Here is a 57,671-nt window from a genome sequence, read left to right on the forward strand (position 1 = left end):
ATCTCGCGTAGCTTTAAGCAAAAGTCAACATCATTAAATGCAACTTGAAGCTCTTCGGTGAAACCTCCGACTTTCTCATATTCGCTACGCTTGGTCATTATGCAAGCTGCAGTGACAGCGCTGAAGTCTTGTTGCGCATCGTTGAGTGCAAAGTAGCCCCAATTATTCCTTGGCATGCTCTGGCAAAGATGTCCCGCCACGCCGCCAGTGACGCATAGGCCCGCGTGCTGAATGGTGTTGTCGGGATAGTAGAGTTTTGCACCGACTGCGCCAACATCCTCACGTGCGCAGATGCCAAGCATGGTCTCGATCCAATTGGGCGTAATTACCTCAGTATCGTTATTCAATAGCAAGAGATAGTCGCCCTTGGCGTGAGCAACGCCAAAGTTCATGAGCTTGGAGAAATTGAATTCGTGTTCCCAAGTTGCAAGACGAACGATGTCAGGATATTTTGCTTGCAACTTATCGTAATAATCGAACGTTGCCTTTTCTATGCTGTTGTTTTCGATTATGACAAGCTCATAATTGTCATATGTTGATTTCTCAACAATTGACGTGATGCAGTTGTCCAGAATGTCGGCGTGGTCTTTAGTTGGAATGATAATTGACACGAGTGGATGGGAATCTGGCACAGCGTAGGTTACTTTATATGTAAAGGGACGACGCGCTTGTTCGACCTTCGCATTGAGCCCAAGTCTGTCCAAATGACTCTGGACCGCTTTGATACCTGCGATAGTGGCATACGGCTTGCTATCGGCATTTGCTGCGGTGGAGGTCTCGCTTAGGCGCCAGTGATATAGAACCTTTGCAACATGATGAACTTTCCTTGCCTTTTCCACGGCGCGGAGAGTCAGATTATGATCCTGTGCTCCATCGAACTCTTTCGTGTTCGGTTCTAGAGTGTCAAGCAGGGACTTACGGATAGTAAGCATGTGGCAGATATAGTTGTTATTTCTGAGCAGATCGATATTGAAATCCGGTTTAAAGAACGGCTGCGCTAGTTTCCCATCGGGCATGAGTTTGTCTTCGTCGCAATAAAGAAGATCGACTTTATCATCGTTTTCTATTGCCTCGGCATATGAGAACAACAAGTCCGGTTCAAGAATATCGTCATGGTCAAAGAAGCTAACGAAATCACCCGAAGCGATGGCAACGCCGGCGTTTGTGTTTTCGGAAATGCCCTTATTCTCGGTAAGGTTAATTGATTTAATTCTGTTGTCGTGGGCCGTCTCCTGCTCAACGCGAGCCTTTAGTTCCTGATTGTCAGGACTTGCATTAACTAGGATGAGCTCCCAGTTTGCATAAGACTGGTTTTTTACGGATTCGGCCATATCGTTAAAGAACGAAATGGGTGTGTTGTATAGAGGGACAATAATGCTGAACTTCGGAGCGCTGTTGAAGACGATTTTTCTCTGTTTCTCCAGAGCGCCGATGGTTGCCTTATGTTCCGTGAACCATTCGGGGTATTCAGGGTCAAACTGCGCATGGGTAAAGAGAAAGTTGGTCTCCTCAAGAAGCAAGCCTAATTTATCGGGCGTTAAGCAGTCGAATGCACTGAATGATGGGTGATTTTGATCGTCAATAACAAAATAGTAACGATCGAACGCTTTTGGCATACGAACCGAGAGCTGCGTTTCAAGTTGCTTTTTCTCAGATGTAAATCCAACGCTTGTTACATTCGAACCGAAATTGACGATGCTCAAATCAACTTCATTGAGGGCTCGATCGAAACAACGAAGTTTGATTTGCGAGTCGCTACGATAAGGAGTTCTCACCGTGCACCTAAGGATATAGTCGCTTGAATCTTCGATGCACTGCCAGAAATCAATCGTTGCCATGTCAAACTCTGAAACGTCATCGTAGTTTCGGAGTTTGCTGCACATGTCAGGTTTAATTTTGTAGTTAAGGCGCGACTCCCATTTGATGTTCTTGCAATTTAGCGAAAGGGAGTCGCTGCTCAGGGTGCGACCGTCTTGGCCGATTTCGCTAAACTCAATTTTGATGGTGCGAGCATCGGGATCGGGGACTACAAGGACGTATGAGTTCGAGTCACAACTATTGTCCCGGAATTTTAGGAGGGATAAAGGTGAGCGGCGGTTATCGTCTGTAGCCGCCTGGGCTGTTACGCTGGAGCCTTTATGGATGCCTTCAATCTTAAGCTGCTGGTAGATTTTCCAGTTTCCTCTGCATACTCCGGTTGTTTCGACTCGCATTGTTTGCCTTTCGTTTGTTGGACACTGCTCATTGTACTTTTTCATTTGTTGCCTCGCTAGAAATGCAGAAAGAGTTGCGTGTTTCTGCTGTCCGATTTAAATAAGAAGACGGGGAGGTTGCTGCCGGTGCGTATAATTTAATTAACTATGCATCTGTAATCAGCGGCTTTTGCTCAACGATTGTCAATCGAGAGGATTTTTATGAAAGGCATCATCCTCGCCGGCGGGTCCGGCACCCGCCTGTACCCGCTCACGCTCGTGACCTCCAAGCAGCTGCTGCCGGTCTACGACAAGCCCATGATCTACTACCCGCTTAGCACCCTCATGCTGGCGGGCATCCGGGACATCCTGGTCATCTCCACGCCGACCGACCTGCCCAACTTCGAGCGCCTGCTCGGGGACGGCTCGCGCTACGGCGTGAACCTCTCCTACGCCGAGCAGCCGAGCCCCGACGGCCTGGCGCAGGCCTTCACCATCGGCGAGGAGTTCATTAACGGTGAGCCGTGCGCCCTCGTGCTCGGCGACAACATCTTCTACGGCAACGGCCTGTCGCGCCACCTGACGCGCGCCGTCCAGAACGCCGAGTCGGGCCGCGCCACGGTCTTCGGCTACCACGTGGACGACCCCGAGCGATTCGGCGTCGTGGAGTTCGACCGCGAGGGGAGGGCCGTCTCCATCGAGGAGAAGCCCGAGTGCCCCAAGAGCTCCTACGCCGTCACCGGCCTGTACTTCTACCCGGGCGACGTGGCCGCCAAGGCGCACAGGGTGGAGCCGTCGGCCCGCGGCGAGCTCGAGATCACCACGCTCAACCAGATGTACCTGGAGGAGGGGACGCTGTCCGTCGTGACGCTGGGCCGCGGGTACGCGTGGCTGGACACCGGCACCATGGAGAGCCTGCACGAGGCCGCGGAGTTCGTCCGCGCCGTGGAGCACTCCCAGGACCTGCCCGTGTCCGTGCCCGAGGAGATCGCCTGGGAGAACGGCTGGATCACCACTGCCGAGCTCGAGGAGGCCGCCAGGGCCTACGGCAAGTCGGTCTACGGGCAGCACCTGAAGAAGGTCGCCGCCGGCGAGATCGTCAACAGCCCGCGCGAGTACTAGCGCAAGCTTGTTTTCTTTTAGGGGCCACCGTTTATCTGGTGGCCCCTTTCGTTATGATTACGTTGACCATAAAGACAATATGATTGGGAGTGGATGTGTTAAGCGTCTACTTTGGCGATATGCCAGAAGCGATTTACAACACAGCGACATATTTCAAAAACTCTTACCGGTCTTCTTGGATTACGAATCCCTATGCAGTCTCGATAATTAAAGATGTCGATCGATCGGATGTTGTCTCCGAAAACGTCATCGAAAGCCCTGTGCTTGGATCCATCTCCCCACTCCAGCTTTCTGGTGGCGTGAAAACGCTGCTGCTTATGAGATTTGATCGTAAGCAAATTTTTAACGCTTCTACCTGTGGTGACAACTGTGCCAAGTGGATTCTCGACATGGCGAAAGATCGCAAGCTCGTTGTGAATCTCTATCATGTGATGGACTTTGGTCGCGAGGATTTTAAAATTAAAGTCGTGAATAGCGGCCGAATCGTTCACAACATGGCCGAATTGATTCACGAGTCGATTCCGTATCTGTAGGTACTGCTTATGAACGGTTCGCATCTCGTTAAGATTTCCCGCCGTAGGGGAACCAAGTACACATTTACCATCAAGCGGAACATCACTATTGTGCGTGGCGATAGCGGCACGGGTAAGACGACGCTGTTTGACATGGTCGCAGACTACATGCGAACGGGCGAGCAGTCGGGCGTTTCCTTGCAATGCGATTGTCCCTGTGTCGCCCTGACCGATTATGATTGGCGAAACCAGCTTTCGTCCGTTCATGACTCGATTGTATTTGTCGATGAGGGCTTAAAAGAGATCCATTCTGATGAGTTTGCCCATCATGTGCTGTATTCCTCGAATTATTTCGTGCTGATCTCAAGGGCTGATTTCCCCAATCTTCCGTATAGCGTGGATGAGATTTACAAGATTAAGACGAGCGGAAAATACCATTCTTTCGTCCCTGTTTATCAAGATCGCGGGAATCATCGTTATGCTATTTCCCGGTCGGCGCCAAAACGGGACATTACTTACGTGAAATAACTGGGGATTCGGTTTTTCACTACGACAAAGACTGCATTCCGGAGGCGTTTTGTAGGGGAAGTAATTCTGCGAAGGTCATGGCTCTTATCGCATGCCGAAATGTCCGATAGTTTTGTTGAATAGTGCCGCGGCGTCACTTCCTGCGGCATACTAAAGAAGCTGTACTTGCTTCAGATTGGATTTTCATGTCTGAGATTTTTGAACCTAAGAACATCATCGTCACGGGCGGCTGCGGCTTCATCGGCAGCAACTTCGTGCACTACGTCGTGAACAACCACCCGGGCGTCCACGTCACCGTCCTGGACAAGCTGACCTACGCCGGCAACCCCGAGAACATCGCGGGGCTGCCCGAGGACAGGGTCGAGCTCGTCGTCGGTGACATCTGCGACGCGGAGCTGCTCGATAGGATCGTCCCCGGCCACGACGCGATCGTGCACTACGCCGCCGAGAGCCACAACGACAACTCCATCGCCGACCCGGAGCCCTTCCTGCGCACCAACGTCGAGGGCACCTTCCGCCTCCTGGAGGCCGTCCGCAAGCACGGCATCCGCTACCACCACGTCTCCACCGACGAGGTCTACGGCGACCTGGCGCTCGACGACCCCGCCAAGTTCACCGAGGAGACGCCGTACCACCCGTCCTCGCCGTACTCGAGCACCAAGGCGAGCTCCGACATGCTCGTGCGCGCCTGGACCCGCACCTATGGCCTGCGCACCACGATCTCCAACTGCTCCAACAACTACGGCCCCTACCAGCACGTGGAGAAGTTCATCCCCAGGCAGATCACCAACATAATCGACGGCGTGCGCCCCAAGCTCTACGGCCGCGGCGAGAACGTCCGCGACTGGATCCACACCGAGGACCACTCCTCGGCCGTCTGGGACATCCTCACGAAGGGCGAGATGGGGGAGACCTACCTCATCGGAGCCGACGGCGAGAAGAACAACATCACGGTCCTGCGCATGATCCTCGAGGCCATGGGCCGCGACCCCGAGGACTTCGACTGGGTCGCCGACCGTCCCGGCCACGACCGCCGCTACGCCATCGACAGCACGAAGCTCCAGCGCGAGCTCGGCTGGAGGCCGGCGCACACCGACTTCGCCGAGGGCCTGAAGCAGACCATCGACTGGTACGTCGAGAACGAGTCCTGGTGGCGCCCGGCCAAGGAGGCCACCGAGGCCCGCTACCGCGCCCAGGGGCAGTAAGACCGCATCCCGGCGAACCGCACCGCGGGGCGCCCGCGCGGGGACGCAGGGCATGGGGATGACCCTGCGTCCCCGCGCGGGCGCCCCCGGTTATCCAACCTCTTCGATAGGAGCTTTTCCCACATGGCAGACATCGCATTCGAGAAGGACCTCTCCGTCGCCGAGACCGGAATCGAGGGCCTCAAGGTCGTCGACCTCGCCGTCCACGGCGACTCGCGCGGCTGGTTCAAGGAGAACTGGCAGCGCGCCAAGATGACCGCCCTGGGCATCCCGGACCTCCGCGTCGTCCAGAACAACATCTCCTACAACGACAGCCGCGGCGTCACCCGCGGCATCCACGCCGAGCCCTGGGACAAGTTCATCTCGGTGGCCCGCGGCAGCGTATTCGGCGCCTGGGTGGACCTGCGCGAGGGCAGCGAGACCTTCGGCAAGGTGTTCACCTGCACGCTCGACCCGAGCAGGGCCATCTACGTCCCGCGCGGCGTGGGCAACTCCTTCCAGGCCCTGGAGGACGGCACCGCCTACACCTACCTGGTGGACGCCCACTGGTCGCTGGAGCTCAAGAGGACCTACACCTTCGTGAACCTCGCCGACCCGGAGCTTAACATCCAGTGGCCCATCCCGCTGGACCGGGCCACCGTCTCCGAGGCCGACCTCAACCACCCGATGCTCAAGGACGTCGTCCCCATGGCGCCCAAGAGGACGCTCGTCACCGGCTGCAACGGCCAGCTGGGCCGCGCGGTGCGCGCGCTGGCGGAGGAGCGCGGCGTCGCCAAGGACTTCGACTTCTGCGACATCGACACCTTCGATATGTCAGACCCGGACGCCTACACACAGTACGACTGGTCGCTCTACGGCACCGTGATCAACTGCGGCGCCTACACCGCCGTGGATAGGGCGGAGACCGCCGAGGGCCGCGCCACCGCCTGGAAGGCCAACGCGACCGGGCCGGCGCTGCTCGCCCGCACCTGCGCCGAGCACGGCATCACGCTCGTGCACGTCTCCTCCGACTACGTCTTCGACGGCACCGCCGAGGTGCATGACGAGGACGAGCCCCTCAGCCCGCTGTCCGTCTACGGCCAGACCAAGGCCGCCGGCGACATCGCCGCGGCCGGCTGCCCCCGCCACTACATCATGCGCTCCAGCTGGGTCATCGGCGAGGGCCGCAACTTCGTCAAGACGATGAAGGGCCTGTCTGACCGCGTCGCCGACCCCGAGGACGGGCTCGAGCAGGTCACGGTCGTTGACGACCAGCTGGGCCGCCTGACCTTCACGCGCGACATGGCCGAGGCCATCTTCCACGTGCTGGGGACGCACGCCCCCTACGGCACCTACGACTGCACCGGCTCCGGCACCGTCAAGTCCTGGGCCGATATCGCCCGCGCCGTCTTCGAGGCCGCCAACGGCAACGGGGACAGGGTCGTGCCGGTATCGACCGCCGACTACTACGCGAGCGCCGAGGGCCCCGTCGCCCCGCGCCCGGTCCACTCCGCGCTCGACCTGTCCAAGCTCGAGGCTGCCGGCTTCCACATGCCCGACTGGGAGGAAGAGCTGGGGGAGTACATCAAGACGCTCTAGCCGCTATTAACTTTTCGAGAGTAAAAGCCGCCGTTCTTTAACGGCGGCTTTTCTTGTTGGTGGCTATCTGCGCAGTGGTGCCAATAGTATTTTGCGGAAGATCTACCTCTCGCTTGGCATGGAAGTAGGGTGGCCGGGCTGGTCGTCGTAGGCGTATTTGCTGTACACGTTGACCTCCCACTGCTTTTTTTCGACCTTTGCTACAGAATCTAGGATGAAGCCGGTCGCAAGGCTCAGGCCGCACAGGAACATAAACGAGGCGGCGAGCATAGCGGTGGGGAAGCGCGGGACGAGGCCGGTCTGGAAATATTCGACAACGATGGGCATGCCCAGGGCGAGGCCGAATACCGCGAACAGAAGCGCAACGAGGCTGAAGAACTTCAGCGGGCGGTAGTCCTTGAACAGCGCGCCGATCATCGCAACGACTTTAATGCCGTCGCTCACGGTGTTGAGTTTGGACTCGGAACCCTCGGGACGGTCGCGGTACTCGATGGGCACATCTTTGATGCGCCAGCGGTGGTCGACGGCGTGGATCGAGAGCTCGGTTTCGATCTGAAAGTCCTCGGAAAGCACTGGGAAGGTTTTAACGAACGGGCGGCTCATGGCGCGGTAGCCTGTCATGACGTCATCGAAGCTGTAGCCATAGATCCACTTGATCATGGCGCGGACCAGATTATTGCCAAAGCCGTGGAAGGCACGCTTGTTCTCCTCGGCGTAGGTGCCGTTGGAAAGGCGATCGCCTACGGTCATGTCGGCCGTGCCGTTAAGGATGGGCTCGCAGAGGGCCTTGGCCGCCTCGGCGGGGTAGGTGTCGTCTCCGTCGACCATCAGGTAGCAATCGGCGTCGATATCGCGAAACATCTGGCGGCACACGCTGCCCTTTCCCTGACGGGGCTCAAAGCGGACTGTGGCGCCGTGCTCGGTGGCAATGCGTGAGGTATCGTCCGACGAGTTGTTGTCATAGACATAGACCGTCGCCTGCGGAAGCTCGCGGTGAAAGTCGTCGATGACTTTGCCGATCGTGAGCGCTTCGTTGTAGCAAGGGATGATGACGGCGATGGATTCAGAATTCACTTAATGCTCCTTATACATTCAATCTCAATCCTAGAAAGTATAGCCGTTTGGGCCTGGCATCCTAAGATGTGGGTTAGTTCTCCAGTTTTGTTGCGCGAATCGTTTGCATGGCCGTCGGGTCTATACTGTTCGTTTGTCAACGATTACGAGTAAAGGAGTTGCATCCGTGTCGGATCAGACAAAGCAACAAGAAACTCGCAGTCTGCCTGCGACGTTTGCTAAGAACGAATTTGAGAAGGACGCGTTTATCCTTCGTCAGCTGGTTACCAAGGATTTTAAGATCAAGTATCGCCGTAGCGTTCTGGGCGTCGCATGGTCGGTGCTCAACCCGCTGCTGATGATGATCGTCATGGCCATCGTGTTCTCGACGATTTTTGGCCAGGGCCGCAATGGCTCAATGACGCCCGAGATGTACCCGCTGTACTTGATCGTGGGTAACATCACCTTTGCCGTCATGTCTGAGTCTACTAACCAGGCCCTGACGTCGATCGTGGGCGCTGCCCCTCTGCTCAAGAAGGTTAAGGTGCACCGCTGGGTTTTCCCGGTGCAGAAGGTGCTCTTCTCGCTGGTCAACTTTGCCTTCTCGCTGGTCGCCGTCGCCATCGTCATGCTGTGGTTCCGCGTTATGCCTTCTTGGCACCTGATTCTGTTGCCGGTTTGCCTGCTGCTGCTTATGTGCTTCTGCATGGGCCTGGGCATGATGCTCTCTGCCCTTACGGTCTTCTTCCGCGACGTTATGCATCTGTGGAGCGTCGTCATTACGGCGTGGACTTACATTACGCCCATCTTCTGGACGACTGACTATATTGCGCAAATGCCGCATCTCGTGCGTATCTTGATGTATGCGAACCCCATGTTCAACTACCTGCAGTTTATGCGCGATATCTTCCTGTTCCAGACTACGCCCTCGCTTATGACGTTTGGTATGTGCGTCGCTTGGGCGGTTCTTGCGCTTATTATTGGCTATACCGTGTTCCATAAGTCCGAGCGCAAATTTATCCTCTACATCTAAGGAGTGCTGTGATGACTGAATCTGTTGTTGATTACAGCGAGCAGCCTCTGGCTGTCGAGGTCGACGACGTCACCATGATCTTTAACATGGCGTCCGAGTCGCTGACCAACCTCAAGGAGTACTTCATTAAGCTTGCCAAGCACGAGCTGTTCTTTGAGGAGTTTAGGGCGCTTAAGCACATCTCGTTTGATATTCATCGCGGCGAGGTTGTGGGTCTGGTCGGCACCAATGGCTCCGGCAAGTCTACGATGCTCAAGATTATCGCTGGCGTTCTTGAGCCTAGCGAGGGCAGCGTTAAGGTGCACGGTAACATCGCGCCGCTGATTGAGCTTGGCGCCGGCTTTGACCCCGAGCTGACCGCCCGCGAGAACATCTATCTGAACGGCGCCCTGCTCGGCTATACCAAGGAGTTCATCGACGCCAACTTTGACGGCATTATCGAATTCGCTGAGCTGCAGAACTTTGTCGATATGCCGCTCAAGAACTTCTCCTCGGGCATGGTGGCGCGTATCGCCTTTGCAATCGCGACGATTACCGAGCCCGATATTCTGATCGTTGACGAGACGTTGTCCGTCGGTGATGTGTTCTTCCAGCAGAAGTGCGAGGCCCGCATCCAGCACTTTATCCAGAGCGGCGAAGTGACGGTTCTGTTCGTTTCGCACTCCATGGAGCAGGTTGAGCGCATCTGCCAGCGTGCCGTTTGGATTGAGAAGGGTGACCTTCGCATGGACGGCCCGGTCAGTGAGGTCTGCAAGGCGTACCGTGAGCAGTTCAACTAGGTTATAATTATTTGCGCCTGACAGGCTTGCGCTTGCTTTGGCGTGCGGTTATTTGCTCCATTAGCTCAGTTGGATAGAGCAGGGGACTTCTAATCCCAAGGTCGACGGTTCGAATCCGCCATGGAGCACCATCGTTTATTAAGCCCGGACCGCTTGGTGGTCTGGGCTTTTTCACATGCCGGTGTTCTTTGTTCTTGCCGGGTATACGTTTAGGCCGAAGCCGTGGCGTGAGCTGCTATTGTGCTGCTGATGTGGATTGGTTATACGGCGCGCCAAAGGGGGCTGGAGCCGAGCGTGAGCAAGCCTCTGCTTATGACGCTGCCAGCATCGTGGTTCTTCGCGTCAATCGTACGCTGTGCCTGCGATATTGGATTGGCGTACGTGATCAAGAAGGCGTAACAAAAGCGGGGAGGACCAACTTGGCCCTCCCCGCTGTATCTAGTCTGCCTTCAGGCACTCGGGCAAGACGTTTGCAACTGCATTCATCGCCTGCGGCCTCAGGTACTGCTCATTGAGCTTTGCCTTTCTGTAGGCGTAGCGAGTGTCTGCCGAGTATTTGATCAACACATCGGTGAAGAACCGCTCCCAGCTCAGATAGTCGCGGCTTTCGATATAGCTTGAGGGATCCTCGAGGATTTTTAAGATATCGTTACTGGGAATGAGGCCAGATTGCAGGAGTGTCCACTCGAATGATTCGGGGAGGAACAAGCGTACGTTCTTGTAAACGCGCTGTCCGAGCACCTTTTCGATGTAGGGACCAAATGCTGCTCCGTCTCCAATAGCAAGGATGTTTTGCTCGGGACATTCGTGAATCGTACGTTTTAGATTCGCAACGCCGGTGGCGGTATAGCAGGGGATCCCGAGTCGGTTGCAAAGAGCGTCGTAGAATTGATAGCCAGATTTGCTATCCTCGACAACTACGGCGTCGGGTACCTCGAATCCAACATTTAGATCCTGATACAGCATACTTGCCGTGTGGTCATATAGCGGCTTGGTCACCGAGTAGAAGCGCCTGTCGCTCTTGCGGCCATTGATTGTTTTACTTGTCGTGTTGACTAGCTTCAGGATCTCATCAACGCTGTAGGGGAGCTCGTTGGCATCGCGACGAGATATCAGAACAAAATAGTTGGACGAGCCGTTGACGGCTTTGGCGAAGTCCTTTGAGTAGATAAACTCGTTACCCTCATCTAGAAAGACGATTGAATCTTCGATGATCGATAGCTCGCGCTCCCAGCGTCTGCCGGAAAGCGTTTCGCAAGGCACGTCGCAACTGAGTGCAACGCCGCTTTCCGGTCCTCGGTCGTTGTAGTCGCGAATCATCGAGATGAGCGTCGTTTTACCCGTGCCGCTGTTGCCGCGTATAAAGGAAATATTGCGCTTAAACGTGAGTGTGTATTTGACCTTTGCACGCTCTACGACAACGGTATGCGTTCCCTTCATTACTCATCAACATCCAAAAAGTCATTCGTGGCGCCGACAAACTCCTGCATGTTTCTGACGATGCGGCCATCGTTTTCAATGCGGATTTCAAAGCTCTTCCAGGGGAATTTCATGATGTGGAATAAGGTCACCATCACATCCTGCTCTTTGCCGATCTTGAGTAGCCAGCGGGCACAGTTGTCTCCGCAGGTGGATGCGTTGAACACCATATTTGGGAGATTGCGCACCAGCAGCAGCGTCTTAACGCCGCCGGACAGTTCGAGTGGGGTGATCGAGCCCAGCTGTTTGCTTACGATGTTGTGGGGACCGATGAGCTCTGATCCGTCCACGCTTTTAATAATCTGTGCGGCCATAGGGTCTTCGAACCATGAGTCCATGTATGAGTTCCTAAAATAGGTTTCGGTATCGTAGATGGAACCGGGGTAATCCCCCAGATGGATGCTTAACATGCGCGTCTCCAGACGTTGTGTGACTGCAATGATTATATGCCAGTAATAAAGTGCCGCCAGTAGCGAGGTTGCTGCTGGCGGCACTGGCATTATTAGCGTGTGAATCGCGTTGATGGATTTGCTCGCGAGGCTACTTTTCGAGACGTTCCCTCAGCAGCTCCATCGCGTGTGCGTAGCCCTGCAGGCCCTCGCCGGTGATGGTGGTGAAGCAGGCCAGGTGCGCATAGCTCACCTGGCGGAAGTCCTCGCGTGTTTCGACGGCGCTGATGTGGACCTCCACAGCCGGGATGGCGACGGCCTTGAGGGCGTCCAGGATGGCCACGCTCGTGTGTGTGTAGGCAGCCGGGTTGATGACGATGCCGTCGACCTTGCCGTAGGCCTCCTGGATCTTGTCGACGATGCTGCCCTCGTGGTTAGACTGGAAGACCTCGACTTCGTCGAAGCCCTGTTCGGCGCCCGCTTCCTGGCAGATCTGCACTAAGCGGTCGTAGTTGTCGCTGCCATAGATGCCCGGCTCGCGAATGCCGAGCATGTTGAGGTTGGGGCCGTTGATGACGAGTGCTTTCATGGTTGCTTCCTTTGCGGTTGGAAAACCACCACAAAGGTGCCTGTCCCCTTTGTGGTGGTTTTGGTTAGAGGGCGGGTGGGAGGGTGTCGAGGAGGGCTTGGGCGGTGTTGGCAGCGCAGTCGCGTGAGTCGATGATGTAGTCGGCCCAGGCGCGGTAGCGTGGCATGCGCTGTTCGGCCAGCTTATCGATGCCGTCGCGCGCGGTGATGGGGCGGCCCTTGTGGGCGAGCTCGTCGAGCTTGCGGTTGAGCATCACAATCTGGCTGTTCTGGTGCAGCAGCGGATAGTTCTCGTCGCGAGTGACCACGCCGCCGCCGGTGGAAAGCACCAAGCCGCTGCGCTTAGAGATGTCGGCCAGGGCCGCCGTCTCCTGCTCGCGGAAGGCCGCCTCGCCGCGCTCGACGATATAGTCGGCGCAGGGCATGCCCAGGCGCTCCTCGAGGGCGCGGTCCAGGTCGATGTGCTCGCGACCCGTCAGCATTGCGATCTGCTCGCCCACGCGGGTTTTGCCCGAACCCGGCATGCCGATCAGCGCGATGTTCTGTTCGCGACGTGACAAGCGCTCCGTTACGTCCAGGATGCGCTCGCGCGGGGTGACCTGGCCGGTATAGCGCTCGACGGCCTGTGCCGCTTGGGCCACGAGCATTAGCAAGCCGCCGATGCAGGGGATGCCGCGGCGCTCGGCCTCGAGCATGAGTCCCGTGCGGGCGGGGTTGTAGACGATGTCGATGACGCCCTCGAGCGCATTGAGCCCTTCGAGCGTGCAAGGCGCGTCGGGGCAATGGGGGAACATGCCGGCGGGCGTGCAGTTGACGAGCAGGGCGGCGTCGGACTGCTGCGCGATGTTGCCGTAGTTGACCTCGCTCGTGCGGCCCACGGGCACCACGGTGGCGCCCAGGTCGCCGAGCACCATGCTGGCCGTGGTGCCCGCGCCACCGGTGGCACCGAGCACGAGGGCCTTTTTGCCAGCAACCTCAACGCCCAGCTCCTCGACCAGGCACTGAAAACCAAAGTAGTCGGTATTGTCGCCACGCAGGCGACCGTCAGGCAGGCGCGTGATGGTGTTGACGTTTCCCATGCGCTTGGCGAGCGGGCTCAGCTCGTCCAGGTACTCCATGACGGCGCGCTTGTAGGGGATGGTCACGTTGGCGCCTTCCCATTCTTTACCCGTCATAAAGGCCGCGAGGTCCTCGGGCTCGCGCTCAAATCGCACGTAATCGAGCCCAGCGAGCTCTTTGTAGATGGTCGGGGTGTAGCTGTGGCCCAGCACGCGGCCCAGCACACCGTAGGGGCGGGTTGCGGCGGTATCGGTCATCTAGAGCACCTCCGTGTAGCTGCCAAAGTAGGTGAAGCTCTCGCACACGTCGTCGATGGTATCGAGCAGGTCGTCGAGGGCCTTGCTGCCAAAGGGGCAGTCCAGATCAAAGTAGAACATAAACTCAAAGTCGCGGCCGGGGATGGGGCGGCTCTCGAGCTTGATGAGGTTGATGTTGAGTGCGTAGAAGCGCTCGAGCACGCGATAGAGGGCGCCCGGCTCGTTGGCCGTGGTGATCATGAGCGAGGTGCGATTAGCGCCGGGGTAGACGCGCGGCTCGCGGCTGATGACGACAAAGCGCGTGTAGTTGTTGTCCGAGTCTTGGATATTGGGCTCCAGCACCTCGAGGCCATACAGCGTGGCACAGCTGCGCGAGGCGATGGCGGCGACGTCGGTGCGCTCGGAGTTGGCGACCATCTCGGCCGACATGGCCGTGTTTGGGTACTTGGTGGCGTGCAGGTCGTGGGACTCGATAAAGCCGGCGCACTGGGCAATGGCTTGGCCGTGGCTGTAGACCTCGCGCACGTCGGCGAGCTTAGTGCCGGGCTTGACGAGCAGGTTGTGATCGATCTTAAGGCGCAGTGAACGCACGATGTGGAAATCGAACTGGGCGAGCAGGTCGTAGACGGCGTTGACCGATCCGGCAGTTGAGTTTTCGATGGGCAGCACGCCAAATTCGCAAAAGCCGTCGCGTACGGCGCGCATAACGCCCTCGAAGGTCTCAAAGAAGGCGATATCGGGCACGTCAAAGAGTCTGCACGCGGCGATCTGGCTATAGGCGCCTTCCACGCCCTGGCAGGCAACGGTGGCCGTTTGAGGGAAGGGCGTGTCGGAGGCTGCAGCCGTGGCGTGGGCCTTTTGCGAGACAGTGATGCCCTTGAGTTCGTTGATGTAGCGCTGCTGCTCGGCCTTGCTCATGCTCATGAGGAGACGGAACAGGGTGATGGTCTGCGCCTCGTAGCGCTCGGGCGCGCGGCTGGCGAGGTTGTTGAGTTTGGAGCGCTCGCGGGCGGGGTCAAAGACAGCCTTGCCCATCTCGATCTTTGATTTGGCGACCTCGGTGGCAATGTCCATACGCTCGACAAAGCTGTTGAGGAGCGTGGTGTCGATGCCATCGATGGTCTGGCGAATATCGGCAAGGTCCATGGAGGCCCCTTTCACGTAATGGCAGAGTTGACGGGCAACTCGGGTGAGTCGGGTTAGAGCTGGCCTGCGTCCTCGAGGAGGGCGTCCCAGATGGCGAGCGCCGCGGCTGCTTCGGCAACGGGGACGGCTCGGGGGACGATGCAGGGATCGTGACGGCCGTGGACCGAGAGCTCGGCATTTTCCATGGCGTCCATGTCCACCGTCTGCTGCTCGCGACCGATGGAGGGCGTCGGCTTTACGGCCATGCGCCACATGACGGGCGCGCCGGTGGAGATGCCGCCCAGGATGCCGCCAGCATTGTTGGACTCGACCGCAATCCCGCCGGTCTCGGCGTCGATGCGATACGGGTCGTTGTTCTCGCTGCCGCGCATGGCGGCCACGGCAAAGCCCATGCCAAACTCCACGCCCCTTACGGCGGGAATGCCAAACGCGATTTGCGCGATGCGGTTCTCGATGCCGTCGAACATGGGGTCACCGATGCCCGCGGGAAGCCCGTAAATGCCGCACTCCACGATGCCGCCGATGCTGTCGAGTTCGTCGCGCGCGGCCAGGATCTCCTCGCGCATGCGGCCGGCTGCGGCGGCGTCAATGCACGGCAGATCGTTCGTAAGGATCGCCTTGCGGTCGGCCTCACGATAGACCATATCGTCCATCGGCAGGTCGGAGATGCCGCCGATCTGCGCGACGTGCGCCATGACCTGAATGCCGCGGGCCTCGAGCGCCTGCAGCGCGATCCCGCCGGCGATGCATAGAGGGGCCGTCAGACGGCCGGAGAAGTGCCCGCCGCCGGCGACGTCGTGCATGTTGTGATACTTCACGCGCGCCGGAAAGTCTGCGTGCCCAGGGCGGGGCTTGCGGCGCAGCTCGGAGTAATCCTTGGAGCGCGTGTTGGTGTTCTCGATAATCGCGGCGATGGGCGCGCCGGTGGTATGTCCATCGACCACACCGGCGATGATATGCGCGGCGTCGGCCTCGCGGCGTTTGGTCGCGGTCTCGTCGCGGCCGGGGGCGCGACGGTCGAGGAAGGCCTGCAGCCGCTCCTGGTCCACGGCGATGCCCGCCGGGATGCCATCGAGCGAGCAGCCGATGGCGGGGGAGTGCGACTGTCCGAAGATGCTTAAGTGCAAGACGTTGCCAAAGGTCGAGGACATGCTATTCCTCCTCGAGCGTGACCTTACCGCCCAGCAGGCGGTAGTGGTCGAAGAAATCGGGATAGGACTTGTTGACGGCCTCGGCGCCGTGGATCACGACCTCGCCGGTGGCACGGCTCGCGGCGACGGCGGCCATCATGGCGATGCGGTGGTCGTTGTGCGAATCGACCTCGCCGCCGGTAAAGGCATCGACACCCTTGATGATGAGGTCGTCACCGGCGATGCGCACCTGCGCGCCCAGCGCGGTGAGCTCGCGGGTGGTGGTGGCCAGGCGGTCGGATTCCTTGATGCGCAGGCGGGCGCAATCGCGGATAAAGGTGCGGCCCTGAGCCAGCGAGGCCACGGCCGAGATAACGGGCACCAGGTCGGGAATGTCGTGGGCGCTCATCTCAAAGCCGGCGAGCTTGTCGGACTGCACGGTGGCGGCGTTGGTGGAGCGTACGATACGGGCGCCAAAGCGCGAAAGCGCGGCAAGCACGTTGCGGTCGCCCTGTGCGGAGCTCAGCGACACGCCCTCGACGGTGATGGGGTCGCATCCGATGGCGCCGGCGCACAGCCAAAAGGCTGCGTTGGACCAGTCGCCCTCGACGGCTACGCTGCCGGGCGTGCGGTACGAGCCGCTGCTCACGCGGAAGTTCGTGACCTCTGGCTGGCCGTCTTTGGACGGAATACGTTCGACGTTGACCTCGACGCCAAAGGCCTTCATGGCCTGGATCGTCAGGTTGATGTAGGGGCGGCTCTCGATGAGGCCCGTTACCTGCACGCAGGAGGGCTGGGCGAGCAACGGGGCTGCCAGCAGCAGGCCGGAGATATACTGCGAGCTTACGTTGCCCGGCAGCACAAAGGTGCCCGGGCGCATGCGTCCGCTCGTCTTGAGCGGAAAACCGCCCAGACCCTGTAGGTCGCAGCCGGCGGCGATGATCTCGTCCGAGAGCGGCGAGAGCGGGCGGGCGCCCAGGCGGCCCTGGCCCACGAAGGTGGCATCCGCACCCAGCGCGCAGGCGACGGGCAGCATAAAGCGCAGCGTGGAGCCGCTTTCGCCGCAGTCAAGCGTGCCGCCGGCAAGGGCCTTGAGCAGGCCAAACTCAACACTCTTCATGGTAGGGTGGACCTGGAAGCCGTCCTCGACGGTCTCGATGCGGGCGCCGAGTGCCGTAAGGCAACGCACCGTGGCCTCGATGTCGGCGCAGGTGGTGTTGCAGGTGACGTGTGTCTCGCCGTTGGCAAGCGCAGCGCAGATGATCAGGCGATGTGCCATCGACTTGGACGCGATGGCGGGAACGGTGCCCTTGAGCGGGGACGGGGTGATGCGGGCTAGCATGCGGATGCGTCTCCCTTCTGGCCGAGGCCCTCGGCAATGAGTTCGTGGAAAGTGGAAAGCGGCGTGCGGTCGATGCTGCAGCGGCCAATGCCGTGCGGAATCACCAGGTCGATGGTGTCGCCCGCGCGCTTCTTGTCGTGGAGCGCCTCGGCAAAGACGGCATCGGCATCTAGGTCACAGCGGGTCTTGAGGCCATGGCGGGCGCAGAGCTCCTCAATACGACCGGGCAGTGCAGCATCGCAAACGCCGTGCAGGGCCGCGGCGCGCGTGATGATGCCCATGCCGATCGACACGCAGTTGCCGTGTCCGAGCTCAAAGTGCTCGCAGGCCTCGACGGCGTGGCCGGCGCTGTGTCCAAAGTTGAGGAGCTTGCGCTGGTTGGTCTCGCGCTCGTCGGCGACGACCACGGCGCGCTTGATGTCGATATTGCGGGCGATGATGAGCGCTACGCGGGCCACATCGCGGTTGAGTAGCTCCAGCGTGAGCGGGGTCTTCTCCAACTCGGCGAAAAGCTCCGGGTCGGCAATCACGGCGTGCTTGACGACCTCTCCGCAGCCGTCGGCGAACTGCTCGGGCGTAAGGGTGGCCAGGCACCCCACGTCGGCGATAACCACGCTCGGCTGCCAAAAGGCGCCGGCCAAGTTCTTGCCGGCAGCCAGGTCGATGGCGGTCTTGCCGCCCACCGACGAATCCACCATGGCGAGCAGACTCGTCGGGATCTGTACAAACTTGCAGCCGCGCATGTAGGTGGCGGCCACAAAGCCCGCCACGTCGCCCACGACGCCGCCGCCGAGTGCCACGATCACGTCGGAGCGCGAAAGCTCGTGCTCGGCCACAAACTCCAAAATGGCAATATAGGTTTCGGCGCGCTTATGGGCCTCGCCGGCCTCGAAGGTGCAGATGCTCACCTCGTAGCCTGACGCCTCCAGGCTCTGCTTAACGGGCATCTGGTAGAGCGGGCCCACGTTGGTGTCCGTCACGATGACGGCCTTGGTACCGCCGGCAGTGGCGCGCACGAGCGGTCCCGCCTGCTCCAGCAAAAACGTGCCAACATGCACCTGGTAGGGGCGTGCAGTGTCGATATCGATGGTAATCGCCATAAGCTTCGGTCCTTTCGACCTGGCGTGATAGGTGGTCTAGTGGGAGGTCTCGTCGTCGAGCGCGCGCTTAATGCGGTCGCCCTCGGCAAGGAGATTCTCCAGATAGCGCTGGTCGCGGTTCTTGAGCGCACGGCTGTAGGCGCCAAGCGAGTCGATCAGGTGGTCGATCTCGAAGGCAAGCGCGTCGGCGTCGTCGATCATGAGCTCGGACCACATTTGCGGGTTGAGGTGCGCCACGCGGGTGAGATCGCGGTAGCTACCGGCCGAAAAACCGTGGTGGACCTGGGCGGTCGGGCTCTTTACGTAGGCGTTGGACACCACGTGCGCAAGCTGGCTCGTGAAGGCGATGACGCGGTCGTGCTCGGCGGCGCTGGTCACGCTGAACTTGCCAAAGCCCAAGGGGCGCACCATCTCGCGCACCTGCCCCAAGAGCTCCAGCTTAAGGGCATCGTCCACCGCGGGCGGAACGAGCACGAGCGGGGCGCCCTGGAACAGGTCGGCGCGGGAGTGCGCGTAGCCCGAGAACTGGGTGCCCGCCATGGGGTGCGCGCCCACAAAGTAAAAGCCGTGTTCGCGGGCAAGCTCAAAGGCGCGTTCGCACACGATGTCCTTGACGCCCACCGTGTCGATCACCACGGGGCCCATAATGGCCTCGGTGTCGGTGGCGTCGGCGAGCGCCTGGGCATGCGCCTCGAGCCACTCGATGCAGGCCTCGGGGTAGCAAGCCAGGACGATGATGTCGCATTCGCCGAGTGTCTTGTCGTTGAGCTCTCCGGCGACAGTGCCCATGCTGGCGGCCGTCATGACATCGTCATCGGGGTCCCAGGCCAGCACGCGGACGCCCGCCTGTGCATAGCCGCGGGCAAAGCTGCCGCCGATGAGGCCAAGGCCGACGATGCCGGCGCACTTGGGGCCGCCCTGGTTAACGCGCGCGTTTCTCACCGTACCCATGGGCTACTCCATGGTCTCTTGGCAGACAACCTCGCGGATGGCTCGGATGCGGCGCATGGTGTCGTCGAACTGATCGGGGGTGAGGGCCTGGGCGCCGTCGGACCAGGCTCGGCTCGGCTCGTCGTGGACCTCGATCTCCAGGCCGTTGGCGCCGCAGGCGGTCGCGGCGAGCGCCATGGGCTCAACGTAGCGGGTGTAGCCGGTGGCGTGGCTGGGGTCGGCGACGACAGGCAGGTGCGACAGGTGGTGCAGCACCGGCACGGCGTTGAGATCGAAGGTGTTACGGGTGCGGGTTTCGAAGGTGCGGATGCCGCGCTCGCACAGGATGACGTTGTCGTTGCCCTCGCTCATGATGTACTCGGCGGCCATGAGCAGCTCATCGATCGTGCCGGACATGCCGCGCTTGAGCAGGATCGGGGTCTGGGTCTTGCCGACCTCCTTGAGCAGGGGGAAGTTCTGGGCGTTGCGGGCGCCGATCTGCATGACGTCGATCTTCTTGTCCAAGAAGACCTGCACGTCGCGTGGGTCCATGATCTCGGTGACGATCGGCATGTCGAGCTCGGCAGACGCCTCGCACAGCAGGTCGAGGCCGGCGGGGCCCATGCCCTGGTAGGCGTAGGGGGAGGTGCGGGGCTTGTAGGCGCCACCGCGCAGCATCGTGGCGCCGGCGGCCTTTACGCGGCGTGCGATGCGGATGAGGTTCTCGCCCTCGACGGAGCAGGGACCGGCGATGACCTGGAACTGGTCGCCGCCGATCTTGACGCCGTGGCCGCAGTCGATGACGGAATCCTCGGGGTGGAATTTGCGGTTGGCACGCTTAAAAGGCTCGGAGACGCGCTGCACGCGCTCGACGACATCCATAGACTCGAGCAGGAACGGGTCGATCTTGGTCGTATCGCCCACCAGGCCGATGATCGTCTCGTTCTCGCCGCGCGAGACGTCGGTCTTCAGGCCTTTTTTCTCAATCCAGCTGACGATATGGCTGACGGCCTCGTCGCTGGCGCTCTGCTTTAGAATTGCAATCATGGTGTGCCTCTCACCTCGATGGATAACTTTTGCAAAAACGGCCCGCATCGCGAGCCGTGTATATATGGTGCATGAGAGTTTATACTATCTGACTTGCTTTTGCCTTCTAAAGTGTGCCGTTGCGCCACGTCTTCCTCGGAATTGCAAAGCTTTTTCTTTTATTTTGTTAGCCCGTGGTGCACTTGGGTATAATGCCAAACGTTGGCCCTATTAGCTCAGGGGATTAGAGCGTCTGCCTCCGGAGCAGAAGGCCGTTGGTTCGAATCCAACATGGGGCACCATCGAACGTAAGACCGTTCGAACCTCGCATGGTCCGGGCGGTTTTTCTTATACCGACGCGACGTGATGGGACGTGGTATGGCAGCAACGGATATCGAGCGCGGACTCTCGACCGCCGAGGTTGAGGAGCGCATCGCCGCCGGTAAGATCAACCGCAACATGGAGCTCAAGACCAAGTCGGTCAAAGAGCTCATCATCGAGAACCTCTGCACGCTGTTCAATTTGATCAACGTGATCTTGGCGTTCCTGGTCATTTTGACCGGTTCGTTTAAGAATTTGACGTTCCTGTTCGTGGTGTTCTTGAACACCGCTATCGGCGTCATTCAATCCATGCGTTCCAAGAAGATGGTCGATAAGCTCACGCTTCTGACCTCTAAGAAGGCCATCGCGGTGCGCGACGGTGCCGAGGTGGAGCTCGACTTGGACCAGATCGTGCTCGACGACATCATCCGTCTGGGGCGCGGCGATCAGATTCCCGCTGACGCCGTGGTGGTTTCGGGCGAGGCGCTCGTGAACGAGAGCCTGCTGACGGGCGAGAGCGACCTTATTAAGAAACAGCCCGGTTCTGAGCTCATGAGCGGCAGCTTTATCGACTCGGGCCTGCTGCGCGCCCGCGTGATCCATGTCGGCGCCGACAACTACGTGGCCAAAATTAATAACGAGGCCAAGTACGTCAAAAAGGTCAATTCCGAGATCATGAACGCGCTTAACGCCATCGTGCGCTTTGCGAGCATCATCATGATCCCACTCGGTTTGGCGTTGTTTGCCTCGAGTGTGAGCGAGCTGTGGGATGCCGCGGGAACCCCGGGCGATAGCGCACTTTCGTGGTGCTTCTCCGAGCTGCTGGCTGGCCATGTGCCTTCGTCGGCGCTGCTGTCCACGGTGGGCGCCCTGCTGGGCATGATCCCGCAAGGCCTGGTGCTGCTGACCTCGTCGGTGCTCGCCATCGCCACGGTGCGCCTGGCCCGCCGCAAGGTGCTGGCGCAGCAGCTCTACTGCATCGAGACGCTTGCTCGCGTCGACGTGCTGTGCCTGGACAAGACGGGCACCATCACGTCGGGCCGCATGGAGGTCGAGGGCACGTATCCGCTGCCGGTTGAGGGCGTGAGCTTAGGCGCCGACTCGGACGAGGCGGCTGTCCCCGTCGATATCACGGTGCTCGATTTTGCGCTGGCTAACGTGGCGCGTGCGACTTCGGCCGATGCCAACGAGACCTGCCAGGCGCTGCTCAACTATTACGCCGATCGCCCGGTCAAGGTGTCTGAGCCGCTGTCGGTCATTCCGTTCTCGTCCTCCAAAAAATGGAGCGGCGCGTCGTTTGCGCAGGGCTCCTATGTGATGGGCGCCGCGCAGTTTGTGCTTTCGGAGCGTGTGTTTTCGCAGGTCGAGAACCGTGTCGCCGAGCTTGCCGATACCTGCCGCGTGCTCGTGGTGGCGCGCGTTGACGGCTTTACGCCCGATGGCGATATGGTGGGCGAGGCCGAGCCCGTGGGCTTTGTGACCATCCGCGACGAGATTCGTACCTCGGCGGCCGAGACCATCGGCTACTTTAACGAGCAGGGCGTGACCCTCAACGTGATCAGTGGCGACGACCCGCGTACGGTGTCGTCGATCGCGCGCGTGGTGGGCGTGCCGGGGGCGGACGCTTATGTGGACGCCACGACGCTCGATATGCCGGCCAAGCTCGATGCCGCAGTGGACCGCTACCATGTCTTTGGTCGTGTGACCCCGCAGCAGAAGCGCGAGCTCGTGCAGGCGCTCAAGCGCCGCGAGCACACCGTGGCCATGACGGGCGACGGCGTCAACGACGTGCTGGCGCTCAAGGAGGCCGACTGCTCCGTCGCCATGGCGGCCGGCTCCGATGCCGCGCGCAACGTGGCCGAGATCGTACTCGTCGACAACGACTTTGCCTCGATGCCCGCCGTGGTGGCCGAGGGCCGTCGCTCCATCAACAACCTGCAGCGTTCGGCGTCGCTGTTCCTGACCAAGACGCTGTTCTCGATGGGCCTGGCGGCGCTGTGCATTGCGCTGCCGCCGTACCCCTTCGAGCCCATCCAGATGACGCTCATCAACTTCTTCTGCATCGGCGCGCCGGGCTTTGTGCTGGGTTTGGAGCCCAACAATGCTCGCGTGAAGGGGTCATTTTTGACCAATGTGCTCAAGCGTGCACTGCCGGCGCCGATTGCGGTCATTTTGGCTGCGGCGCTCGATATCTTTGTGGCGCGCGTGTTTGGCTTTAGCCAGCTCACGCTGTCTACGATGTGCCTGCTTACGTCCTGCGCGGCGAGCGTCAGCCTGATCTGGCGCATCTCGCAGCCTCTCACGCCCTTACGTGTGGTGCTTTTTGTGTTTGTAGTCGCCGGCATCCTAGTGGGCGTTATCGGATTCCCGGAGCTGCTGTCTATTGCCAACCTGTCGATGGGCCAGATGGTTATCTTGGCTGTCATCGTGATCTTTACCTGCTCGGTGTTCTTTAAGCTCGCCACGATGATGGATTCGCTCAAGCCGCGTCGTCGTCATGCCGCAACTGGTTTTGGCCGCGGTGTGCGCGTCCGCCTGGGTCGCGGTGGCGGCAAGGTGAGCTCGACGGGTTCGACGGCCGAGCGTTTTGCCAAGCGCGTCGCCGCCGACATGGCGCAGCGCCGCGAAGATCGCACCGTTCGCGAGGCCGAGGCCCGCGCGCTCGAGGGCGTGGCCCAGGCCCAGCCCAAGAAAAAGAGGAGTGCCGGAGCCAAGCGCTCTCGCGTGACCAAGTCCGCCCAAGGCATCAAAGTCTCGATGCCAAGCAAAAAGAAGAAGTAGCTACGCGCCCTGGCGATGTTGAATTGGTGCCTTGTTCCTGTGGGGCCGTGGCGATGTTATGCTCTAACCTCGATTGTTTGAATTGCTTCGAAAAGAGGATGCCGTGATCTGCCCGCATTGCCTTAAGACTATCGAGGACGGCGCCTCGTTCTGCCCCTACTGCAACGCCTATGTGGGTCCGGGCGACGGTCCCGAGCACACCGAGTTCGTGTTCTGCGAGGGCTGCGGTGCCCGTCTTTCTCCGCATGATCGCACGTGCCCCAAATGCGGACGCCCCGCTCCGGGTATCCTCTCCGAGGACGCGGCCGCATCCGACCTGGCAGCGGGCCGCACGGCGGGCTTTCCGCGCCTAACGCAAGAGCAGATCGATACCGAGGTGCCGCATGCGCCAGCCTCTGCCGCTGCGGTGCTCTCAGACGCCGCCGACCCCAATGAGACCTGCGTGCTGCCTGCTTTCGATAAGGATTTCGGTATCCCCAAGGTCGATATTCCCACGCCCGTTTCCCTGCATGACGATGCTCAAAAAACCAAGCGCAAGGTGCACCCCGACGAGGACGCCTATCACAAGCACAAGCGTCATATCCCCAAGCCGCTCATCGTCATCGCGGTCCTTGCCGTCCTTTGCGGCGGTGCCTATTGGTTCGTGACGACCGATCCCATGGGTGTCATGCCTGGCTTCTATGACCAGTTTGGCCAGGCCGCGCAGACGACCTTCCCTACGCGCCAAAAGGGCGAGGCGACTGAGGACGATACCAAGCAGGACGATTCTGCCGAGGTGGTCCAGGAAGAAACCGTGCTCACCGATGATCAGCTCTATACCAGGCTCGACGGTCTGTATCAGACCATCGTGTCCTACGGTGACGAGGACCAGATCGGCGAGGTCATCGATTCCTTTAACAACGGTTATCTCCGAACGCCGCTGTCCACCCGTCAGGAGCTGTCGCAGAGTGCCTACGCCCTGCGCGACCAGATCAAAAAGACGCAAGATGAGCTTAACAACCTTAAGTATCAGGACGATACGGTCTATGCGGATGACATCGCCCACTTAAAGCAGCTTGCCGAGTGGATGTACGAGCGTGTCGACGTGATCTGTCAGAGCTGGGACATCTCGCTGGCCATTCCTGATGGTGAGTCGATGAGTTCCCACCAAAGCGATATCCTGGCGCCCATCGCGCAGGGCGGCAACAGCGCACTGAACCAGTACGACGCCAACGTGGGCTCCTGGAAGCCGCAGCAGCGTTCCTAAAATTAGTTCGCCATAGTCGGCATAACCTACGTGCGCAATTGATGTAAGCGCATGCTTATTGCTACAATTCGTACAAATATGCTTTAAACGCACGAGGAAGGAACCACATGTTTGGTTTTAAGAAAGAGCTCTACACGCCCGAGTATCAGCTTACCGGCGACGAGTGCGCCGTTATCGAGACGTCGAAGGGTACCATCAAGGTTAAGTTTGACGGCGAGGGCGCTCCCATTCATGTCGCGAACTTCTGCGAGCTTTCCACGATGGGTTTCTATGATGGCCTTAAGTTCCATCGCTATGTGCCCGGCTTTGTCATTCAGGGCGGCGACCCCAATACCCGCGATATGTCCGGCGCCGACGTCGCTGCCGGTCTTGAGGGCCCCGACGGCATGCCCGGTACCGGTGGTCCCGGCTACTGCATCAAGGGCGAGTTTGCCACCAATCCGCGCAACAGCCATGTCGATGGTGCCCTTGCCATGGCACGCTCCATGGACCCCGATTCCGCGGGTTCGCAGTTCTACTTCTGCCTGGGTGCCCAGCATAACCTCGATTCCGGTTACACCGTCTTTGGTACCACGGTCGAGGGTCTCGATGTGATTTCGCAGCTGCGTGCCGGCGACGAGATCGTCCATGTCGAGATCGTTCACGAGTAAAGGGGACTTCCTTGAATAGCCAGCTGATCCAACAGGGCCGCGCCGCTTACCGCGCGGGTGATTTTTCCGCTGCAGCCCAGATGCTTGGGGCGGCAAAAACTCCCGATGAGATTATGGGCGAGGCCGATCACCTTCGTGGCAACGCCTTGATGCACCTGGGCATGTATGCCGAGGCCGCCGAGGCCTATGCCGCCGCCCTCAACGACGGCACCTATGGCAAGCGCGGCGCGCTGCTCACCAACCGCGGCAAGGCACTCGCCGCCGTGGGCGACTACACGACGGCCGCCCAGGCGTTTTCTGCCGCTACGCAGGACGCTTCCTATGCCACGCCGTTCAAGGCCTATCTGGGCCTGGGCAATGCGCTGTTCCAGTCGGGCGACTATGCCAACGCGGGTACTGCCTTCCGTCAGGCTGCCATCGACGGCGCCAATCCGGCCCCTGCCGCCGCACTCGGCGAGCTCGGTCGTTGCTTCATTAAGCTCGGCCGTCCGGCGGATGCCGTGGAGACCTACCGCACGGCTATCGACTTTGCCGGCCCCCGCGACGACACGCGTGCGCTCAACGCCGGCATGGGTCAGGCGCTTTCTGCCGCCGGCCGTCCCTCCGACGCACTCGACGCCTTTAACGCCGCTACTGCCGATGGCATCTACCAGCTCACCTCCGAGCAGGCCGATGAGCTTGCCCGCGTGCACGATTCGCTTGCCGCGCTGTCTGCCCAGACGGCTATGGCCACGGCTCCGGCGCCCGCGATGGACGCTCCTGCCGTCGATCCGCTCGATCCTACGGGCGCGACCGGCCAGTTTATGCCCGATCCCTCGGATACCGGCTTCTTTACGCTGTCCGAGTCCGAGATGGTCCAGCAGGACCGTCAGGATCGTAAGCAGGCCAAGGTCCGTCGTCGTCATCGCCACACGGGTCTCAAAGTCTTCATCGTGCTGCTTCTGCTCATTTTGATCGCCGCGGGCGGTCTGGGCTTTGCCTACACGCGCGGCTTTGGCTTCCCGTCCCAGGAGTCTGTCGTTACCGATCTGTTCCAGGCTGCCGGCGACGGTGACACCGCAAAGGCCGAGTCTTGCCTGGCCTCGAGCCTGTCCGAGGACGCCAAGTCGATGATCATCTCCTCGATTCCGCAGGGTGCCACCGTGTCCGTCGAGGGCATGGATCAGTCCATGACCGAGACGACCGCCAAGGTTAAGGCTTCGCTGTCCAAGGGCGGCGAGCAGGAGTACACCGTCAAATTCGTGCGCTCCGATAACCATATCGGCTGGGCCGTTTCCTCGCTCGATATGGATTTCTCGGCTGCTGACAACCAGTAGTGACCTTATGAGATTTAGCTTTGCCCGGCGCTTCACCGCAAGTGAGGTGCCGGGCTTGCGCTAGTATGATGAGCTAGTAGTTTTCCAGCAATCATCCAACACATCAGGAGTTGCGTTGTTTTCTTTGATGGATATGTTCTTCGGTAGCTATGCGGGCGATCTTGCCATCGACCTCGGCACCGCAAATACGCTTGTCTCCGTGCGCGGCAAGGGCATCGTCATCCGCGAACCCTCCGTCGTCGCCATCGACAAGAACGACGAGCGCATCCTCGCGGTCGGTATCGAGGCAAAGCGCATGCTCGGCCGTACGCCCGGCAACATCGTGGCCGTTCGTCCCCTGAAGGACGGCGTCATCGCCGACTTCGACGTTACCGAGGCCATGCTCCGCTACTTTATCGACAAGGCTTCCGAGAAGCGCTATCCGTGGACCCCGCGTCCGCGTGTTGTCGTCTGCGTTCCCTCCGGCGTCACGTCGGTCGAGAAGCGTGCCGTATTTGAGGCCACGATCCAGGCCGGCGCTCGCCAGGCCTACCTGATCGAGGAGCCCATGGCTGCCGCTATCGGCGCCGACCTGCCCGTCGAGGAGCCCACCGGCTCCATGGTCATCGACATCGGTGGCGGTACTACCGAGGTCGCCGTTATCGCCATGGGCGGCATCGTCGTCTCGCAGTCCATCCGTATTGCCGGTGACGAGTTCGATCAGGCCATCCTCACGCACGTTCGCGATGCCTACAACCTGGCCATCGGCGAGCGTACGGCAGAGGACATCAAGATCAAGGTCGGTTCCGCCGTGCCGCTCAAGGACGAGCTCGACGTCGAGGTCAACGGCCGCGACGTGATCACCGGTCTGCCCAAGACCGTACGCATCGAGAGCGAGGAGATTCGTCGCGCACTCAACAAGCCGCTCGACGAGATGGCCAAGGCCGTTAAAGACGCACTCGACGCTACGCCTCCCGATCTCGCCTCGGACCTTATGTACTACGGCATTTTGCTGACTGGTGGCGGCGCGCTGCTGCGCGGTCTCGACGTGCGCCTGCGCGATGAGACCGGTGTTTCGGTCAACGTCAGCCCCACGGCGCTCGATAACGTCGTTAACGGCTGTGCCCGCGTGCTCGAGGCCAATGCGTTTGATGGCGGCTTCGTCCAGACCAATGCTTAATTTCCAAAAGGTGGATTCCATTTGGCACGATCTTCGGGTTTCTCCACAAATCTGAATACCAAGCGACAATCAACGGGTATGCGCCCGTTGATTGTTTTCAGCCTGATTTCGGTGCTGCTGCTCACGTTTTACATCCGCGAGGGCGAGGCAGGACCGATTCATGCCGTGCGTTCGGGCGTAACGACGATTACCTCGCCGGTGCGCTTTGTGGGTTCGGCTGTGGCGGCTCCCTTCAATGCGATTGGCAACGTGTTCTCTAACCTTACGGCGTCGCAGGACACGCTTGACGAGCTTAAGAAGCAAAACGAGGAACTGACCTCTAAGGTTGCCGAGCTCTCCGAGGCTCAAAAGACCGCTGAGCGTCTGGAAGGGCTGGTCGGCCTGCAGTCGACCTACAACCTTAAATCGACCGCAGCTCGTATTGTCGGTGCCTCCGGCGATGCTTGGACCTCGACCGTTACCATCGACAAGGGCTCTGCCGACGGCCTTACCATCAACATGCCCGTGACGAGTTCTGCCGGTGTCATCGGCCAGATTATCGAGGTATCGGCCAAGACCTCTACCGTGCGCCTGATTGGCGACGAGAACTCGGGTGTGTCCGCCATGGTGCAGGACACGCGCGCCCAGGGCATGCTGCAGGGTCAGGCTGACGGCACGCTGCGTCTTGAGTACGTGAGCGTCGACTCCGATGTTAAGGTTGGCGACATCATCGTGACCTCGGGCATTGGCGGCGTGTTCCCCAAGGGTCTACCGCTCGGCACCGTCTCGTCGGTTGAGAAATCGGCAAACGACGTGTACTACACCATTGTGGTGCGCGCCCAGACGACGGCCGAGAACAACGAGGAAGTGCTGGTCATCACCTCGCTGACCGACGAACAGTCGGCCTCGGACGAGGACGTGAGCACGGCCAACAGCACGCCGCAGGGAACGTCGCGCGACGCTGCGACCAAGACGAAGGACGAGAGCTCGGATGACAGTTCCGACACGTCCGAGACGACCGATTCCGGCTCGAGCGAATAGGGGGCATGTCCATGGATCTACACGAACAGCGGATGAGCTCCCGCACGTTTGTGATCGCCGCCATCGTGTGCGTGCTGCTGCAGGCAGGCCTGGCACCGCAGATCTCCATTGCGGGCGGTCGCGTCAACTTCATGATTATCCTGGTGTGCCTAAGCGTGTTCTCGGGCGACCCGACTCGTGCCGTCGTGTGCGGTTTTTGCAGCGGCTTGTTCTATGACCTGTCCGCTGCCGTGCCGGTGGGCGTTATGTCGCTCCTGCTGACCGTGGGTTCTTTTGCCCTGGTGCACAGCGCCGTCGGTCAGACGGGCGGTACCCCGAGTGCGCGCGGCGTCACTGTGGGCGCCTTTGCGCTCGTCATTAATGTGATCTACAGCATCATCTTGCTGTTTATGGGTTTGGAGACGAGCTTTGTCGTGGCGATCTTCGGCCATGCGCTGCCGTCCTCGATCCTGACGGGTCTGGTTGCCATTCCGTTTTTGATGTCCGGCGTCGTGCCGCAGTCCGGCTATGGATTCTCCGCACGTGGCGGACGCCAGACGGGTATGCGCTTTAAGCCCAAGACCCGCAAGCTCAAATAGGGGAGGCCCGTAGATGTCTTCCCAGATGACGGTTATTATCGCCGGTATCGTGCTGGTTGTGGCCATCGTGGTCGCGCTGGTTATCATGCGTCGCGGCGATTCCCGTTTTACCTACGATACGCAACATGGAACGGCCCCGCGCGCCACCGAGGGCGAGGGCAATACCGCGGTGACCGCCTTTAAGGGCCGCTTTTCCATCCTCACCACGGGTGTGGGCGCGATGTTTGCGGCGCTCGCCGTCAAGCTGTGGGGCATGCAGATGGTCTCGTCGGACTATTACGAGAAGCAGGCCAATAGTAATCAGACTCGCACCGTTACCACACCCGCTGTGCGCGGCCGCATCCTCGACCGCAATGGCGTGGCGCTTGTCCAGAACCGTCCCTCACTTGCTGTCGTGGCCTACCGCGACCTTGCCGAGGATGAGGTTCTGGTTCGCCATCTTGCCAACGTGCTTGGAATGCCTTACGTGGCGGTCCTTCGCAATATTCAGGACAATACAGAGGGCGCTCAGAGCCTGCATACCATCGCGACGGACGTCCGTCGCTCCACGGTTGCCTATATCAAGGAACACGCCGGCGAGTTCCCGGGCGTCAAGATTGCCGAGCGTACCGAGCGTCAGTATCCATATGGCGAGACGGCATGCCATATCTTGGGCTATACCGGCACCATTACCTCCGAGCAGCTCGAGGCCCAGAATAAGAAAACCTCTGGCGATGATGATGCTTCTGCTGGCAAGATTACGTACCAGTCGGGCGATATCGTGGGCCAGGCGGGCGTTGAGAGCTACTACGAAAACCTGCTGCAGGGTATTCGTGGCGAGCAGACCGTCAAGGTCGATGCCTCGGGCAATGTGACCGGTCAGGCCGGCGCCGTGCCCGCGAAGGCCGGCTCCGACATTAAGCTCACGCTCGACCTTAAGATCCAACAGGCCTGTGAGACGGCGCTGGCGAGCGCTATCGAGCTTGCCAAGACCACTGGCTACAGCAATGCCGGCAACGGCGCTGTGGTGTGTCTCGATCCCAACAATGGCGAGATCCTGGGCATGGCGAGCCAGCCCAAGTTCGATCCGTCCGTCTTTATCGGCGGCGTCTCAAATGACGTGTGGACCGAGCTCAATGATGACAAGGGTTCGCACCCGCTGCTCAACCGCGCCATTAGCGGACAGTACATGTCGGCCTCGACCATCAAGCCGCTCTCGGCACTGGCCGGTCTTGAGTTTGGAACCTACACTTCAACGCAGACAACCAACTGCACGGGTTATTGGACGGGTCTGGGCAAGGCTTGGGGCAAGCGCTGCTGGCTGACGTCTGGCCACGGCACCATGACGCTGCAGTCGGGTATCGCCAACTCGTGCGACCCCGTCTTCTACGACATGGGCAAGGCGTTCTTTTATGACGAGCAACATCCCGAGGGCCTGCAGGAGGTCTTTCGTCGCTGGGGCCTAGGCAAGACCTGCGGTATCGATCTGCCGAGTGAGGGCGCGGGTCGTATTCCCGATGCCGAGTGGAAAGAGTCATACTTCACCGACGCCTCTGCCGAGGACCGCAAGTGGAATGCCGGCGATATGACCAACATTGCCATCGGCCAGGGCGACATCCTGGTGACGCCCCTGCAGATGGCGTGCGCCTATATGGGTCTTGCCAACGGCGGCAAACAGTACGTGCCTCACGTATTTTTGTCTGCCGTGTCGCGCGATGGCGACGGCGATGCCTATAAGTACAATGGCAAGGGCAAGAAGAAGCGCCTGGAGGCCAAGATCAACAGCGATTCGGATTTGGCTCTTGTTCGCAACGGCATGCACGACGTGATTTACACGGCATCGACGTCCCTGGCGGCGCACTTTGGCACCCTGACGCCGCAGGTATACGGCAAGTCGGGCACGGGCGAGAAAAGTGGCGAGGACGAATACGCGTGGTTCTGCGCCTATGCACCGGCCGATGATCCCAAGTATGTCATCGCTACCGTCCTGGAGCAGGGCGGCGGTGGCTCAGATACCGCGATGCATGTCGTGCGCGACGTGCTCGGCGTGATTTATGGCGAGCCCGATACCTCTTCGGCCTCGGGCGATTCTTCGGTTCGATAGGAGGTTGCGATGGATTTTTCTCCGGCGGATCTGTTCCGTTCAACCAAGACCGGCTCTCGCAGCAGCCTGGACCGTGTCAACAAGCAACTTTCGGCCTCGCGCGGCACGTTTCGCCAAAAGGTGCATATCGGTGTGCTCGTGGCTACTGTGGCTCTCGTCGCCTACGGTGCCATCATTATCTGGTCGGCTTCGCAGTTTAAGGCCGACGCTTCGTTCTCACGCCATCTGCTGGGAATTGGAATCGGTACGGTGCTGGCGGTGCTGGTCTGGCGTACCGACCTGCGCGGTATTTCCAATTTCTCGACGGCGTTGCTCGTCATCGACCTGATCGTGATTCTCTCGCCCAAGATTCCGGGTCTGTCCTATACAGGCGGTCTGGGCATGACGGGCTGGATCAAGATTCCCGGTATCGGCTTGACATTCCAGCCGGTTGAGCTTGCCAAGCTCATCACCATCTTCTTTATTGCTACGCTTGGCTCGCAGTATAACGGTCGCATCGATACCGTTCGCGACTACGTCAAGCTCTGCGGCATGCTGTCCATTCCGTTTTTGGCCGTCGTTGCCATGGGTGACCTGGGCTCGGGCCTGGTCGTGCTGGTTTCGGGCGCCATCGTCATCTGCATGAGCGGTGCACGCCGCGAATGGGTGCTGTCGACCCTGGCCCTGCTCGTGGGCCTGGTGGCCCTCGTCCTGGCGCTCGATTCGGTCTTTGATTCGTTGCTCGGCCACGATGTGCTCATCAAGCAGTATCAGATGAACCGTCTGACGGTCTTTATCGACCCCGATAATGCCGATTCGGACGATGCCTACAACCTGCAGCAGTCGCTTATCGCCGTTGGCTCGGGCGGCTTCTTTGGTAAGGGTTTGGGCCATGCGACGCAGTCGGCCGGCGGCTTTCTGCCTGAGTTCCACACCGACTTCGTCTTCGCCTTCCTGTCCGAGACCTTTGGTTTTTGCGGTTCCTTTTTTCTCCTGTGCCTCTACGTGCTGCTGATCTTTTCGACGATTCGCGTCGCCTTTAAGTGTGAGTCGCTGTTCCTGCGCCTATCGTGCGTAGGTATCGTCGGCATGTGGGCATTCCAGACTTTCGAAAACATCGGCATGTGCATCGGCATGATGCCGATTACCGGTATTCCGCTACCGTTTATTAGCTTCGGTTCGTCTTCGATGATGATTCAGCTGCTGACGGTGGGTATCGTACAATCCATATGGCGGCATCGTTCGGGCGCCGCGTAACCGCTGGAGGGGTTTGCTATGAAAATTCCCGTAGATAAGCTGACCCGCGCTTTTAAGATGGGCGCGTCCGTTAAGAAGGATTCCGATACGCCGGTGCGCGTCTCGGTCTATCTGGATTCGTCCGCCTCGCGCTTTCTGGCCGAGACGGTGCGTGACGCCTTTGTGCCGCAGACGACCTCGGGCATTGTGCGCGTCGAGCGTCTGGGGGAGGAGCGAATAGCTCCAAAGACCGATACCGATGTGGTACTGGTGCTCTCGTGTGGTTCCGACCGCTTGGAGAGTGCCGTGCAGGAGCTCGTGATCGCCGGCGCGCCCGTGTGCGTGCTTGCCGAGTCTGCTGTGGAGGTGCCGTTTATCGAGGAGTCCACGTCCATGCTCGGCGTGGTAGCGGCAACCGATAAGACGTATCTGCTCGAGACGCTTGCCCGCTGGATTCTCGATCGCACCGACAAGGAAACGGCTTTTGCGGCGAACTTTGCCTTCATGCGCATCGCGGCCGCCAATCGTATCATCACCTCGTGCGCGCTCACCAATATGGCGACCGGTGCACTGGTGTTTTTGCCGGGCGCCGATTATCCCGTTATGGCGCTGGCGCAGGTGGGCATGCTCTTTGAGCTCGCTGCCGTCTTTGGACGCGGCATTAAGCCTGAGCGCGGCTACGAGGTCGCGGGCGTGCTTGCCGGCGGTCTTGTGATCCGCGCGGTCACCCGCGCGCTCGTCAAGCAGACGCCTCATATTGGGTTTGCCGTCAAGGCGCTCACTGCTGCCGCGGGCACCTATGGCATGGGCCGTGCGCTCGTTTCGCTCTACGAGCGCGATGTCGACTACAGCCGTGCCAACGAGGTGGTCACTGCCACGTTCTCCCGCGTTCGCGATCTGGTGACCACGGTCGCGGGCGCTACCCGTCCTATGGCGTCCTATCAGGACGCATCCGATCTCGCAGCTTAGGGGTTTTCCGTTGCGCGTTGCATACCAAGACTGTTTTCATTTAATTGAGCCGCTGCTCGCCAAGGTCGAGAAACCGAGCCGCTATATCGATCACGAGTGGGGCACGCTTTCCAAAGCCGATGCCGACTACCGTTGCTGCCTGATCTACCCGGATGTGTACGAGGTCGGTCTGCCCAACCAGGGCATCGCCATCCTCTACAACATCCTTAACCAGGCCGAGGGCATCTCCTGCGAGCGCGGCTATGTGCCGTGGCCCGATATGGGTGACGCCATGCGCGAGGCAGGCATTCCGCTGCTCTCGCTCGAGGGTGCAGCGCCGGTCGCTTCGTTTGATATCGTCGGTCTGCATGTGCCGCACGAGATGGCGGTGACGAACTTCCTCGAGGCTCTCGACCTCGCTGGCATTCCGCTGTTAGCGGCCGACCGCACCGAGGACGACCCCATTATCATCGCCGGCGGTCCCTCGGTGTACAACCCCGAGCCGTACGCGGCCTTCTTCGATGCCATCCTCATCGGTGAGGGTGAGGAATCGCTGCTCGAGACCTGTCAGCTGCATCGCCGCCTGCGTGACGAAGGAGTCCCGCGCGCGCAGATTGTTGAGCAGCTTGCATCCATTGCCGGCAACTACGTGCCGTCGCTCTATGAGGTTCGTCACGACGAGCCCTGCTCGCCGCATGGCTACACCGTGCCGCGTGAAGGCAAGGATGCGCCGGCCGTGGTCTACAAGCGCGTCGTCGAGGATTTCGGCGCCACGAATCCGCTGTCGCAGTCGTGCGTGCCTTATGCGCAGCTGGTCCACGACCGCCTGTCTATCGAGATCCTGCGCGGCTGCGCCCGCGGCTGTCGTTTTTGCCAGGCCGGCATGACGTATCGCCCGGTGCGTGAGCGCTCGGCCGACCAGATCGTCTCGTCGGTGATTCAGGGTCTGGAAAAGACCGGCTATGACGAGGTGTCGCTGACCTCGCTCTCCACGACCGACCACTCCTGCATTCGCGACGTGCTCGGCAGGCTCAACCGCCGCCTGGAGGATACGGGTATTCGCGTGTCTATTCCGTCGCAGCGCCTGGATTCGTTTGGCGTGGATATGGCCGAGTCGGTCGCCGGCGAAAAGAAGGGCGGACTGACGTTCGCGCCCGAGGCCGGCAGCCAGCGCATGCGCGACATCATTAACAAGAACGTGACCGAGGAGGACCTGGACCGTGCGGCCAAGGCGGCCTTCGAGGCCGGCTGGAACCGCATGAAGCTCTACTTTATGATGGGCCTTCCCGGCGAGCGCGACGAGGACATCGTGGCCATCGCCAATCTGGCCGATCACGTGCTGGAGCTCGGTCGTTCCGTGGTGCCCAAGGCTCGTCGCGGCTCGATCTCGGTGTCGATCTCGGTTTCGGTCTTTATCCCCAAGGCTGCCACGCCGTTCCAGTGGTGCCCGCAGCTCGACTACGACGACGTCAAGCGTCGCCAGAAGCTGCTCATCACGAGCGTTCGCAACCGTGCCGTCCGCGTTCATTACCACGATGCCGAGACCTCGCTCATCGAGGCCGCGCTGTCCCGCGCCGGTCGTGACATGACGCCCGTCATCATCGATGCTTGGCGCTCGGGCTCTCGCTTTGACGCCTGGGTAGAGCATTTCTCGCTCGATAACTGGAAGGAAGCTGCTGCCAAAAACGGCATCGACCTCAATGAGCTCGTGCACCTGCCCTACGAGTTGGACTGGCGCCTGCCGTGGGAGCACGTGAGCCCCGGCTGCACGCGCGGCTTCCTCGAGCGCGAGTACCGTCGCTCGCTCGAGGGCGTCACGACACCCGACTGCACCCGCACGTCGTGCACCGGCTGCGGGATCTGCCCCACGCTCCACGCCAAGAATGTATTGATGGGTGATCGCGCATGAGTGAGCGCCTGACCGACAACCCCTCGCTCTTTAGGCTTCGTGTTCGCTATGGCAAGCGCGATCGCCTTAAGTACCTGGGCCATCTCGAAGTAATCCATACCATTGAGCGCATCGTGCGCCGTGCGGGACTTCCCTATGCCGTCACGCAGGGCTTCTCTCCGCACATGCGCGTGGGCTTCTCTTCGGCGCTGCCGGTGGGTACGTCGTCGACCTGCGAGTGGTATGACCTGTTTATGACCGAGTTCGTGGCGCTCGACGAGGCGTTTGGGCGCCTGGCTGCGGCGTCTCCGGCCGATCTGGCGCCCATCGAGGCGGCGTACATCGACGTGCGCACGCCGGCGTTGACGGCGCAGCTCACGCGCCTGTCGTATCGCATCGACCTGCACTTGGATCCCGAGGCGCCCGTAAGCGCCGACGAGGTGCGTCGTGCGATCGACACGCTGCGCGCGGGCCACGGCATCGACTACGCGCGCGGCAAAAAGAGCAAGCGCTTGGATTTGGATCACACGCTCGTGGGCTATGAGCTCACGGCGGGGGAGCGCCCGGACCATTTGGTGCTCATGCTCGACACCCATGCCGACAACGAGGGCTCCATGCGTCCGGAAATTTTGCTTTCTGCTGCTGATGTTTTGTTGCAGGGCTTGACCCCGGGCGTGGATGCACCTATTGTTTCCACCGGTATGCAAGACCTCGTGACCATCTGCTCCTACGATGTCGAGCGTCAGAATCAAGCATGCGAGGACGACGAGGGCCGACTCGTCAGCCCCATACCTGTGCGAACTTGTGGATTTGCTCCACATACTCGTTGACGGGGGTATTTTCGCCTGCTACTATATTCGGCTGTTGCACTAACTGATGCATGAAGGGCAAGTAAACATGTACGCAATCGTTAACACGGGCGGCAAGCAGTACAAGGTCGCCACCGACGATGTCATCACCGTCGAGAAGATCGAGGGCAATGAGGGCGACAAGGTCACCCTGCCGGTCATCTTCCTCAACGATGGTAAGAAGATCGTCACCGATCCCGACAAGCTGGCCAAGGCCAAGGTTACCGCTCAGATCGTTGAGCAGTTCAAGGGCGAGAAGCAGCTGGTCTTCAAGTTCCACAAGCGCAAGCGCTATCGTCGTCTGAAGGGTCACCGTCAGCAGCTCACCAAGCTGAAGATCGTGAAGGTCCAGGCTACCTCCCGCGCCAAGAAGGCTGTCAAGGCAGAGGCTGAGGCTGTTGCCGAGGCTCCCGTCGCCGAGTAGATTACACTCGTAACGAAAGAGTAGGTATACACAATGGCACACAAAAAAGGACTCGGTTCCTCCCGTAATGGCCGTGACTCCCGCGGTCAGCGCCTTGGCACGAAGCGCTATGCCGGCCAGACGGTAACCACGGGCACGATTCTCGTCCGTCAGCACGGCACGCACATCCACCCGGGTGAGAACGTTGGCCGTGGTAAGGACGACACGCTGTTCGCGCTGGTCGACGGTACCGTTGAGTTCCACAAGGGTATCAAGCACAGGGTCAGCGTACGCCCGCTCGCGAACGCGTAATTCACCCTTCATAGAGCACATATGTGGGAGGCACTTGAGTTTTAGGATTCAAGGGTCTCCCTCTTTTTGTAGGAGGCGATTCTGTTGTCACAGTTCACCGATATCAGCCGCATTAACGTGTGCGGCGGCGACGGCGGAGCCGGATGCATGTCGTTTAGGCGCGAGGCATTTGTCCCCAAGGGCGGCCCCGATGGCGGCGACGGCGGTCGTGGCGGCAATGTCGTCATCCAGGCCGATGCTCAGCTGTCTTCGCTGATCGATTACCGCTTTAGGCATCACTTCCGCGCCGAGCGCGGCACGCACGGACAGGGTGCCCGTCGTAACGGTAAGAGCGGCGAGGACCTGATTCTCAAGGTCCCTATGGGTACCGTGGTGCGCGAGCTCGACCCCGAGACGCAGACCCCGATGTTCGAGATTGCCGACCTGGTGCACGATGGCGAGCGCGTCGTCGTGGCCCCTGGTGGCGCCGGTGGTCTGGGCAACACGCACTTTGTGACGTCGGTGCGCCGCGCGCCCGCGTTTGCTCAGCTGGGCGAACCGGCCGAGGAGCACTGGATCGAGCTCGAGATGAAGCTTATGGCCGATGCCGCGCTCGTGGGCTTCCCCTCGGTGGGAAAGTCCTCGCTCATCGCGCGCATGAGTGCCGCTCGTCCCAAGATCGCCGACTATCCGTTTACCACGCTCGTGCCCAATCTGGGCATGGTGCGTGCTGGCGAATATTCTTACGTCGTTGCTGACGTCCCCGGCCTTATCGAGGGCGCGAGCGAGGGCCGTGGCCTGGGTCACCAGTTCCTGCGCCACATTGAGCGTACGGCCCTGATCATGCACGTCGTCGACATGACGGGTGGTTTTGAGGATCGCGATCCGGTTGAGGACTATCACATCATCAACCGCGAGCTCGAGCAGTACGGCGCTGAGCTTTCGGAGCGTCCGCAGATCGTCGTTGCCAACAAGTGCGATGCGCCGGGCACGGCCGACAAGATTGCCGACCTCAAGCGCGCAGCGCTCGACGATGGACATATGTTCTTTGCCGTGTCTGCCGTGACGGGCGCCGGCCTCAACACGCTGATGCTTGCCGTGGGCGAGCAGGTGGCTAAGCTTCGCGCCGAGCTGGCGGTCTCTGATGAGCCGGTCGATCTGCGCGACGAGGAGTGGGAGCGTCGCCGCCTGCAGCGCGAGAAGCGTTTCCGCATTGTCCAGGAAGAGCCCGGTGCCTTCCGCGTGGTCGGTCGTGCCATTGAGCGTATGGTCATCCAGACCGACTGGGAAAACGAGGAAGCCGTCATTTACCTGCAGCATAAGTTTGCGCGTATGGGTGTTGACGACGCGCTCGAGAAGGCCGGTTGCCGTGCGGGCGACGAGGTCCGCATTTGCCAGCGCGCCTTTGACTTTGAGGGCGCCGAGGACTTCTCGGAGTACGAAGAGCTCGAGGATGCTGGCGAGGACGTTGCCGTCGAGGCCATTGACGTGGCCGATGCTGCGGATGAGGGCGTCGAGATTGTCGATGCGGTGGATGCCGCGGACGATGCCGAGACCTCGGAGGGCGAGTAAGCCATGTCGCTGCGCGGTGGAATCGGTCTGCCCGAGCTTCCTCTAGAGGACGGGCAGGAGTTTAGGCTCGGCATTATGGGTGGCACCTTTGATCCCATCCATTACGGGCACCTGGTGACCGCCGAACAGGCGCGCGAGTCGCTCGACTTGGACGCTGTGCTCTTTATGCCGGCGGGTTCTCCTGCCTTTAAGCTTGACAAGCCGGTGACGCCTGCCGAGGACCGTTATGCCATGACGGTCCTCGCCACCGCTGCGAACCCGGCCTTTTTGGCGAGCCGGTTCGAGATCGACCGTCCGGGCGTAACCTATACGGCCGATACGCTTCATGCCCTTCGCGACTTTTACCCGCCGCAGGTAAAGCTCTACTTTATTACGGGCGCTGACGCGATTATTGATATTGTGACCTGGCATGATGCCGAACGAATCGCTGAGCTTGCCACCTTTATTGCTGCGACGCGACCGGGCTTTGATATCGATACGGCGCGTGCCCGAATCAAAGAGTCGGGGCTGCCGTTCGACGTGCGCTATATTCAGATTCCGGCGCTGGCGATCAGCTCGACGAACATTCGTAAGCGAGTTGCCCGCGGCATGAGCGTGCGCTATCTTACGAGCGAGTCCGTGCTCGGCTATATTCGCAAACGCAGGCTATATGCCGATTTGGGCCAAGAAGATTTTGAGTGATGGGGGTCTACGTTGTCGGTAGAGGATCAGTTTGAGGGCGATGAGCGCGCGCTGCTCAAGCGCATTCAAGAGCTGCTCGATGTTCGCATGAAGGATAAGCGCAAGCGCTATGTGCATTCGCTGGGTGTTGCTGAGACCGCACTTCATCTGGCCGAGGTCTACGGCGTTGACCGCTTTGATGCCGCTGCCGCCGGCCTGATCCATGACTGGGACAAAGTGCTCTCCGACGACGAGCTGGTCACGCGCGCTCTGCATTACGGCATTAAGATTGCCGGCTCTCCTTCCGCCGCGACGCCGCTTTTGCATGGTCCTGTTGCCGCCTATGAGCTTCCGCAGCTTTTCCCCGAGTTGTCGCCGGCCGTTTTCCAGGCTGTCGACCGTCACACCGTGGGTGCCTGCGACATGACGCCGCTCGATATGGTGGTCTTTGTGGCCGATGCCATCGAGCCCAACCGCCACGGCGACTATGCGCATGCGCTGCGCAAGATGGTGGGGGAGTCGACGCTCGATGAGTTGTTCTTCTCCTGTTTTGCGCAGGGTCTGGTCTATGTGATCCAGTCCGGGCGCTATCTTTATCCCACGGCTATTACGATTTACAACCATTACGCCCAGCTGCGTTAGCTCGGGTGCGTCTAGAAAGAGGTATTCCATGGCCGACGAGACCATGACCGACGAGCAGATTCTTGAAGGTGTGGAGCACAAGAGCTTCGCCGCCACGTCCGACCGTACCGCCGCCTCGCTGTCCGCGAGCGGTGTCGCCGCCGAGGATGTTGCCCGCGCCGCCGCGCAGGCCGCCTACGACAAGAAGGGTGAGGACGTTCAGGTGCTCGACCTGACCGAGCTTTCCGACGTATGCGACTACTTTGTGCTTGCCACCGGTGCCAACAACCGCCAGGTCGATTCTATCGTCGACGAGATCGAGGAGAAGGTCGCCGAGGCTTGCGGCGAGCATCCGTTCTCTATCGAGGGCCGCGAGCAGAAGACCTGGATGCTCATGGACTATGGTTCGGTTGTCGTCCACGTCTTCACTCCCGAAGCCCGCGACTTCTACCGCCTCGAGAAGCTCTGGGGCGACGCCCCCCAGCTCCCCCTCAACCTCCTCTAGTAGCTCATTTGAGACGGAGTTTAGCTACCCTCACGCATATCGCCGGGCAGGTGCGGTTTTCCGCACCTGCCCGGCTTTCTTTTTGTCCAAAGGCGGTTAATCGTTGAAGCGGGATTGGCGGCCGAAGGATAGGGCGGTGTCGCCGAATTTGTCTCGGACGGCGTCGATGGCGACCGAGAGGTCGCGACGGTCGCTGGATTGGGCTCCGCGGTCGTCGACTTCGCAGAACAGGTCGGTCTGGATGCCGCCCTGATGGTCGAAGTCGCTCATGCCGATGCCCGCCAGGCGCACATGCATGCCTTCCTGCCAGATGTTGTCGAGCAGCTCGAGCGCCACCGCTACAAAGATGTTCTCATCGTCGGTCGGATGAGGCAGCCGGCGCTGTGCCGTACGCCCGCTGCCATACGAATACTTAAGCTTGAGCGTCACCGTGGCGCCTGTTAGTCCCTGACGGCGCAGACGGCGTCCCACTGACTCTCCCAACAGCGCAATCGCCGCTTCGATGTCCCCGCGCTCAGTCAAATCTTTCGCAAAGGTGCGTTCATTGCTGACCGACTTGACCTCGCGCTCTTCATCGAGACTTGTGACTTCGGAGATTTCGAGCCCCAGCGCACGTTGGCGCATGCGTTCGCCGTTGACGCCAAAAATAGAGGCCAAGGTGGATTCCGGTGCGCGTGACAGCTCGCCAAGCGTGTAGATGCGCATGCGGCGCAGCCGTTCCTCGGCCGAGCGTCCGATGCCGCTCATGGCAGATACCGGCAGCGCGGCCAAAAAGCGCTGCTCGGTTCCAGGGCGCACGATGGTCAGCCCAAACGGCTTGTCCCGCTCGCTTGCGATTTTTGCGACCGTCTTGTTGCAGCCCACGCCAATGGAGCAGGTCACCCCCAGCGCTGCCACGCGATCGCTGATGCGCTGCGCAACCAGCAGCGGGTCTTCGGGCGCAAAGCGACCCGGTGTGATATCGATAAAGGCTTCGTCGATGGATACGCGTTCAACGCGCGGGGTCTCGTCGGCGAGAATCGCCATGACCTGCGCGCTCACCTCGCGGTAGCGATCAAAGTGCCCGTGCGTCCAAATGGCTTGCGGGCACAGGCGCCGCGCCTCGGCCGAGGCCATGGCAGAGTGCACGCCAAAGCGACGCGCCTCATACGAACACGTGGACACGACGCCACGCGAATCGGCGTCTCCGCCCACGATGAGCGGCTTTCCGCGCCATTCGGGATGATCGAGCATTTCCACGCTCGCAAAAAACGCATCAAGGTCCATCAGGCCCACCGCCGGACCCGTCCAGGGAGGCGGCGTGACGCCCATGGCATCCTCATAACCGTATGTATGTTCGCGTCTTTCCATGTCATGAGTATACCGCGCAGCTCATGTGGGGTGCGTGTATGTGCTTGCAAATCCCGAATTCTTGTCTAAGATATGGATTTGCCCTCGACTACACCGAAGAAGTTGGTCTCACGGACTTCACCTGCCCGCGTCGATGGCGTATTATGTTCAACTGTTTGTTTGTAGTTGCAGCCTAAAGCTGCTTGGTTGGAGGAGTTTCCTTTGGCAGTCAAGATTCGCCTTGCTCGTCACGGCGCTAAGAAGCGTCCGTACTACCGTGTCGTCGTCGCCGATTCCCGCGCTCCGCGTGACGGTCGTATCATCGAGGAGGTTGGCCGCTACAACCCGATGACCGCCCCCAAGACCATCAACCTCGACCTCGAGAAGATCGCCGACTGGCAGTCCAAGGGCGCTCAGCTCACTGACGCCGTCGCCGCTCTGGTCAAGGCCGCCAACGAGGGCGAGAAGACTGAGACCGTCGTCAAGAAGTCCAAGAAGCAGCTCGCCAAAGAGGCCGAGGCCGCTAAGGCTGCCGCTGAGGCCGCTGAGGGCGCCGAGGAGTAAATCGTGCCTGAGGTTGACGCTGCACAGCTCGAGGGTGAGGCAATGCTCTCAGATCGCATCGCCGATCTCGTCGAATATCTCGTTGTTCAGATCGTCGACGACCCGGATTCCGTGAGCCTTGAGGTCATCGATGGTGACGACGCCTCTACGATTGAGGTTTCGGTCGCCGAGGATGACGTCGCTAAGGTCATCGGCCGTCGTGGCCGTACCATCAAGGCCATTCGCACGCTCGCCCGTGCACTGGCCGCTCGCCTCGACACTGCTGTCGAGGTAGAGGTTCTGGGCTAGGACCTTGAGGTCCCAGTACAAAAACATCGCCCGTGTGGTCAAGCCGCACGGAAGGAAGGGGGAGGTCCTCGCGCAGCCGCTGCGGGGGCTTCCTTCTGTATTAGAGCCTGGTATGCGCGTCGCCCTGACGCCGCCGGCGCTCAAGCGCGACCGCTTTTGCACGGTCGTGTCCGTCACCGATACGGGCGATGGCGATCTGGTCTCGTTTGAGGGCATTAACGACTTGACGGCCGCCGAGGGCATCACGGGATGCTATGTGCTGGCAAATCGTGACGATTTTGAGCTTGATTCGCTCGACGCCGCCTATACCGACCTGATGGGTCGCGAGGTGGTCGACGAGCGCTTCGGTTCGCTCGGCACGATCGTCGAGATCATGTCGACGCCCGCTAACGATGTTTGGGCTGTCGAGGGCGATCGGTACGGCGAGGTACTGATTCCCGTGATCGAGCAGGTTGTGCTCGATCTTCCCGACACAGGAACAATTTCCGTCCACGTTATGGACGGCCTGATCGATATGGACAAGTAGGGAGGACAACATGCTGATTGAGACCCTTTCGGTCTTTCCCGAGATGTTTGAGCCCGTCATGTCCACATCGATTTTGGGCCGCGCCCGCAAGGCCGGCCTTTTTGATTTTAAGGCGTATAACCTGCGCGACTGGACGCACGACCGCCATCGTACCGTCGATGACGAGCCGTACGGCGGCGGGCAGGGCATGCTCATGAAGGTCGAGCCTATCGCAGAGGCCATCGAGGCCATTGGCGCAGAGGGTCCCAAGCCCACGGTTGTGTTCTTCACCCCCTGTGGCGAGCCCTTTACGCAGCATGTGGCCGAGCGCCTGCTCAAAAGTGAGCGCCTGCTGTTTGTGTGCAGTCGCTACGAGGGCGTCGACGAGCGCGCGTATGCGTATGCCGATGAGCGTCTGTCGATCGGCGACTATGTGCTAACGGGCGGCGAGCTCCCCGCCATGGTCGTGGCCGATGCCGTCGTACGCCTGATTCCCGGCGCCCTTGGTGACGAAATGAGCAACGTCGACGAGTCGTTCTCGACCGCCGAGGACGGAGGACTGCTCGAGTACGCGCAGTACACCCGCCCCGCCGAGTTCAACGGCGAGGGCGTGCCGCCGGTGCTTGTGAGCGGCGATCACGCCAAGGTCGATGCCTGGCGTCGCAAGAACGCCATCGAGCGCACCTGCCGCTGGCGTCCCGATCTGATCGAGACAGCGCGGCTCACGCCCGGGGAGCGCGCTTACGCGCAGGAGATTTTGGACGCTTCGTATTCGCAGAGCGAGGAGTGAGAATGGTTCCATCGCAGCATTCCGCGTTGAGGGGCGCTTTTGAGTGGATCGCGGTCATCGCGATCGCATTGGTCGCCACCTTCTTGATTCGCTCGTTTGTGGTCGAGCCCTTTGTGGTGCCCACCGGCTCCATGGAGTCCACGATCGAGATTGGCGACCAGATCCTGGCACAAAAGGTGAGCCTCGAGCTCGGTCAGCCCGTCAAGCAGGGCGATATCGTGGTGTTTCACAACCCCGATGGCACCTCCGAGCATGATGTTCTTGTCAAGCGTGTTATTGCCACGGCCGGCCAGACGGTCGACCTGCAGGATGGCAAGGTGGTCGTTGACGGCCAAGCGCTCGACGAGGACTATACGACGGGCATGAGCTGGCCACTTTCGGTCCAAGCGCCCGGTGCTCAGGTAAGCTATCCCTACACCGTTCCCGACGGGTGCGTGTGGGTGATGGGCGACAACCGCGAAAACTCTGCCGACTCACGCTACTTTGGTCCCGTCGATCGCTCTGATTTGATCGCTGTGGCGCTTGTGCGCTACTGGCCGCTCAACCGCATCGGCGCTATCGACTAAAAACCGCTATAGTACAGTACCTAACCGTGTAATCGTTTCGACGAGGGGATATTAGAGGCATGAACGCTTCATCGCTTTCCTTCCAAGACATCATCCTGCGCCTCCAGCAGTACTGGGGCGAGCAGGGCTGCGTCATTATGCAGCCCTATGACTCCGAGGTCGGTGCCGGTACCTTCCATACCGCGACCACGCTGCGCTCGCTCGGTCCCGTCGAGTGGCGCACCTGCTATGCGCAGCCTTGCCGCCGTCCCGCCGACGGCCGCTACGGCGAGAACCCCAACCGCATGCAGCACTACTATCAGTTCCAGGTGCTCATCAAGCCCTCTCCGGTCAACGCCCAGGAGCTTTACCTGGGGTCTCTTGCCGCTATCGGTCTGGACCCCAACGACCATGACGTCCGCTTTGTCGAGGACGACTGGGAGAGCCCGACGCTCGGCGCCTGGGGCCTTGGCTGGGAGGTCTGGCTCAATGGCATGGAGGTCACGCAGTTTACGTACTTCCAGCAGGTGGGCGGTATCGAGGTCGACCCCGTTCCTGTCGAGATCACCTATGGCCTGGAGCGCATCGCCATGTATGCGCAGGGCGTCAATTCCGTCTACGACCTGGTGTGGAGCTACCTGCCCGACGGCACGCCCATGACCTATGGCGACGTGTTCCTCGAGAACGAGCGCGAGTTCAGTGCCTATAACTTTGAGGTCGCCAACGTCGAGATGATGCGTCAGAAGTTTGACGACTACGAGGCCGAGTGCCATTCCTGCCTGGAGCGCAAGCTGCCGCTGCCGGCATATGACTGCGTCATGAAGTGCAGCCACGCTTTCAACCTGCTCGATGCTCGCGGCGCCCTGTCCGCGGTCGAGCGTGCCAACTACATCTTGCGCGTCCGCGCCGTCGCCAAGGCGTGCTGCGAGGCCTACATGGCCGAGGTCGCCGGAGTCAACGAGAATGCCGACCAGGAAGGCGAGGTGGCGTAAGCCATGGCAGACGCTAAGGATTTCCTGTTTGAGATCGGTACGGAGGAAATGCCCTCCGCACCGTTGAACAATGCCGTCAAGCAGCTTGGCACCATGATCGCCAAGGGCCTCGACGAGGCCGGTCTGGCCCATGGCGAGGTCCGCGTGATCTCGAGCCCGCGTCGTCTGGCTGCGCTCGTGGCTAACGTCGCCACCGCGACCGATGAGGTTCACGAGGTCAAGCGTGGCCCCGCGGCCAACATTGCCTTCGACGCTGACGGCAACGCCACCAAGGCCGCCCAGGGCTTTGCCCGCAAGTGCGGTGTGGCTGCCGAGGATCTGGTCCGTCGCGAGGACACCGACGGTCGCGAGTATGTGTTCGCCGAGAAGAACATTCCCTCCGCACCGGCTACGCCGATTCTGACCGCCCTGTGCGAGAAGACTATCGCCGGCCTGCAGTGGCCCAACTACCGCAGCCAGCGCTGGGGCCACGAGCACGCTACGTTTGTTCGTCCGGTCCGTTGGATCTGCTGCCTTCTGGGCGAGGATGTCGTGCCCGTGTCGTTTGCCGACGTGACGAGTGGCAACACCACGCGTGGTCATCGCGTACTTGGCCCTGGTGACCATGTGGTTGCCAGCCCCGCCGTCTACGAGCAGGTGCTCGAGGACGCCGGCGTGCTTTCTGCCGAGCGTCGTCGCGAGGCCATCCTCGCCGGTATCGCCGAGGTCGAGGCCGCTCGCCCCGGTTGCCATGTCGACACGCCCAAGAAGGTCTTTGAGGAGGTCATCAACCTCTGCGAGTGGCCGACGGTGCTCGTCGGTACCTTCGATGAGGAGTTCCTCAAGGTCCCGCACGAGATTATCTGCGAGTCCATGCTCACCAACCAGCGCTACTTCCCGATCTATGACGGCGAGGGTAAGCTCACGCGTGAGTTCGTGGTCGTTTCCAACAGCAAGCCCGAGAATGCCGAGCGCGTGATCGACGGCAACGAGCGCGTTGTGCGTGCCCGTCTGGACGATGCCAAGTTCTTCTACGAGGAGGACTTGAAGATCTCCCTCGACGAGTTCCGTGAGCGTCTGGCCAAGGTTGCCTTCCAGGAGAAGCTCGGTAGCGTGCTCGTCAAGTCCGAGCGCATCGAGCAGCTCGCGCTCGCTATTGCCCGTGAGGCACACCTGGGTGCTCACCTGGCAGCCGATGCCGCTCGCGCCGCGCACCTGTGCAAGGCCGACCTGGTATCCAACGCCGTCGTCGAGTTCACGAGCCAGCAGGGCGTGATGGGCGGTTATTTCGCGACCGCGATGGGGGAGAACGACGAGGTCGCTCATGCTATTCGCGATCACTATCGTCCTCGCTTTGCCGGTGACGAGCTGCCCGAGGGCACCGCTGGCTGCATCGTGGCCTGCGCCGATAAGCTCGATACCATCGCCGGTATCTTTGCCATCGGCGAGCCCCCGACCGGCTCTTCGGACCCCTACGCGCTGCGTCGTGCCGCTATCGGCATCATCAACATCCTGCGCGACCGCCTGCCGATCGACCCCACGTCGCTCATCGACTTCGCCCTCGAGCTCTACAGTGAGCAGGGCATTGAGTTCGACGCCGCCGAGGTCGCTCAGCAGGTTCGTGACTTCTTCCATGGCCGCCTGGTGAGCATGGCCCGCGACGAAAAGATCCCGGCCGATACCGTTGCCGCCGTCTCTGCGGTGCACATCATCGCCCCGTCCGTCTTCTTCGCCCGCTGCGCCGCCCTCGACGAGGCCCGCAAGAACGACGCCGAGACGTTCGACAACCTTGCGACCGCCTATGCTCGCGCTGCGCATATCTCCAAGCCCGAGCTGGGCGTGGAGTACGACCGCAGCCTGATGGGCGAGGTCGAGCTCGCGCTTGCCGATGCCTCCGAGGCTGCTCAGACCGCTGTAGATGCCGCCCTCGCTGCTGAGGATTACCCGTCCGCATTTGCTGCCCTCGCCGCCCTGCGCGCGCCCATCGACCGTTTCTTCGACGAGGTTATGGTCATGGACAAGGACGAGCAGCTCCGCGATAATCGCCTTAAGCTGCTCAACCGCTTCGAGGCCGTTTTCTCCGGCATCGCCAACATCGGTGAGCTTGCCCGCAAAAAGTAAGCCAGCCTGCGCATAAGCGCAAAAGGAGCCCCGCATGGATTGCCCGGTCACCGCTCGTCCCACCGTTATCGTTATCTCCGATTCGCTCGGCGATACCGCTTGTGAGGTGGTGCTTGCGGCGTCCGGGCAATTTGATGAAGGGGCTTTTCATCTCTTGCGCCTGCCCAAGGTGAACTCTGTGGAGCAGGTTAAATCGTTTGTGGGCCCGCGCGTTGATGCGGACCATCGCGATATTGCCGTGTTCCATACCATTGTCGACCCGGCGCTTCGTGCTCGTGTGCTCGATTACCTTGGTATGTTGCATATTCGCTCGGTCGACCTGATTGGCCCGACGCTCGCCGTGCTGTCGTCGCTTATCGGTGTGTCGCCCAAGGGCGTCGCGGGCGTGATTCACAGGACCGATGACCGCTATTTCCATCGTATCGAGGCCATGGAGTATTTTGTTGAGCACGATGATGGGCGCGGTTGCGACGATCTGTCAGGTGCCGATATCGTGCTGCTGGGCGTATCGCGCACATCCAAGACGCCGCTGTCGATGTATCTGGCCTATCAAGGTTACAAGGTTGCCAATGTTCCGTTGGCCCATGGCATGGAGCCGCCAAAGTCGATTTACGAGGTTGACCCGATGCGCCTGTTCGGCCTGATTTCGACCGTCGATGTGATTTCCGAAATTCGCGATAGCCGCTTGGGCGATGACTACGCTCGTGCCGTTGCCGGCTCCTATGCCGAGCCCGAGAGCGTGCACAGCGAGCTCGAGGAAGCCCGTGCGCTCATGAAGCGCCTAGGCTGCTTTGTGGTACGTACCGACGGCAAGGCCATCGAGGAGAGCGCCTCCGAGATCATCAGCCACTTGGAGGAAATCCAAGAAGCCCGTGCCCGCCGCGCCGCCCGTCGAACCTAATAGTAGCAGCATTTTGATAAAGCGATTTAGCAAAAATATCGCATCTGACCTGCACTTTCTTACAGTAATATCTTCATAAGGTAACCACCTTTACCTACCGTTTACCGCCAGTTTTAGCACGTTTACCAAACCGCGCATCCTCTGCTTAAGCCTGCTCAAAACCCGCCGTATAGTTCCCTCACGGCCCGCATCTGACGGGTCGATTCGTTACCACGGTCGTGCGCGTAAGCGCATGGAAGGGGAAGTATCGTGAGCGATTGCAAGAGGGTTTACCGTTTTGGAACCGACGCCCAGGGCACCTGTGTCACCGAGGGCGACAAGTCCATGAACTTCGTGCTTGGCGGCAAGGGCGCTAACCTTGCCGAGATGAGCCGTATCGGCCTGCCGGTTCCCGGTGGCTTTACCATTACCTGCCAGACTTGCGTCGAGTACTCCGGTGCCGGCAACGTGTGGCCCGAGGGCGCACTCGATGAGATCGTTGCCGCCGAGGCAGACCTCGAGGTCCGCTGCGGCAAAAAGCTCGGCGACGCCTCCGATCCGCTGCTCGTGTCGGTTCGCTCGGGCGCTCCGTTCTCCATGCCCGGTATGATGGACACGGTCCTCAACTTGGGCCTCAATGACGATTCCGTCCAGGGCCTCATCGCGCAGACGCAGAACCCGCGTTTTGCCTGGGATAGCTACCGCCGCTTTATCCAGATGTTTTCCAATGTCGTCATGGGCGTTGATGCCGACCTGTTCGAGAACGCCCTGACCCAGGCCCGTCTGGTCGCCGGCGTTCGCGTCGATTCCGAGCTTTCGGCCGAGGACCTGCAGGAACTCGTCGAGACCTTTAAGGGGATCTTCTCCGAGAACGTCGAGGCCGCCCTGTATCCCGAGCTCGAGGTTGCCGACGGCAAGCCCGTCTTCCCGCACGATCCTGAGCTTCAGCTGCGCCTTGCCATCCAGGCCGTCTTTGGCAGCTGGATGAACGAGCGCGCCTGCATCTACCGCAAACAGCACGGCATCTCCGACGAGCTCGGTACTGCCGTCAACGTCCAGGCCATGGCCTTTGGCAACAAGGGCGAGACCTCTGCGACGGGCGTCGCCTTTACGCGTAATCCGGCCGACGGCACCAAGGAGTTCTACGGTGACTTTTTGGTTAATGCCCAGGGCGAGGACGTCGTTGCCGGCATCCGCAACACCGAGCCCATTGCCGACCTCAAGGCCACCCCGGGTCTCGAGTCTGCAGGTGAGGAGCTCGAGCGCGTGTTCCTGACGCTCGAGGACCATTACCGCGATATGTGCGACATTGAGTTCACCATCGAGCAGGGCAAGCTCTGGATGCTCCAGACCCGCGTGGGCAAGCGTACCGCCACCGCCGCCCTGCGCATCGCCATCGAAATGGTCGAGGAAGGCCTGATCACCCGCGAAGAGGCCGTGAGCCGCATCGATCCCGCGCAACTCGACCAGCTCCTTCACCCGCAGTTTGACGCCTCCAAGAAGTACGAGGCGCTGGCCAGCGGTCTGAACGCCAGCCCCGGTGCCGCCGTGGGTGAGGTTGTGTTCTCGAGTGATGACGCCGTCGCGCGCACCAACGAGGGCCACAAGGTCATTCTGGTTCGTTGGGAGACCAACCCCGACGACCTGAAGGGTATGGTTGCCGCCGAGGGCATTCTGACCAGCCACGGTGGAAAGACGAGTCATGCCGCCGTTATCGCTCGCGGCATGGGTACGCCCTGCGTCTGCGGCGTTGAGCGCTTCCATATCGACGCTGCTGAGAAGGTCGTGCGTATCGAGGGCAGTGACCGCGTGCTGCGCGAGGGCGATGTCATCTCCATCGACGGCACCCAGGGTATCGTCGTCGACGGCGCCGTTGACCTGGTCTCCGCCGAGCTCACCGGCGATCTGGACACCATCCTATCCTGGGCCGACGAGATTCGCCTGGACGAGACCTGTGGCCATGCCAACCATGTGCGCGTTAATGCAGACAACCCCGAGGATGCCGCGCTCGCGCTCGAGTTTGGCGCCGAGGCCATCGGCCTGTGCCGCACCGAGCACATGTTCCTGGGCGATCGCAAGAACATCATCCAGAGCTTTATCCTGTCTGACGATGAGGCCGTGAAGCAGCAGGCCCTGGCCGACCTGCTCAAGGTTCAGACCGAGGACTTCCTGGCGATGTTCAAGACCATGTCCGGTCGCGATGTGGTCGTCCGCCTGCTCGATCCGCCGCTTCATGAGTTCCTGGATAATCCTCGCGAGCTCGAGGTCGCCATCACCAAGAAGGAAGCCGCTGGCGCCAGCGAGGAAGAGCTTGCCGTCCTGCGCGCCCGCCTGCGCCGTATCGACGGCATGGTCGAGTCGAACCCCATGCTCGGGCTGCGCGGCGTGCGCCTGTCCGTCGTCTTTGGCGATCTGCCGCTCATGCAGGTCCGCGCTGTGGCCACGGCTGCTGCCCGCCTTATCAAGGAAGGCGTCGACCCGCGCCCCGAAATCATGGTTCCGCTCGTTTCCATCACGGCCGAGCATGTCCAGACCCGCGAGGTTATCGAGCGCGTAATCGCCGAGGTTTCCGCCGAGGAGGGCGTCGAGCTCAATATTCCCGTGGGCACGATGCTCGAGCTGCCGCGCGCCTGCATGGTCGCTGACGAGATTGCCCATCACGCAGACTTCTTCTGCTTTGGCACCAACGACCTGACCCAGACCACCTTCGGCTTCTCCCGTGACGATGCCGAGGCCAAGTTCATCCCGCTGTACATGCATAAGAAAATTCTGAAGGACAACCCCTTCGAGACCATCGACGCGGCGGTGCTGGAGCTCGTGCGCTTGGCCGTCGAGAAGGGTCGCGCCACCAACCCCGACATGCACTTTGGCGTGTGCGGCGAGCACGGCGGCGACCCCAAGTCCATCAAGGGCCTGTTTAATGTGGCCGACGTGGACTACGTGTCCTGCTCGCCCTACCGCGTGCCCCTCGCACGCCTGGCTGCCGCTCAGGCCAAGCTCGAGGCCAAGCGTTCCGCCTAACGTTTTGGGTTTAGACGCCTAGCGTAGCCCCCTTCATGTCGCCCGTCTCATTCGTGAGACGGGCGGTTATCATGTGCGGGTTTTGTCTTTTTGTCTGCGTAAAAAATTGTTCTTGCAGCAGAAACCCGCGCGTGTATACTCGAATACGTTTGTTCAACTACGTGCCGGCCATGGTGGTACGGCACCTCTAGAAGAGTAAGGAATTGCACATGGATTACATCCGCGCAATCGAGCGTCAGCAGATCCGCGAGGACATTCCTCAGGTTCGCGTCGCCGACAACGTCAAGGTTCACTACCGCATTAAGGAAGGCGACCGCGAGCGCATCCAGGTCTTCCAGGGCGACGTCATCCGCATGGCCGGCGCCGGTGCCCGCGAGACCTTCACCGTTCGCAAGATGTCCTTCGGTGTCGGTGTTGAGCGTACCTTCCCGCTTCACAGCCCCAAGATCGCCAAGCTCGAGGTCGTTCGTCATGGTCGCGTCCGTCGCGCCAAGCTGTACTACCTCCGCGACAAGGTGGGCAAGGCTGCTCGCATCCCCGAGAAGCGCTAAGAAGATCGCAGCGTCTGTCCACTCGTTTGGACACAAGGGTCACCTTCGGGTGGCCCTTCTTTTTATCTGATTTGCATGCAAGGAGGGCCTGGTATGGCCAACATGACGAGCTCGGTTTCGGCATCGCAGGTTGCCGGTGAGTTGGCGAGCGCTACGTTTGAGGAGATTCCCGCCCTCGTGGAGCATTATCGCGAGGACCCGCGCCAGCAGGTGATCAAGGCTTGCGAACGCGCCCTCAAACGCCATGCCAAAGAGCTTGCCGAGCGCGAGCGCGTCAATGACATGTACGAGCTTATGCATGAGCTTGGCGGCGATGGGGTGGTCGTTGGTGTCGACGAGGTGGGTCGCGGATCGGTGGCCGGTCCTTTGACGGTATGCGCTGTCTGCCTTCCTATGGAGCCGCGCGTCTGGGGCATCAACGATTCCAAAATGCTCACGCCGGCGCGCCGCGAGTTGCTCTCAGTGAAGATTGCCGAGGTGGCGACGGCGATCGGTTTTTGCCATATCGCGCCTAAGGATATCGATGAGATGGGCATGGCCCGTGCCATCCGCGTTGCTGTCGCGGGCGCCGTGGCCGATACGGGGCTCGAGCCCGACTGCGTCCTCATGGATGGCAACCCCTTGGGCGCCGTTCCTAATGAGCGCGATGTGGTGAAGGGCGATGCCAAAATCGCCTGCATCGCCGCGGCGTCCATCATGGCTAAGGTAACGCGTGACGAGATGATGGTCGAGTACGACGCCGAGTATCCCGAGTACCATCTGGCCGAGTCGAAGGGCTATGCGAGCCCCGAGCACATCGAGGCCATTCGAAAACATGGACTTTGTCCACTGCACCGCGTGAGCTTTTGCGGAAACTTTCTGCAGACTGAGCGCCTTTTCTAGGTCAATTGTGGAGACAGGGACTTCTGGAGTTTTGTAAACCAGCTGGTAGCGGGCCGTGTGCAACACCATTGTTGCGTACGGCCCGTTTTTTGACGGCATTTGGTCAGCTTTTGGTTTGCTTCCAGTACTTACCCGCATGAAAGGTGCCCTCATCATCGGGGCAATGCAGTGTACGGGAAAGGAGACCCCATGAGTGCCGCAAGCAAAAAGAGCAAGACGCAGCAGCTCAAGGAGCGTTGGGAAAACGGCGAGCTCGACTCCGGGGCGATGACGCCCGAGTTTATCAAGGGACTCAGTCCCCGCGAGCTGGGCATGCTGGGCGAGCTGATCACCATCGACTACTTTAACGAGCGCGGCTACACCTTGCTGGAGCAGGGCTATCGTTGCACCGAGGGCGAGGCCGATCTGGTGCTGCTCGATGAGCTCGACGATGTCGTGGTAATGGCCGAGGTCAAGACCAGACGCGTTGCACTGGAGTGCAGCACGAGGGTCTTTCCGGAGGAGGCCGTGGACGCCCAAAAGCAACGCCGCTACCGCCGCATCGCAAGTTGCTATCTCATGGAGCACTATCCGCTCAAGGCGATTCGCTTCGATGCCGTGGGTGTCACCATCCGCGGCGGGCATATCGCCGAGATCGAGCACCAGTACAACGCGTTCGATTGGCAGGTGTCGTGATGGCGTTCGAGACGTTTGCCGTTCACGCGGCCTGCATCCGCGGCGTCGAGGCGATTCCCGTCACGGTCGAGGTCTCGCTTGCCGGTGGCGTTCCGGGCATTCAGATGCTCGGTATTCCGAGTATGGAGGTGATGGAGTCACGCGGTCGTATTCGCTGCGCGATGCGCTCCGCCGGGTTCGAGATCCCACGCTCGGGCATTACGGTCAATCTGGCGCCCGGCGATATCCGCAAGACCGGTAGCGGCTTTGATCTGCCCATCGCCATCGCGGTATTGGCGGCCGATGGGCAGATTCCCCGCGACAACCTCGATCGTTGTCTTATCGCTGGTGAGCTTGGCTTGGACGGTACGGTGCTTCCTGTCAAGGGCGAGGTGGCGTTTCAGTTATTGGCGCGTGATTTGGGACTGTCCTTTATCGCCGGCAGGTCAGACCAGCATGTGCCACTCGCGGGCGTGGATTGCGGATTCATCGATCATTTGTCTCAGCTTGCTCATGGTATGGGCGATGCCGCGCGGCACTACTTGGATTCCGAGGGCGTCGAGGCGACCTTTGAGCCTGAGCTCGACTATGCCGACGTGCTGGGGCAGGAAGTCGCTAAACGCGGCATGGCGCTTGCGGCGGCAGGAGAACTCGGCTTGCTCATGATCGGGTCTCCGGGATCGGGCAAGACGATGCTCGCACGCCGTATGACCGGCATCCTGCCCGAGCTTTCCGTTGAGGATCAGCAGGAGGCACTGTGCATCCATTCGGTTTTGGGTGAGAACATTGATGGCTTGTTGGCGGGGCACCGCCCCTTCCGCAGTCCCCACCACAGTATTTCGACCGCAGGCCTTATCGGCGGCGGGCGCCCGGTGCACCCGGGTGAGATCAGCCTTGCTCATGGCGGCGTGCTCTTTTTGGACGAGCTTGCCGAGTTTCCCACTGGCGTGCTGCAGACGCTGCGTCAGCCCATCGAGCGCGGCTACGTGAGGATCGTACGCGTCGACGGGGCTTTTACCTTCCCGTCGCGCTTTCAGCTGCTGGCTGCGAGCAATCCCTGCCCCTGCGGCTTTTTGGGCGATCGCGAGGTGCCGTGTCGCTGCTCGGCGGCGATGGTCGAGCGCTATCGGTCTAAACTGCGCGGTCCTTTGGCCGACCGTATCGACATGATGATCGATGTGACCCGTCCCGACCCTCAAGTGATTATCGAGGGTGCGGAGGGCATGTCGTCGGCCGAGTTACGTGACTACGTTGTGCGCGGTCGCGCCTTTCGCGCTTGGCGCGAATCCCGCATGGACGATGCGGATGCCGAGGCCGAGGATGACGAGACACGGTCCATTGACGGCGTCGTTTCGACCTTTGAGCTCGATGATGCGGCGGAGAAGTGTGTGCTCGGCCTGTCGAAGCGCACGCATCTCACAGGGCGTGGCATCGTGCGCCTTGTTCGCATTGCGCGCACGATCGCAGATGTCGCCGAGAGCGAGCAGGTGACGCAGGACCACGTGCTCGAGGCGGCGATGTACCAGGGAAGGAGGGACCAATGATGGCTGAGGGGACCTTCGAGCTGCATCCAGGTGACGCGTTGTATCCCGAGACCGTTTTGGAGCTTTCTGATGTACCTCAGACGCTCTATGTGCGCGGCAACCCCGAGGCGCTTTCGACGCCCGCGCTCTCCATCATCGGTGCGCGAAAGGCCTCGCCGTATGGTCTTGCCGTGGCAGAGCTTGCGGCGAAGGTGGCGGTTGAGGCGGGAGTGACGGTAGTTTCGGGCGGTGCGGTCGGTTGTGACCAGGCCTCGGGTTGGGCTGCGGTCAACGCCGGCGGCAAACACGTTGTGGTGCTGGGGACGGGCGCCGACGTGGCCTACCCGCGTTCTAGCGCGGGGCTGATTACGCGCACGCTTGATACGGGTGGCGCGGTCGTGTCGATCTCTCCGTGGGGCATGGGTCCGCGCAAGTTCGCCTTTCCGCGCCGCAATCGCGTAATCGCGGCCCTGTCGCAAGCCCTCTTTGTATCCGAGGCGGGTATGCCTTCTGGGACGTTTTCCACAGCCGAGGCTGCTATGGATTTGGGGCGCGAACTTCTTGCCGTGCCGGGGTCGATCCTATCGCCCGAGTCGCGTGGCACGAATTACCTCATTGCGAACGGTGCCTGCTGCATCGTCGACGAGGAATCTATCGAGATGGCTATCTCACGCATCTACGGAACCCTGCGCTACTCGCGCCCCGATGCTCCCGGCATTGCCGACCTGGATCCAACGCAGCAGACCGTGATGCATGCGCTCATCGCCTCTCCGCTCAAGGTCGACGACATCGCGGCGCTCGTCTCGCTCGATGCTGTCGGCGTACTCAAACTCTTGGGTTCGCTTGAACTCGAGGGTCTTATCGAGCGCATGATGGATGGAAGGTATGCGCCCTCCAAGTTTGCCCTTCACGCCCAGACACCCTTCGGTCACAATGGAAAACGTGTCAATTAGAAAGGTGTTTGCAGATGCAGTTCGATCAGGTGACAGTTATCGGTGGCGGTCTGGCGGGTTCGGAGTGCGCGATCCAGCTGGCAGATCGCGGGTTTGCCGTAAAGCTGTGCGAGATGCGCCCCCAGGTGAGCTCCCCGGCCCACCATACCGATCACCTGGCAGAGCTCGTCTGCTCCAATTCGTTTAAGTCGACCCGTCCGGATTCCGCGGCTGGTTTGCTGAAAGCTGAGCTTGAGCGCATGGGTTCAGTCCTGCTCGATTGCGCCCATCGCGCGGCTGTTCCCGCCGGTGGCGCCCTGGCGGTCGACCGCGTCAAGTTTTCCGAGCTTGTCGAGGCCGAGGTTGCCGCTCGTCCCAATATCGAGGTCGTGCACGGCGAGGTCACGCAGATTCCCGAGGGTCACGTGGTCATTGCCGCGGGCCCGCTGTGTTCACCGGCGCTGAGCGAAGAGGTTATGAAGCTCGTCGGTGGCGATGCCCTGGCATTCTTTGATGCGGCGGCGCCGATCGTCGATGCCTCCACGCTCGATATGGACGTGTTGTTCTCGCAGTCGCGCTACGAGGAGCAGGGGAGCGGCGACTATCTCAACGCTCCGCTCAATAAGGAGGAGTACGAGGCCTTTATCGAGGCGCTTACCACGGCCGACCGCGTGGTGCTCAAAGACTTTGAGGGCGGCGATCTGTTCCAGGCCTGCCAGCCTGCCGAGGAAGTTGCGCGCACCGGCAAGGACGCCATTCGCTTTGGCGCCATGAAGCCCGTCGGCCTCACCGACCCGCGTACCGGACGTCGCCCCTGGGCGGCGATTCAGCTGCGTGCCGAGAACAAGGAGAAGACCGCCTATAACCTGGTGGGCTTCCAGACCAACTTGACCTTTGGCGAGCAGAAGCGCGTCTTCCATATGGTGCCGGGCCTGGAGAACGCTGAGTTCTTCCGCTACGGTGTCATGCACCGCAATACCTTTGTCGACGCCCCGCATGTGCTCGATGGCACCTTTGCCGTGCCCGGTACCGGTGTGCGCCTGGCCGGTCAGATCACCGGCACCGAGGGGTACATGGAAGCCGTGGCGACAGGTCTGCTCGCGGCGCTTAACACTTATGCCGAGGCTATCGGTGCCGCGGGCGTCGAGTTGCCGCGTGTGGGCGCCCTGGGTGCGCTCGTGGGCTATGCGACCGATCCTGCCACCGTGGGCTATCAGCCCATGCATGTCAACTTTGGCCTGGTGCCGCCACTCGAGGATGGTAAGCGCCGCAGCAAGCGCGACCGCTACCAGGCCTATGCGGACCGTGCGCTCGAGGCCCTCGATGCCTACTTGGCCACGCGTTCCGACTTGTTTGGAGGCGACCGGTCATAGCCTTTGACCTGTACGACACCGTCGACTCGTTTATCGCCCATATCGCACGCGTCGAGGGACTTTCTCCCAACACGGTGACGGCCTATGGCTCGAGGCTGGAGCGCTTCGCTGCCTGGTGCGAGCGCGAGGATATCGATGCTTTCGCTGCCGACGTGCGCACCATTCGTCGCTATCTTGCCGAGCTTTCGC

The 57,671-nt window shown here is 60.7% G+C and carries 54 protein-coding genes and 2 tRNA genes (2 of these 56 cut by a window edge); 43 read left to right on the top strand and 13 right to left on the bottom strand.

Features of this window, described 5'->3' with window-relative positions; all coding sequences use genetic code 11:
* On the bottom strand, positions 1-2,258 hold the 5' portion of the coding sequence (locus tag AAAV44_RS00475; RefSeq protein WP_349114015.1) for a glycosyltransferase family 2 protein. Its footprint begins 214 nt before the window's first position; only the first 2,258 of its 2,472 coding nucleotides appear in the window; its start codon is at positions 2,256-2,258; its stop codon lies beyond the left edge, outside the window.
* A 156-nt stretch (positions 2,259-2,414) separates the two neighbouring features.
* On the opposite strand from AAAV44_RS00475, the gene rfbA reads away from it, so the two are divergent.
* The 5 genes from rfbA (at position 2,415) to AAAV44_RS00500 (ending at position 7,137) form a co-directional block, all read left to right on the top strand.
* Complete coding sequence (rfbA, locus tag AAAV44_RS00480) at positions 2,415-3,314, top strand: glucose-1-phosphate thymidylyltransferase RfbA (RefSeq protein WP_349114016.1); 900 nt, start codon at positions 2,415-2,417, stop codon at positions 3,312-3,314.
* A 95-nt stretch (positions 3,315-3,409) separates the two neighbouring features.
* Positions 3,410-3,847: a DUF4869 domain-containing protein gene (locus tag AAAV44_RS00485; protein ID WP_117790449.1), complete on the top strand. Its 438-nt coding sequence runs from the start codon at positions 3,410-3,412 to the stop codon at positions 3,845-3,847.
* A 9-nt stretch (positions 3,848-3,856) separates the two neighbouring features.
* Positions 3,857-4,354 carry a Fis family transcriptional regulator gene (locus AAAV44_RS00490; RefSeq protein WP_349114017.1) on the top strand — a complete coding sequence of 166 codons (498 nt, stop codon included), beginning with the start codon at positions 3,857-3,859 and terminating at the stop codon, positions 4,352-4,354.
* Between the two features lie 185 nt (positions 4,355-4,539).
* On the top strand, positions 4,540-5,559 hold the full coding sequence (gene rfbB, locus AAAV44_RS00495; RefSeq protein ID WP_349114018.1) for a dTDP-glucose 4,6-dehydratase: 1,020 nt from the start codon (positions 4,540-4,542) through the stop codon (positions 5,557-5,559).
* A 123-nt stretch (positions 5,560-5,682) separates the two neighbouring features.
* Positions 5,683-7,137: a sugar nucleotide-binding protein gene (locus AAAV44_RS00500; protein WP_349114019.1), complete on the top strand. Its 1,455-nt coding sequence runs from the start codon at positions 5,683-5,685 to the stop codon at positions 7,135-7,137.
* 102 nt (positions 7,138-7,239) lie between these two features.
* On the opposite strand, the gene AAAV44_RS00505 is transcribed toward AAAV44_RS00500, so the two are convergent.
* On the bottom strand, positions 7,240-8,211 hold the full coding sequence (locus tag AAAV44_RS00505) for a glycosyltransferase family 2 protein (protein WP_349114021.1): 972 nt from the start codon (positions 8,209-8,211) through the stop codon (positions 7,240-7,242).
* A 166-nt stretch (positions 8,212-8,377) separates the two neighbouring features.
* On the opposite strand from AAAV44_RS00505, the gene AAAV44_RS00510 reads away from it, so the two are divergent.
* The 3 genes from AAAV44_RS00510 to AAAV44_RS00520 all read left to right on the top strand — a co-directional run bounded on the left by AAAV44_RS00510 (position 8,378) and on the right by AAAV44_RS00520 (position 10,133).
* Positions 8,378-9,223, top strand: coding sequence for an ABC transporter permease (locus tag AAAV44_RS00510; protein ID WP_022094778.1), 846 nt, complete (start codon positions 8,378-8,380; stop codon positions 9,221-9,223).
* A gap of 11 nt (positions 9,224-9,234) precedes the next feature.
* A complete protein-coding gene (locus AAAV44_RS00515) occupies positions 9,235-10,002 on the top strand; it encodes an ABC transporter ATP-binding protein (RefSeq protein WP_349114022.1) in 768 nt (255 codons plus the stop codon).
* 54 nt (positions 10,003-10,056) lie between these two features.
* Positions 10,057-10,133: transfer RNA gene (locus AAAV44_RS00520), tRNA-Arg, on the top strand.
* Positions 10,134-10,440: 307 nt separating this feature from the next.
* Here the strand turns inward: AAAV44_RS00520 and AAAV44_RS00525 are convergent.
* From AAAV44_RS00525 to aroF, 10 genes are all read right to left on the bottom strand, one after another.
* Entirely contained in the window at positions 10,441-11,442 is a 1,002-nt protein-coding gene (locus tag AAAV44_RS00525; RefSeq protein WP_349114024.1) for a hypothetical protein, read from the bottom strand.
* Positions 11,442-11,891, bottom strand: a complete 450-nt coding sequence (locus AAAV44_RS00530) for a DUF4869 domain-containing protein (RefSeq protein ID WP_349114025.1) — start codon at positions 11,889-11,891, stop codon at positions 11,442-11,444. The genes AAAV44_RS00525 and AAAV44_RS00530 overlap by 1 nt, the downstream gene beginning before the upstream one ends.
* A gap of 130 nt (positions 11,892-12,021) precedes the next feature.
* Positions 12,022-12,459 (bottom strand): type II 3-dehydroquinate dehydratase, encoded by a 438-nt coding sequence (gene aroQ / locus AAAV44_RS00535; RefSeq protein ID WP_349114026.1) that lies wholly within the window; start codon positions 12,457-12,459, stop codon positions 12,022-12,024.
* A 64-nt stretch (positions 12,460-12,523) separates the two neighbouring features.
* A complete protein-coding gene (locus AAAV44_RS00540) occupies positions 12,524-13,774 on the bottom strand; it encodes a shikimate kinase (protein WP_349114028.1) in 1,251 nt (416 codons plus the stop codon).
* Complete coding sequence (gene pheA / locus AAAV44_RS00545; RefSeq protein WP_349114030.1) at positions 13,775-14,920, bottom strand: prephenate dehydratase; 1,146 nt, start codon at positions 14,918-14,920, stop codon at positions 13,775-13,777. It lies immediately after the preceding gene.
* 53 nt (positions 14,921-14,973) lie between these two features.
* Positions 14,974-16,071: a chorismate synthase gene (gene aroC, locus AAAV44_RS00550; RefSeq protein ID WP_349114032.1), complete on the bottom strand. Its 1,098-nt coding sequence runs from the start codon at positions 16,069-16,071 to the stop codon at positions 14,974-14,976.
* Position 16,072: 1 nt separating this feature from the next.
* The gene (gene aroA, locus AAAV44_RS00555; RefSeq protein WP_349114033.1) at positions 16,073-17,392 is read right to left on the bottom strand and encodes a 3-phosphoshikimate 1-carboxyvinyltransferase; all 1,320 of its coding nucleotides are present in this window, start codon (positions 17,390-17,392) and stop codon (positions 16,073-16,075) included.
* Positions 17,386-18,492 (bottom strand): 3-dehydroquinate synthase, encoded by a 1,107-nt coding sequence (aroB, locus tag AAAV44_RS00560; RefSeq protein ID WP_349114034.1) that lies wholly within the window; start codon positions 18,490-18,492, stop codon positions 17,386-17,388. Before aroB ends, aroA begins: the two co-directional genes overlap by 7 nt.
* A gap of 36 nt (positions 18,493-18,528) precedes the next feature.
* Positions 18,529-19,443: a prephenate dehydrogenase/arogenate dehydrogenase family protein gene (locus tag AAAV44_RS00565; RefSeq protein ID WP_349114035.1), complete on the bottom strand. Its 915-nt coding sequence runs from the start codon at positions 19,441-19,443 to the stop codon at positions 18,529-18,531.
* A 3-nt stretch (positions 19,444-19,446) separates the two neighbouring features.
* The gene (aroF, locus tag AAAV44_RS00570; protein ID WP_022094767.1) at positions 19,447-20,469 is read right to left on the bottom strand and encodes a 3-deoxy-7-phosphoheptulonate synthase; all 1,023 of its coding nucleotides are present in this window, start codon (positions 20,467-20,469) and stop codon (positions 19,447-19,449) included.
* Positions 20,470-20,673: 204 nt separating this feature from the next.
* Here aroF and AAAV44_RS00575 point away from each other — a divergent pair.
* The 19 genes from AAAV44_RS00575 (at position 20,674) to rsfS (ending at position 40,553) form a co-directional block, all read left to right on the top strand.
* Positions 20,674-20,750, top strand: a tRNA-Arg gene (locus AAAV44_RS00575).
* A gap of 76 nt (positions 20,751-20,826) precedes the next feature.
* Positions 20,827-23,550, top strand: coding sequence for an HAD-IC family P-type ATPase (locus tag AAAV44_RS00580; RefSeq protein ID WP_349114037.1), 2,724 nt, complete (start codon positions 20,827-20,829; stop codon positions 23,548-23,550).
* Between the two features lie 103 nt (positions 23,551-23,653).
* Positions 23,654-24,796 carry a zinc ribbon domain-containing protein gene (locus tag AAAV44_RS00585; RefSeq protein WP_349114039.1) on the top strand — a complete coding sequence of 381 codons (1,143 nt, stop codon included), beginning with the start codon at positions 23,654-23,656 and terminating at the stop codon, positions 24,794-24,796.
* Positions 24,797-24,903: 107 nt separating this feature from the next.
* Positions 24,904-25,446 (top strand): peptidylprolyl isomerase, encoded by a 543-nt coding sequence (locus tag AAAV44_RS00590; RefSeq protein WP_349110255.1) that lies wholly within the window; start codon positions 24,904-24,906, stop codon positions 25,444-25,446.
* An 11-nt stretch (positions 25,447-25,457) separates the two neighbouring features.
* Positions 25,458-26,762: a tetratricopeptide repeat protein gene (locus AAAV44_RS00595; protein WP_055309859.1), complete on the top strand. Its 1,305-nt coding sequence runs from the start codon at positions 25,458-25,460 to the stop codon at positions 26,760-26,762.
* A 127-nt stretch (positions 26,763-26,889) separates the two neighbouring features.
* Complete coding sequence (locus AAAV44_RS00600; protein ID WP_006236061.1) at positions 26,890-27,921, top strand: rod shape-determining protein; 1,032 nt, start codon at positions 26,890-26,892, stop codon at positions 27,919-27,921.
* Between the two features lie 21 nt (positions 27,922-27,942).
* Positions 27,943-28,941, top strand: coding sequence for a rod shape-determining protein MreC (gene mreC, locus AAAV44_RS00605; protein ID WP_333494107.1), 999 nt, complete (start codon positions 27,943-27,945; stop codon positions 28,939-28,941).
* Positions 28,942-28,952: 11 nt separating this feature from the next.
* Positions 28,953-29,519: a hypothetical protein gene (locus tag AAAV44_RS00610; RefSeq protein ID WP_349114041.1), complete on the top strand. Its 567-nt coding sequence runs from the start codon at positions 28,953-28,955 to the stop codon at positions 29,517-29,519.
* A 13-nt stretch (positions 29,520-29,532) separates the two neighbouring features.
* Positions 29,533-31,602 (top strand): penicillin-binding protein 2, encoded by a 2,070-nt coding sequence (gene mrdA, locus AAAV44_RS00615; protein WP_349114042.1) that lies wholly within the window; start codon positions 29,533-29,535, stop codon positions 31,600-31,602.
* 9 nt (positions 31,603-31,611) lie between these two features.
* On the top strand, positions 31,612-32,838 hold the full coding sequence (locus AAAV44_RS00620) for an FtsW/RodA/SpoVE family cell cycle protein (RefSeq protein ID WP_052044188.1): 1,227 nt from the start codon (positions 31,612-31,614) through the stop codon (positions 32,836-32,838).
* 18 nt (positions 32,839-32,856) lie between these two features.
* Positions 32,857-33,786, top strand: coding sequence for a hypothetical protein (locus AAAV44_RS00625; RefSeq protein ID WP_349114043.1), 930 nt, complete (start codon positions 32,857-32,859; stop codon positions 33,784-33,786).
* Positions 33,787-33,796: 10 nt separating this feature from the next.
* Positions 33,797-35,674: a TIGR03960 family B12-binding radical SAM protein gene (locus AAAV44_RS00630; protein ID WP_349114045.1), complete on the top strand. Its 1,878-nt coding sequence runs from the start codon at positions 33,797-33,799 to the stop codon at positions 35,672-35,674.
* On the top strand, positions 35,671-36,483 hold the full coding sequence (locus AAAV44_RS00635) for a TIGR03936 family radical SAM-associated protein (RefSeq protein WP_055285117.1): 813 nt from the start codon (positions 35,671-35,673) through the stop codon (positions 36,481-36,483). Before AAAV44_RS00630 ends, AAAV44_RS00635 begins: the two co-directional genes overlap by 4 nt.
* A gap of 67 nt (positions 36,484-36,550) precedes the next feature.
* Positions 36,551-36,925 carry a 50S ribosomal protein L21 gene (gene rplU / locus AAAV44_RS00640; RefSeq protein ID WP_035138585.1) on the top strand — a complete coding sequence of 125 codons (375 nt, stop codon included), beginning with the start codon at positions 36,551-36,553 and terminating at the stop codon, positions 36,923-36,925.
* A gap of 33 nt (positions 36,926-36,958) precedes the next feature.
* A complete protein-coding gene (gene rpmA, locus AAAV44_RS00645) occupies positions 36,959-37,216 on the top strand; it encodes a 50S ribosomal protein L27 (protein ID WP_006236075.1) in 258 nt (85 codons plus the stop codon).
* 84 nt (positions 37,217-37,300) lie between these two features.
* Positions 37,301-38,767, top strand: a complete 1,467-nt coding sequence (gene obgE, locus AAAV44_RS00650; RefSeq protein ID WP_349114046.1) for a GTPase ObgE — start codon at positions 37,301-37,303, stop codon at positions 38,765-38,767.
* A 3-nt stretch (positions 38,768-38,770) separates the two neighbouring features.
* On the top strand, positions 38,771-39,448 hold the full coding sequence (nadD, locus tag AAAV44_RS00655) for a nicotinate-nucleotide adenylyltransferase (protein WP_055285119.1): 678 nt from the start codon (positions 38,771-38,773) through the stop codon (positions 39,446-39,448).
* Positions 39,449-39,535: 87 nt separating this feature from the next.
* Positions 39,536-40,069 (top strand): bis(5'-nucleosyl)-tetraphosphatase (symmetrical) YqeK, encoded by a 534-nt coding sequence (gene yqeK / locus AAAV44_RS00660; RefSeq protein WP_193221482.1) that lies wholly within the window; start codon positions 39,536-39,538, stop codon positions 40,067-40,069.
* Positions 40,070-40,097: 28 nt separating this feature from the next.
* Positions 40,098-40,553 (top strand): ribosome silencing factor, encoded by a 456-nt coding sequence (gene rsfS / locus AAAV44_RS00665; protein WP_250787751.1) that lies wholly within the window; start codon positions 40,098-40,100, stop codon positions 40,551-40,553.
* A 96-nt stretch (positions 40,554-40,649) separates the two neighbouring features.
* Here the strand turns inward: rsfS and dinB are convergent, their stop codons facing one another.
* A complete protein-coding gene (dinB, locus tag AAAV44_RS00670) occupies positions 40,650-41,864 on the bottom strand; it encodes a DNA polymerase IV (protein WP_349114047.1) in 1,215 nt (404 codons plus the stop codon).
* A 240-nt stretch (positions 41,865-42,104) separates the two neighbouring features.
* On the opposite strand from dinB, the gene rpsP reads away from it, so the two are divergent.
* The 16 genes from rpsP to AAAV44_RS00750 form a co-directional block, all read left to right on the top strand.
* Positions 42,105-42,446, top strand: a complete 342-nt coding sequence (gene rpsP, locus AAAV44_RS00675; RefSeq protein WP_022094749.1) for a 30S ribosomal protein S16 — start codon at positions 42,105-42,107, stop codon at positions 42,444-42,446.
* 42 nt (positions 42,447-42,488) lie between these two features.
* On the top strand, positions 42,489-42,734 hold the full coding sequence (locus AAAV44_RS00680; RefSeq protein WP_171021534.1) for a KH domain-containing protein: 246 nt from the start codon (positions 42,489-42,491) through the stop codon (positions 42,732-42,734).
* Positions 42,735-42,768: 34 nt separating this feature from the next.
* Positions 42,769-43,260 (top strand): ribosome maturation factor RimM, encoded by a 492-nt coding sequence (gene rimM, locus AAAV44_RS00685; protein WP_349114172.1) that lies wholly within the window; start codon positions 42,769-42,771, stop codon positions 43,258-43,260.
* A gap of 10 nt (positions 43,261-43,270) precedes the next feature.
* A complete protein-coding gene (trmD, locus tag AAAV44_RS00690) occupies positions 43,271-44,029 on the top strand; it encodes a tRNA (guanosine(37)-N1)-methyltransferase TrmD (protein WP_349114049.1) in 759 nt (252 codons plus the stop codon).
* Positions 44,030-44,031: 2 nt separating this feature from the next.
* Positions 44,032-44,595: a signal peptidase I gene (gene lepB / locus AAAV44_RS00695; protein WP_035138578.1), complete on the top strand. Its 564-nt coding sequence runs from the start codon at positions 44,032-44,034 to the stop codon at positions 44,593-44,595.
* Between the two features lie 59 nt (positions 44,596-44,654).
* Entirely contained in the window at positions 44,655-45,566 is a 912-nt protein-coding gene (locus tag AAAV44_RS00700) for a glycine--tRNA ligase subunit alpha (RefSeq protein ID WP_349114051.1), read from the top strand.
* 3 nt (positions 45,567-45,569) lie between these two features.
* On the top strand, positions 45,570-47,666 hold the full coding sequence (glyS, locus tag AAAV44_RS00705; RefSeq protein WP_349114053.1) for a glycine--tRNA ligase subunit beta: 2,097 nt from the start codon (positions 45,570-45,572) through the stop codon (positions 47,664-47,666).
* 34 nt (positions 47,667-47,700) lie between these two features.
* Positions 47,701-48,567, top strand: coding sequence for a pyruvate, water dikinase regulatory protein (locus AAAV44_RS00710; protein WP_349114054.1), 867 nt, complete (start codon positions 47,701-47,703; stop codon positions 48,565-48,567).
* 249 nt (positions 48,568-48,816) lie between these two features.
* The gene (gene ppdK, locus AAAV44_RS00715) at positions 48,817-51,567 is read left to right on the top strand and encodes a pyruvate, phosphate dikinase (protein WP_349114055.1); all 2,751 of its coding nucleotides are present in this window, start codon (positions 48,817-48,819) and stop codon (positions 51,565-51,567) included.
* A gap of 209 nt (positions 51,568-51,776) precedes the next feature.
* Positions 51,777-52,118: a 50S ribosomal protein L19 gene (gene rplS / locus AAAV44_RS00720; RefSeq protein WP_006236098.1), complete on the top strand. Its 342-nt coding sequence runs from the start codon at positions 51,777-51,779 to the stop codon at positions 52,116-52,118.
* Positions 52,119-52,211: 93 nt separating this feature from the next.
* Positions 52,212-53,000 carry a ribonuclease HII gene (locus AAAV44_RS00725; protein ID WP_349114056.1) on the top strand — a complete coding sequence of 263 codons (789 nt, stop codon included), beginning with the start codon at positions 52,212-52,214 and terminating at the stop codon, positions 52,998-53,000.
* Positions 53,001-53,189: 189 nt separating this feature from the next.
* A complete protein-coding gene (locus tag AAAV44_RS00730; RefSeq protein ID WP_349114057.1) occupies positions 53,190-53,675 on the top strand; it encodes a YraN family protein in 486 nt (161 codons plus the stop codon).
* Positions 53,675-55,198 (top strand): YifB family Mg chelatase-like AAA ATPase, encoded by a 1,524-nt coding sequence (locus tag AAAV44_RS00735; RefSeq protein WP_055309873.1) that lies wholly within the window; start codon positions 53,675-53,677, stop codon positions 55,196-55,198. Before AAAV44_RS00730 ends, AAAV44_RS00735 begins: the two co-directional genes overlap by 1 nt.
* Positions 55,195-56,130 (top strand): DNA-processing protein DprA, encoded by a 936-nt coding sequence (locus tag AAAV44_RS00740; protein WP_349114058.1) that lies wholly within the window; start codon positions 55,195-55,197, stop codon positions 56,128-56,130. The genes AAAV44_RS00735 and AAAV44_RS00740 overlap by 4 nt, the downstream gene beginning before the upstream one ends.
* A gap of 14 nt (positions 56,131-56,144) precedes the next feature.
* The gene (gene trmFO, locus AAAV44_RS00745) at positions 56,145-57,482 is read left to right on the top strand and encodes a methylenetetrahydrofolate--tRNA-(uracil(54)-C(5))-methyltransferase (FADH(2)-oxidizing) TrmFO (RefSeq protein ID WP_260698842.1); all 1,338 of its coding nucleotides are present in this window, start codon (positions 56,145-56,147) and stop codon (positions 57,480-57,482) included.
* 8 nt (positions 57,483-57,490) lie between these two features.
* A protein-coding gene (locus AAAV44_RS00750) for a tyrosine recombinase (RefSeq protein WP_349114173.1) crosses the window boundary here: on the top strand, positions 57,491-57,671 show its 5' portion. 728 nt of this gene lie beyond the right edge of the window; the window shows 181 of its 909 coding nt (coding positions 1-181); it begins with the start codon at positions 57,491-57,493; its stop codon lies off the right edge, out of view.

It is taken from the genome of Collinsella sp. CLA-AP-H1 (genome assembly GCF_040092945.1).
Taxonomy (GTDB): domain Bacteria; phylum Actinomycetota; class Coriobacteriia; order Coriobacteriales; family Coriobacteriaceae; genus Collinsella.

Bases quoted from the DNA above. Each gene is read 5' to 3' on its own strand.
- AAAV44_RS00700 (WP_349114051.1), top strand. From the start codon at position 44,655: ATGAACGCTTCATCGCTTTCCTTCCAAGACATCATCCTGCGCCTCCAG.
- yqeK (WP_193221482.1), top strand. From the start codon at position 39,536: ATGAAGGATAAGCGCAAGCGCTATGTGCATTCGCTGGGTGTTGCTGAG.
- trmD (WP_349114049.1), top strand. From the start codon at position 43,271: ATGCTGATTGAGACCCTTTCGGTCTTTCCCGAGATGTTTGAGCCCGTC.
- rfbB (WP_349114018.1), top strand. From the start codon at position 4,540: ATGTCTGAGATTTTTGAACCTAAGAACATCATCGTCACGGGCGGCTGC.
- aroF (WP_022094767.1), bottom strand. From the start codon at position 20,469: ATGATTGCAATTCTAAAGCAGAGCGCCAGCGACGAGGCCGTCAGCCAT.
- AAAV44_RS00620 (WP_052044188.1), top strand. From the start codon at position 31,612: ATGGATTTTTCTCCGGCGGATCTGTTCCGTTCAACCAAGACCGGCTCT.
- rsfS (WP_250787751.1), top strand. From the start codon at position 40,098: ATGGCCGACGAGACCATGACCGACGAGCAGATTCTTGAAGGTGTGGAG.
- AAAV44_RS00530 (WP_349114025.1), bottom strand. From the start codon at position 11,891: ATGTTAAGCATCCATCTGGGGGATTACCCCGGTTCCATCTACGATACC.
- AAAV44_RS00515 (WP_349114022.1), top strand. From the start codon at position 9,235: ATGACTGAATCTGTTGTTGATTACAGCGAGCAGCCTCTGGCTGTCGAG.
- rplU (WP_035138585.1), top strand. From the start codon at position 36,551: ATGTACGCAATCGTTAACACGGGCGGCAAGCAGTACAAGGTCGCCACC.
- pheA (WP_349114030.1), bottom strand. From the start codon at position 14,920: ATGGACCTTGCCGATATTCGCCAGACCATCGATGGCATCGACACCACG.
- nadD (WP_055285119.1), top strand. From the start codon at position 38,771: ATGTCGCTGCGCGGTGGAATCGGTCTGCCCGAGCTTCCTCTAGAGGAC.
- mrdA (WP_349114042.1), top strand. From the start codon at position 29,533: ATGTCTTCCCAGATGACGGTTATTATCGCCGGTATCGTGCTGGTTGTG.
- AAAV44_RS00740 (WP_349114058.1), top strand. From the start codon at position 55,195: ATGATGGCTGAGGGGACCTTCGAGCTGCATCCAGGTGACGCGTTGTAT.
- aroA (WP_349114033.1), bottom strand. From the start codon at position 17,392: ATGCTAGCCCGCATCACCCCGTCCCCGCTCAAGGGCACCGTTCCCGCC.
- aroB (WP_349114034.1), bottom strand. From the start codon at position 18,492: ATGGCGATTACCATCGATATCGACACTGCACGCCCCTACCAGGTGCAT.
- AAAV44_RS00610 (WP_349114041.1), top strand. From the start codon at position 28,953: ATGGATCTACACGAACAGCGGATGAGCTCCCGCACGTTTGTGATCGCC.
- aroC (WP_349114032.1), bottom strand. From the start codon at position 16,071: ATGTCCTCGACCTTTGGCAACGTCTTGCACTTAAGCATCTTCGGACAG.
- trmFO (WP_260698842.1), top strand. From the start codon at position 56,145: ATGCAGTTCGATCAGGTGACAGTTATCGGTGGCGGTCTGGCGGGTTCG.
- aroQ (WP_349114026.1), bottom strand. From the start codon at position 12,459: ATGAAAGCACTCGTCATCAACGGCCCCAACCTCAACATGCTCGGCATT.
- lepB (WP_035138578.1), top strand. From the start codon at position 44,032: ATGGTTCCATCGCAGCATTCCGCGTTGAGGGGCGCTTTTGAGTGGATC.
- AAAV44_RS00680 (WP_171021534.1), top strand. From the start codon at position 42,489: ATGCTCTCAGATCGCATCGCCGATCTCGTCGAATATCTCGTTGTTCAG.
- dinB (WP_349114047.1), bottom strand. From the start codon at position 41,864: ATGGGCGTCACGCCGCCTCCCTGGACGGGTCCGGCGGTGGGCCTGATG.
- AAAV44_RS00635 (WP_055285117.1), top strand. From the start codon at position 35,671: ATGAGTGAGCGCCTGACCGACAACCCCTCGCTCTTTAGGCTTCGTGTT.
- rpmA (WP_006236075.1), top strand. From the start codon at position 36,959: ATGGCACACAAAAAAGGACTCGGTTCCTCCCGTAATGGCCGTGACTCC.
- glyS (WP_349114053.1), top strand. From the start codon at position 45,570: ATGGCAGACGCTAAGGATTTCCTGTTTGAGATCGGTACGGAGGAAATG.
- AAAV44_RS00600 (WP_006236061.1), top strand. From the start codon at position 26,890: ATGGATATGTTCTTCGGTAGCTATGCGGGCGATCTTGCCATCGACCTC.
- AAAV44_RS00490 (WP_349114017.1), top strand. From the start codon at position 3,857: ATGAACGGTTCGCATCTCGTTAAGATTTCCCGCCGTAGGGGAACCAAG.
- AAAV44_RS00590 (WP_349110255.1), top strand. From the start codon at position 24,904: ATGTTTGGTTTTAAGAAAGAGCTCTACACGCCCGAGTATCAGCTTACC.
- AAAV44_RS00730 (WP_349114057.1), top strand. From the start codon at position 53,190: ATGAGTGCCGCAAGCAAAAAGAGCAAGACGCAGCAGCTCAAGGAGCGT.
- AAAV44_RS00735 (WP_055309873.1), top strand. From the start codon at position 53,675: ATGGCGTTCGAGACGTTTGCCGTTCACGCGGCCTGCATCCGCGGCGTC.
- AAAV44_RS00525 (WP_349114024.1), bottom strand. From the start codon at position 11,442: ATGAAGGGAACGCATACCGTTGTCGTAGAGCGTGCAAAGGTCAAATAC.
- AAAV44_RS00565 (WP_349114035.1), bottom strand. From the start codon at position 19,443: ATGGGTACGGTGAGAAACGCGCGCGTTAACCAGGGCGGCCCCAAGTGC.
- AAAV44_RS00580 (WP_349114037.1), top strand. From the start codon at position 20,827: ATGGCAGCAACGGATATCGAGCGCGGACTCTCGACCGCCGAGGTTGAG.
- AAAV44_RS00725 (WP_349114056.1), top strand. From the start codon at position 52,212: ATGGCCAACATGACGAGCTCGGTTTCGGCATCGCAGGTTGCCGGTGAG.
- AAAV44_RS00710 (WP_349114054.1), top strand. From the start codon at position 47,701: ATGGATTGCCCGGTCACCGCTCGTCCCACCGTTATCGTTATCTCCGAT.
- AAAV44_RS00500 (WP_349114019.1), top strand. From the start codon at position 5,683: ATGGCAGACATCGCATTCGAGAAGGACCTCTCCGTCGCCGAGACCGGA.
- AAAV44_RS00540 (WP_349114028.1), bottom strand. From the start codon at position 13,774: ATGACCGATACCGCCGCAACCCGCCCCTACGGTGTGCTGGGCCGCGTG.
- rplS (WP_006236098.1), top strand. From the start codon at position 51,777: ATGGATTACATCCGCGCAATCGAGCGTCAGCAGATCCGCGAGGACATT.
- AAAV44_RS00625 (WP_349114043.1), top strand. From the start codon at position 32,857: ATGAAAATTCCCGTAGATAAGCTGACCCGCGCTTTTAAGATGGGCGCG.
- rfbA (WP_349114016.1), top strand. From the start codon at position 2,415: ATGAAAGGCATCATCCTCGCCGGCGGGTCCGGCACCCGCCTGTACCCG.